Raw genomic sequence first — 57,671 nt, 5'->3', positions numbered from 1 at the left:
CTTTGTTATTTTTAAAATGATTGAATAAAAAATTTCCTTTTTCCATCACAGGAAAGACATATTGGTATACAGGTGCTAGATTTTTATAAAACATTTTCAACTCCTTTTAGACTGTTGATTGATAGCATGCCATTTTACTCCATTTTACCCTTTAAACTTCACTTTATCCATGAAAATATCTTTGTTAATCAAATATAGATTTTAGTGTAATAAAGCGGTGCCAATATATTATCATCATATATTGACACCGCTTATTTAAGAACTTAACAGGCTACGATTTCTTTAATTTGAAATTCTCTACCTGAGATCAAATCCCAAGTTTCGCCTTGGCACTGTGGACAACGTTGGTTACTTGCAATCAAATTGTAGCTTTCACCACACTTTTTACACCTGACCTCACCTGGAATAACTTCTATTTTCAAAGAAGTTTTCTCTAGAAGCGTCCCTTCTACAGCCATGGGGTAACAAGATTCTATATATCGTGGGACTACAGATGATAGCTCCCCAACTTGTAGAACAAGTGTCTCTATCATTGTTACATTATTTTTCCGTGCAAATTCTTCTACTGTCTTTACAATCTTTATGACGATGCCAAGTTCATGCAATAAGACACCTCTTTTCTTATATAAAAATATTATTTTTGAGAAAATATATTTTTCACTTTTTTTACAGCAATTCTTCCTTTTCTCTTCACCATACTTTTAACAATAATTGGTTTCAAATTTTCAAGTGCAACGCCTTCTTCATCATACTCCCTAACAAGTGAAATGGCATCAAACTTACACCTAGTTGTACATGCGCCACAACCTACACACATGTAACTATCCACTGTTGTCGCACCACAACTTAAACATCTTTCAGTTTCTAGTGCTACTTGTTCTGCTGTAAATGTAGTTCTTAGATCCTTAAACGAGTGCTTTGCTTCGCTGAAATTAACAGTCGGTGTCATCTGTCTCGAAATTTGATCATAACCATCTAACATCAAATTTGTTTTATCAAAGACTTTAAAGATTCTTCTATCTCGCCCGTTATACATGTCTTGACCAGGCTGTACAAAACGATGTATAGAAATTGCTGCACTTTTTCCCATAGCGATCGCATCTATTGCAAAGCTTGGTCCTGTTAATGCATCTCCACCAATAAAGATGTCAGACTCATCTGATTGAAGTGTAAATGCATCTGCTTTTGCAGTTTTGTTTGGGTTCAAAATTACACTAGATCCTTCTAATATATTGCCCCAATCCATACTTTGTCCTACAGAGATCATTATGTTTTCAGCTTTCACTAAAATAGTATCATTTTCATCAAATTGTGGCGAAAAACGACCCTGATCATCTTTAGTAGATAAACAACGTTTAAATTCTACTCCAATTACTTTACCATCAGTCACAACAATCCTCTTTGGTCCCCATGAATTGTTAATTTCGATATGCTCTGAAAGTGCTTCATGGATCTCTTCATCAAGTGCTGGCATAAGTGCTCTAGTTTCTAAACAAAACATTGTTACTTTAGGAGAACCCAATCTTGTTGCGGTTCTAGCAACATCGATTGCTACATTTCCACCACCGATAACGATTGAATCGCCATCTAATTTAGAGAGTTGTCCTAAATTAACTTCTCTTAAAAATGCAACGCCCGATTTAACACTTGGTAATTCTTCACCACTAAGACCTAGTCCACGTCCGTTTTGTGCTCCTATTGCTAAGTAAAAGGCTTTAAATTCCTCTTCTCTTAAAGTATTAAGTGTAATGTCCTTTCCAATCTCTACACCAGTTTTAAAACTTACGCCAAGTTCACGTAAAATTTGAATTTCAGCTTCTACAACTTCTTTTTCTAGTCTATAAGAAGGAATACCTAGAGTTAACATCCCACCGAGTTTATCTTGTTTTTCAAAAACCGTTACTTTATATCCCTCTACTGCAAGATAATAAGCACAAGATAGTCCCGAAGGTCCGGCACCAATTACTGCAATTTTTTGATTGTAATTATGCTTGATCTTAGGCACAAATCTTAGATCTTGGTTGAGTTCCTGTTCTGCGATAAACCTTTTAATATCATCGATGGCTACAGGATCGTCAACATCACCTCGCGTACAATCTGTTTCACATTTTCGAGGACAAATTCTTCCACACACTGCTGGAAAAGGATTTTCGTGCTTGATAAGTTCAAGAGCTTCACTAAAACGTCCTTGCGCTGCAAGTTTTATATAGCCTTGTACTGAGATATGTGCAGGACAATTGGTTTTGCAAGGGCTTGTGCCTGTTTCAACCACATTTTCACGATTGGTTCTATAGTTTTCGTTCCACTTATCTGGTCCCCATTCAGTATTAGATGGAAGTTCTTTTCTCACAACTTCAGCGATTGGAACAGATGAACAAATTTTCTGACCTAGTTTGAGTGCATTTGTTGGGCAAACTTCGACACATTCACCACAAGCTACACATTTATCTTTATCCACTTTAGATACATAATTTGAGCGCACCATATCTGAATTTACAAACATCCCCGCAATTCTCATTGCGAAACATGAGCAACCACAACAGTTACAAATGGCATGCGTCTCCCCAGGTCCATCAGTATTTGGTATACTATGCATCAAACCATTTTCTTCAGCTCTTTTGATAATTTCAAAAGCTTCTTCTCTTGTGATTTCACGACCTCTCCCTGTTCGGATATAATATTCAGCAGCATGTCCCATCTGGATACACATATCCTCTTTTAAGTGACCACAACCTTCGCCCATAGCTTCCCTAGATGTACGACAAGAACAATCAGATACTGAGAAAATATGATTATCCTTTAGGTATTTAGATACTTCTTCATATGAAGCTCTTCTCGTTTCTCCTTGAATAGCAGTTTCTATGGGAATAACACGCATAGGTCCAGTACCAACTGGGAATATACCAGCAGTCATTGGCCCCTTCTTTTTGCCATAAGCATCAAAGGCTTCAGCAATTTGTGGAAAGTTCTTCACGTTCTCCTTGTTGTTGACCATCATTTCCATATGTCCGGGCACCCAGATGTCGTGCCAGTATTTATCTTCTCCATCTATTTCATTTACAAATGCAGCACCTGCGACTGCTAGTTGCCATAACAATTCAGCAGTTTCTTCAACTGTTTTACCGCATTCTTTAGCGATTTCCTTTGCGCTTTTGGGTTTTCTTAATTCCATACATAGCCCAACCTCAGCCATGGCAGTTGTCACAACTGGTTCAAGTACTTTATATTCCGGATCTTCAGGTTTTATCTCTGATTTTGATCCTCGCTTTGTTCTACTGATTTTGTTTGCAAAGTCCATAACTTTTTCATTAATCATACATTTATCCCCCCAGTATATTTTAGTGATCCTTACCTTTATGATTAAGCTTGCTGCCAGTTAGCAACTTCTTCTTCAAGCCACTTGCACCATTCACTTATTCCCTCTCCTGTTTTAGCTGAAATCTGAATAATCTTGATATTTGGATTGAGTTTCGTTGCACGTTCTTTAACAGCTTCAATATCAAAGTCAAAGTAACCTAATGCATCAATTTTATTAATAAGTAGAACATCTACGATTGAAAACATAAGTGGATATTTGAGTGGCTTATCATCACCTTCAGGCACGCTAAGAATCATTGCATTTTTAACAGCACCTGTATCAAATTCGGCAGGGCACACTAAATTCCCTACATTTTCAAGTACTACAAGATCAAGTTCATCTGTGCCTAACCCTTCTAAACCTTGCATAGTCATTTCAGCATCTAAGTGACACATACCACCAGTATGAAGCTGAATCACTTTAGTACCTGTTTTTGAAATTGTGTTTGCATCTACATCTGAGTCAATATCTGCTTCCATTATGCCTAGTTTTAATTTTGTATCAATTTGTCCAATTGTTTTCAAAAGTGTTGTTGTTTTCCCAGCACCTGGAGATGACATTAAATTAAGTAGAAAAACTTTTTCCTTCTTTAATTTTTCTCTTAAGCTTTGTGCATGATTCTCATTATTTTCAAAAATACCTTCTTTAATCTCCATAATCCTATATGCTTCCATATGATCCCCCTTTTGTTATAGCTCTCGTATTGACACTTAATTTTGTTATTTATTTGTCATTCTTTAGTGTGATTGTATTGTTTTATGAACATTTTGTCAAAAAAAAAGGAATGTTGAAATTTCAACATTCTCCACAATTCACTTTCAAGTGTTGTTTACATTCATCTCTTGATAAAAAGGATACAGCAATTGGCTTATTTAAAGCGCTTCAAGTATTGAGTGTCCATATAACTTGAAAGTAAAATAAATAGTTTAAATTATTTTTGTATTGTTTCTGTGATTAACTTGATTAATTTATCAAAATTAATTGGTTTCGTTATGTAACCATTCATACCAGCTAGCATACATTTATCATAGTCACCTTGCATTGCTAATGCAGTCATTGCAATAATCGGTACTTTAGAATTTAATTTTGAGTCTCGCCTTATTTGTCGACAAGTTTCATAACCATCCATGCCTGGCATTTGACAATCCATCAAAATCAAGTCAAAGACTTCATTTTGAGATAAAATCAATGCATCTTTTCCATTTGATGCTGCAACGCTTAGCCATCCATTCTTGCTGATAATTGTATCCACCAAATATCGGCTTGTCATATCGTCATCAACAACTAAAATTTTTAATTCATTTGTTTTATCAAATTTTACTTGTTTTGACTCTTTTAATATAAAGGATGAATCCACACTAGCGGGTTGGAGTTTGCAAGTAAAAATAAAGTTACTACCTACTCCAATCTTGCTTTCTAGTCTGATTTCGCCTCCCATTAACCCCACTAGCCCTTTAGTAATCGCTAAACCCAATCCAGTTCCACCATAATTACGAGTAGTACTTTCATCAACTTGAGTAAATCTAGAAAACAAATGTCCAATCATATCAGCAGGAATCCCAATACCAGTATCCTTAACAAAAAACTCGAACATATCTATTTTGTTCTCTGAAGTTTCTAGTGCTTTTATACCGATTTCTACTGATCCCGAATTCGTAAACTTGATAGCATTTCCAATAAGGTTTGATAAAATTTGATTTAATCTAAAACTATCCCCTACAACATAGCGCGGTATATCACCGCTATAGTTGCAAGTCAATTCTATATTTTTCTGAATGGTAGAAGGACTAAACAATGCAACTAAATTATCCATTAGCTGATATATATCAAATGTAATTTTCTCAAGTTTTATGCGTTCTGCTTCTAACTTTGTATAATCCATAATATCTGTTACTAACATCAGCAAGGCATCTGCTGAAAAATCTGCTAACCTTAGATACTCCATTTGTTCCGCATCTAATTTCGTTTTTTTTAGCAATTGTAACATGCCAATAAACCCGTTCATTGGTGTCCGAATTTCATGGGACATATTTGCGAGAAAATGGCTCTTAGCTTGATTGGCTTTTTCGGCGCTCAACTTAGCTTCTATTAATTCCATCTTTGTTTCTACTTCATTTGATATATCCGTATACAGAGAAAATCCACCGGTTACTATACCTTCAATTACGATTGGTACGCCGACAATATCCATCATGACATCTTTACCAGATTTAGTTGTTCTCTGACCTGTACATCTTACACTCTCTCCTCTAAACACCTGCGATGTATACTCTTTAGCCCGATGTCTTATCTTTTCTGATGCAACAAGTTCATCCACTTCTCTCCCTATTACTTCTTGTTCTGTATAACCAAAGACACTGGTAAAAGCTGTGTTAATTGCACGTGCGCAGTGATTTGCATCAAACTGAACAATAGCGATTGGGGAGTTTTTAAAAAGAGCTTCAAAAGCTGTTTTTTGACTGAACATTTCAACTTCAGCTTCTTTTAATTTTGAGATATCATTAACAAGCCCAAGCCCACCTATTACTTGTTTGTTATGTGAAAAAAGTGGTGTAAAAACTGCTGAAACATGACTCTCTTTTTGACCTGTATAGGAGTAATATACACCTTCATAATATGATTTATTTCCTTCTAAGCATCTAGATATTGCATCTCTAATATCTAGATTAGGAAGTTGGAAGATATTTAACCCAAGAATAGCTTCCTTAGAAGACCCTATAAGATTGATAAATTCATGGTTACATTCTAAAATATTTCCTCTATTGTCAAAGCTAAAAATTCCTGCTGGGGTATTATCAAATATATCTTGAAACTTTGCTTCACTTAGTTTCAACTTCATTTCTTGTGACCTGTTTTGGTTGATCAAGTAGTCACTTTGAATCATGCGTTGACTAATATCGGTCACCATCGAATAAATCAATTGTCGATTTTTGACTGTAATTGAAGTTGCATGTACTTCTACTTCTCTGATTTCTCCACTCGCTAATCGATGTTGAAAATTAAAAAACTTTCTATTTTCATGAGTCGTTTTTTCCATTTCCGACTTAATTTCTTCAATCGTTGCTGTGTTGATATCTGATATTCTTAATTTAATTATTTTTTGATAGGAATAGCCATAAAAATCACATGCAGCAAAATTAGCATCGACAATTAAACCATCTTCAGGTGAAATGATTAATATTGGAGTTGGATTTTTAACAAAAAACTGATATTCCATTTCATAATCTAGATTGTTTTTTTTCATGTGATGCCACCTTATTTACACTAATAATTCATTAACTTAAATAACGTTCAACAAGGCAATTGATTTCGTGAATTACGCTAATTAATTGATCCTGATCTTTATTTTGACATGCCTCTTCTGCTAGTTTTGATTTTTCCATCATCTCTAGCGCTCTTACATTTCCAGATGCACCCTTAAGTTTATGTAGTAATCTCGCAAGCTGGTTTCGTGTAGAAACTTCTTTGTTGTTTTCAACTTCACTTGATAACAACTTATTAATTTCATTTACAATTGATTCAGTCTGCTCCAGATATATCCCTAAAACGTAAACTGCTGTTTCATAATCAAATCCAGTATCTTCACATAACCTGCTCATAATCACTTCCATATTTCCTGCTGCATCTGTATACCTGTTGTCTACTTTATGTTCACTCATCGTTTATCCATCACCTTCTGACATCTTTATAACTTTGATTAAATAATTCCTATTTTTTCAAGCACTTCTTTGAATTTCTCAATATCAATTGGTTTTGAAGCATAAGCATCACAACCAAAATCAAATGCAGTCTTTACAATCTGTGCATCACCAAGGGCGGTGGTCATTATGATCTTGGCACGGCTTTCAGAAGACATATTATTTTCGTTTTCTAGATCTCTAATCGCTTTAAGCACTTTGACACCATCAATTTTGGGCATCATAATATCTAAGCATATAAGATCATATGGTGCTTCGTCTTCTATTGATAACAAGTATGCATCTATTGCTTCAAGACCATCTACGACCATATCACATTCTCCATATTGTTTAAGAAACTTATTTAAAAACTTTCTACTTACCATATCATCTTCAACGATTAATATTTTCTTCATTAACATCCTCCTAAAATTTAGTGTAAAGTAAATTTAAAATTGTCATGATGCGCTCTAAGAACTCAAGCGTTTTCACATAATTCTCTTTTCTTATTTCTAATTCCATTTTAAAGGTGATATTCTTTAATTCTTCAGCATTTAGATCTTCAAATGTATTCTTTAGCTGATGCGCTGCAATTTCCAACAACACATAATTTTCTTGTTCTAAAGATACCTTCATTTGTGCAAGCCTAGACATTAATAATTCTATCGTTTCTTTTTGCTCTAAATTTATGTCTGATTCAAATTGATCTCGCCCCTTGATCCGCTTAGATATCAAGTCGTCAACATCATCAATATATACATTTTTTTCCAATAACAATCGCATTTCATTTGGATTAACCACACTATCGAAATGATGGCTCAAAAGTTTTACTAACTGCGTTCTATTAACAGGTTTAGAAATATAATCATCCATTCCACTAGCTCTAAAAATTACCTCATCCCCTTTTAGTGCAAAAGCAGTTAAAGCAACAATGGGGGTACATGTATTTTTGTTGAGACTATTTCTGATTAACTTTGTAGCTTCTATGCCATCCATAACTGGCATCTGTATATCCATTAATATAAGATCGTACTCTATTTCTTTTGCCAAAGCATATGCTTCTTCCCCATTGTCAGCTAGCTCAACAGTAACACCTTCAAATTCCATCATTTTTTTCATAACGATTTGATTGACTCTATCATCTTCAACAAGCAAAATTTTCTTTTTAGTAAACGTTCTCACTTCATCTTGTTCATCATTCATTTCCTCTAGAGGATTGTTAATCTTCTCAAGTGGCAATGTAAAGTAAAACTTACTCCCACTGCCCTGCGTACTATCAAATCCAATAGTTCCACCCATCATCTCAACGAGCTGTTTTGATATGACAAGTCCTAGTCCAGTGCCACCATATTTCCTTGTATAGGTGCCATCGAGCTGTGTGAAACTATTAAAAAGCAATGCTTTTTTTTCACTTGCAATACCTATACCTGTATCTGCAACAACAAATTTAATCATCCTCTTTTGAAGGCGGCTTGATTCTTCCTTGAAGACTTTAATTGTTATCGTACCCTTTTCAGTAAATTTAATTGCATTGTTAACTAGATTATTTAATACTTGTTTTATCCTCTTGGCGTCTCCTTGATAATAATCCTCAATTAACGGATCAAATTCTGTAACCAGTTCTAGTCTTTGTTCATTTATTCTCGGTAAATGCAACTTAATTACAGACTCTATAAGATATTTCAAATTAAATGGATCAAACTCAATTTTAAGTTTTCCTGCTTCAACTTTTGAAAAGTCTAGTACATCATTGATAATGTCAATTAAAGATGCAACACATTCTTTTGCCGTTGTAAGATTATCAAGTTGATCACTTGAAACTTCATCTAAGAGTGTAAGGTCAATCATGCCAACAATACCATTTAGTGGTGTTCTAATCTCATGGCTCATATTTGCTAAAAACTCACTCTTCACACGGTTAGCTTCTTCTGATTTTTCTTTTTCTAATAGCAACTCAAGTTGTGCTTTTTTCTTGAAATCAATGTCAGTAATCAACATTGCGATGAAGTCTTTTTCAGGGCTATAGATTGAAAACTGTAACCATTTATCATAACTAGACAAATAAAATTCATCAATATGTTCACTAATCCCATCTGCTGCAACTTTCTCAAAAATCTTCAAAAGTGCTAAGATTTCTTGATATGTTAAAAATTGTAGTTGAGTTAATCGCTTGCCTACTAAAGAAGATAGTTTTATTTTTAGCAGCTGATAAGCAGATTTATTTAACTCTAATATACTTGCGTCTTTCACACCATGGTGGTCATTATAAATCAAATTAAAATAAACAATGACACTGTCCATATTTTGAAAAAGTGAATAGTATTTCTTTTGGCTTTGCCTGTATTTAAGTTCCGACATCTTAGCATCATGAATATCTAAAAAGAGTCCAATTATGCCGTCGAAATCTCCATTAAAATTAAAATAGGGTTTCCCAACTAACAGCATATATCGATGATTTGTTTTTCTATTTCGAATTTTTAATTCTGCATGAAAAGACGATTCATTTAACACACTATTTTTTAGGCTTTGAGTGAAAATTTCATAGGATTCACTATTCATATTATTTTTCATTAAATCAAAAAAATCATCTTGGTTGACATCAAAAGTATTGGAAAAAGTTTGATTTACAAAATCACATTTTTTACGTTTGTTAATCTTGAAAATCATAACCGGCAAACTGTCTAACATCGATAAACTGGACTTCCTTGCGGCATCAAGCTTTTTCTCATACATGATCCGTTCTGTGAAATCTTCTACGGTTATTGTATATAATATTTTATCGTCCTCTTTCATCGGCATGAAATTGAGTTTAATCCATTTACTTTTTAATCCTGATTCACCGTTATATGAAATCTCAGTCAGTACATTCGTTAAATTATTTTCATCATCTATCAATTTGTTTAACTCTTTTTTGAACTTACAAAACATACAATTCTTCGAAGTACCACAATTGTTCTCAAGACTATTAGCACAGTAGATAATATCTCCCAAAAGTTTTCCTGTAGCGCCTCTTTCTTTAATTTCAAACAACTCAATAAAGGCCTGATTCATTTGATATACTACTAAAGAACGATCTAAGGTCAACATCCCTATAGGTAGTCCTTCAAACATCCTCTGAAGTTTGTTCCTTTCATTTATCATTTGAACTTCAGTTGTATGTAGCTTTGTTATGTCACGAAGAACCAAAACATAACCTTCAGCTGAAGTATGGTTCAAATCAATATTTGTAAAGTTTGCTGAAATATATTTTTTTAAACCATTAGAAGTTACAATATAAGAATTTCGGTGTAACCCCTTGTTAACTGAAACAGATTTCATCTCAAAGTCATAAAGATAATCGATTCGATCCCAGTCATCATTAAAAATTTTAATTGCTTGATTCAGGGACATCTGAACAATTTCATCAAAAGTAACCGCTAAAATTTCACATGCTTTTTTATTGGCAAATTTAATGTTACTATCGAGATCACAAATCAAGATACCATCCCCAACACTTGATAAAATGGCCATCAATCCCTCTTTACTATACTCGTCCAATAAATTTCGAGATGCCTCCAAACCTTACTCCTTCCAAAACAAGCAATTAAGCGACTATATATTTAAACTCTGTGTTTTTATTGATAAATTTCCCGTGCGCATTTCAAGTTCAATTGTTCGGCTCAAATTTCCACCAGTACTATCTTCAACAAAATATAAGTTTTCTGATCTTAGAATGGTTCTGACCTCTTCAAGATTTCGCGCACCTATCTTAAAAAAATCATTTTCTTTAATCGAATTAGCGCCTCCAATAACATGAATCTCCGTATATGCCATATTGACTTTGTACTTAGTGACTAATTCTTCAATGACTCTTTTTAAACCCGTATCTGCATAATAAAATAAGCGATCTGGTCCATTGTCCCTTGAATTAGTATTGGGAAGGGCAATGTGAATCATTGCACCCACCATATCCTTGGGATTATAGAATACAACTGCAACACATGAACTCAATGCATGTATCATTATAATATCCTCTTTTTTATAGGCAACTCTATACTTCCCAATACCTACTACGTATTTCATATTTACCTCAGTACATTGCAAATTCCTCTAGAAATCTGATCCAAAGGATATTGTCGTTCAACCGCACCAACCTCATATGCTGCCTTTGGCATACCGTATACAACACTTGTGCTTTCATCTTGTCCTATAGTTCTTGCACCTTTCCGGCGCATAGAAAGCAAACCTTTGGCACCATCATATCCCATTCCTGTCAAAATTACCCCAACAGCACTATTGCCACATTCTTTGGCAACAGACTCAAACAATACATCGACAGATGGACAGTGACCATTTACACGATCACCATGAAATACATCTATTTTATATCGATCACCCACTCTTATGACACTAAGATGTTGATCTCCAGGCGCAACAATCACTTTACCAGGTTCTATGTACTCGCCTTTTTTCCCTTCAACCACTTCAAAATGAGTCTGTAGATTTAATCGACTTGCAAACATCTTTGAAAATTGAGGTGGAATATGTTGTACAATCACTACCCCGGGGATGTTAAGTGGCAACTGTTTTAACACATGGAAAATCGCTTCCGTTCCTCCTGTTGATGCACCAATAGCTATAATTTTTTTAGTGAATTGACCTACAGGATTAACAGATTTACTTGGCTGTACCGTTTGCTTAGGTACTATTTTGGATTTTGAGATGGCCTTAACTTTCTGTATCAACTCAAAGATAAATGCCTCTACACTTTGTGGGGATTGAATATCTGGTTTTGTAACAAAATCAACTGCACCTGCATTAAGTGCATCCAGTACAGATTCACTAAGTGAGCTTACTACGATAATTGGGACAGGATGTTGCGGCATAAGTTGTTTGATAAACTCTATACCATCCATTTTTGGCATTTGTACATCACAAGTGATAACATCAGGCTGGAAATTTTCAATTTTCCGAATAGCATCAAAAGGATTTTCGGCTTTTGCGACTACAAAAATACTAGGATCTACTGATAATCCTCTTGCTAAAACTTCTCTAAAAACCATACTGTCATCGAGAATCAGGACTTTTATTTTATTGCCCATTTCATCCTCCTAAACTTTTCTATATACTGCTGGTTTAATATATTTAAAATTTGATGCTTCCCTATTGATTGACTCCGAGTGCCCAATAAACAAATAACCCCCCTCTTCTAATTGGTCATATAGTTTATTTACAAGTTGTTCTTTTGTTGCTGCATCAAAATAAATCATGACATTTCTACAAAATATTACGTGGAACCTCTTTTTAAATGGAAACACATCATCTATTAAATTAAACCTTCTATAGATGACTTCTCTTTTAATTTTCTCGGTGATTATTAGATTCTGGTTATCTTTTTTTAAGAAATATTTATTTTTCCACATTGCAGGTAAATCTTCTAAACGCTCTTTACTATAAATACCCGATTTAGCTGTTGACAAAGCAGACTGAGAAATATCTGTGGCTAGTAATTTGGTATCCCATGCTGGAACTATTTTTTCAAAATAATCGGTTAAGATCATTGCAAGAGTATATGGTTCCTCCCCCGTTGAACTGGCAGCACACCATAATCTAAAGTCTCGATCTTTGATGACACTTTTAAAATAGGGCAAAAGGTGATCTCTAAAAAAATAAAAGTGCTCTGGCTCTCGCATAAAGAAAGTGTGATTTGTAGAAATTTTATCGATTAACACTTCTAGCGCGTGACCTGTTTTGTCGGAAACTAGATATTTGTAATATTCAGTGAATGTGGTGAATCCAAGTTCACTTAGAACTTTATGTAATCGCCCAATAATTAAAGTTTCCTTTTCCTTCTTTAGATGAATTCCATAGTTCTTCTTAATTAGCTCTGTAAGAAGTTTAAACTCGTTTTCTGTTATTTTTAGCATTTTTCACAACCTTTAGGAGGAGCTAAGCTCCTCCATTTAATCATTACATTTTAGTATTTTCCAAACTCTTTTTCACTAAGAACTATTTTTTTAGCACTTGGTTCATTTAATTTGGGATTATTCTCATAAGCATTTTGACTTTTCATCATATCTAACATTTTAATCACTTCTGGGTTGAGTTCATCTAATTGCTTAGAGTAACCCATAAAGTTTTGTTTTTTAAGCTTAAAACGAGAGACTTGATGTTTTAACATCTCCGCTTGACTAGAAAGTTCTTCACTTGCTGCTGCAGTTTCTTCTGAAGTGGCAGATGTTGTTTGGACAACATCTGCAATTTGTCCAATGCCTTGATTAATTTGCTCAACACCTAAAGCTTGCTCATTAGATGCCACAGCAATTTCTCCAACTAAGTTTGTCACTTTTTCTACGCCCTTAACAATGTTTGTTAATGCCACTGCTGTTTCGTTGGCGATTTTAGTACCACCCTCTACTTTCTTAATTGATCCCTCGATCATATCTGTAGTTTCCTGTGCAGCTTTCGCTGAACGTGCAGCTAAATTACGTACTTCTTCTGCAACAACTGCAAAGCCTTTTCCATGCTGACCTGCTCTTGCCGCTTCAACAGCTGCATTAAGTGCCAATATATTGGTTTGAAATGCAATTTCATCAATTACTTTTATAATTTTCGAAATATTGTTTGAGGATTCATTAATTTCATCCATTGATTTTAGCATCAGTTGCATTTGGCTATTTCCTTGAACAGCATTTATTTTTGCATCTTCAGCTAAATCATTGGCTTGAGTTGCATTATCTGCATTAAGTCTAGTTTGTGCTGCAATTTCTTCTACAGAAGCGGTTAATTCTTCAATAGAGCTTGCTTGTTCTGTAGCACCTTGAGAAAGTGCCATACTTGAATCAGATACTTGACGAGATCCTGATGCAACTTGTTCAGATGCAGAATTTATATTTGTCATAACTTCATTGATATTTTCAGCCATCATATTAAATGCATTTGATAGAATACCAATCTCATCTTTGGAAGTATTGTCGATCTTGATATCGAGATCTCCATCAGCCATTGCTTTTGCAGCATCCATCATCTTAATAATTGGTTTTCTGATTGAAGAAGATATAAAATAACCAAGTAATAATGAAATCAACATCGCAGAAACGAGTAAGATGATCATCATGGTCGTCGCTGTATTGGCAACTGAAGTGTTGCTATTGGAAGTATCTAGAGCAATAGAAATTTTACTATCTTTAAGTTCTGTGTAATCTTGTTCAATCTCTTTCCTAAGTATATCCCCTTCGCCTTTCATTAAATCTATCGCCTTAGTATGTTGTCCATCTTTTACATATGCAATAATCTGAGCAGCAACTGCATCGTACTGTGATTTTTTTGTTTTTATGTTATCTACTAAAAGCATACCTTCATCCGTTATTATCAATTTTTCAAACTCAGCTAAATACTGATTAAACTCCATGTTCCGTTCTATAATTCGAGCTTCATAATCAGCAATTTCTGCATCTGTTGTTGAAAGAACAACGTCTTTCACATTGCCTCTCATCCTTTGAAATGACTCTGCAATCATGATCATATCACCCAATGGTACTGTCATATTGGTGTACAAGTAAGTATCACTTTCACTAATATTTTGTATATTTATCACGCCCACTATGCCTATTCCACCAGCTATAATAGCTACGATTAAAAATCCTAAAATCATCTTTGTTCCAATTTTCATATTTCTATAAAGTTTCATATAAACCTCCATTACTGATTGACTTCAGTTATCATCTCAAGTTCATGATGTGTTAACAATTTTTCACAGTCTAAAAGTAGTTTTACATCTGTCCCTACTTTCCCAATGCTTTTAATATACTGATTTGACGCGCCAGAGCTTAATAAAGGTTGATCCACAATATCATTTTCACTGATATTGGTGACTTCTGATACACTATCAACTATCAAGCCTACTGAATTCTCGTTAATATCAACTACGATGATACATGTTCTTTCATCATATTCATTAAATGTTTTTTTGAACCTTAATCTCATATCCATAACGGGTACGATTCTACCTCTGAGGTTTACAATTCCCATGATAAAAGCGGGCAATTCAGGAACTTCAGTGATTGGTAAAATCCCGATTATCTCAGTGACATGTTCTATGCCAATGCCATACGATTCTTCTCCCAAAACAAAAGTGAGATACTTTCCTTTTTGAGTATCTTCTTCTAAGTATTGATCTTCTAATACTTTTTCCATCATACGCTCCTTTCTCTTATCTTATTCTCAAACCTGTTAATCCTGAGATATCAAGTATCAAGCTGATACTTCCATCCCCAAGTAGCGTACATCCCGCTATGCCAACGATTCTTTTTATACTATTTATATAATTAGGTAATGATTTAACCACAACTTGTTGTTGTCCTATAAGCTCATCAGCAAAAAGACAGAGTATTCTGTTATCATATTCAACCATTATCAATATACCTTCTTCGAAATTCGTAACTGCTTTTTTGACTTTATAGCGACTATGAAGTCGAAGTACCGGATAGCATTCACCACGTACCATTACCATTTCATTTTGATTAGGATCTACAATAATATCCCTCATTTTAGGTCTAAAGGATTCTTTTATAGCTGTTATCGGAATTGTGAATCTTGAGTCTCCAACTTTTATGTTCATCCCTTCAATTATTGCTAATGTCAAAGGTATTTTTAAGGTCATGGTTGTACCAATGCCCTCTTCACTTTCAACTATAACTGCGCCTCCAACGGCCTCAATATTTTTAGCGACAACATCCATGCCAACCCCTCTACCCGAAAACTCTGTAACGTTTTCTTTTGTAGAAAAACCTGGTAGCAGTATCAAATTGAAAATTTCTCGATCGGACATCTCTGCGGGAGAACGTTCCAACAAGCCATTTTCATTTGCTTTTTTAATAATTTTATCTCTATTTAATCCCTTTCCATCGTCTTTAATAATAATCAGTACATCTCCACCTGCATTTTTTGCACCTAACGTGATATTTCCCACTTTACTTTTCCCTGCTTCAAGCCTTTCCTCTTCTGACTCAATGCCATGGTCTATTGAGTTTCTAATTAAATGCATCAGTGGATCGGAAATTTTTTCGATTATATTTTTATCTACTTCTGTTTCTTCGCCAAAGAGATCAAGTACAACTTCCTTATCTAGTTTTTTACTCATGTCCCTTACAATGCGATGCATTTTTACAAAGGTAGTGGATAGAGGTACCATTCGAATGGACATTACCATATCTTGTAACTCACCTGTGATTTTATGTAATAACCTGGATGACTTCTGAAATGATTCAGAATCAATTGATGCAACTATAGGGTTTTGAGTTACCATAGCTTCAGCTATTACCAATTCGCCTACTGTATTCATAAGTATATCTAATTTTTCAACATTTACACTGATCATCGCAGATGAAGTCGTGGGTAGATCTTTCTTCTCTTTGATTTCTCTATTTTCCTTGGTTTCACTATTTTCTTTTGTTTCAGCTATTTCTTTACGCTCATGATCTAGTACATTCTCATCTAGAACAAAGTTAACATCTGATTCTAACACTTGATCCAGTTGGTGATAAGATGCCTTAAAATCTTCCTCTGTGATTTCAGTAATGTTTAGTTCTTTTAGGAAAATAGTTTCACTTAAATGTTTATTTAATTCATCTAAACTCAACTCACTTTTCAAGTATAAAATAAAGCCCTTTTCTTTAATGATTTCCGAAGCGTTCTCATTTTCGGCAATGTCAGATGGATAATAATGGATTTCTTCAACAAGGTCTGTTAACCCGAAAACAACGGTATAACCTCGAATATTCTCCATCTCACAGCCCTCTTCAAAATGAATAATAGCATGATAATAATTTGAAGCAACATCTTTTGATTTCTTTTCTTGCGGAATATAATACTGTTGTTTCTCAGTAGTTTTAGGTTTTTCAACGCTTTCTTCTACCTTGTTATTTTTCTTCATTCTTTCTAAAAACAACTTTGCATCTTCTAAAATCGATTCAGGATTTCCATCAGGTGCATCACTGTTTTTAATCTTATTGACTTCAACTTTTACAAAATCTACGACACTTAGTGCCAAGTCTGAAAGCGTTGAAAAATCAATCTCTTTTGGTTTTTTCTCACGAATAAAGTAGAATACATCTTCTAGAAGATGTGCCACTTGAGCGATGTTGTTAAATAACATCATTGCAGAAGATCCTTTTATCGTATGCATAAATCTGAAGATTTCATTAATCGCTTCATCATTGAGATAACCAATCTTTTCACAGTTTATGATGACTTGTTCCATTTGATCTAAAAACATGGATGTCTCATAAATATAAATATCCAGCATTGGTTCATTTTCAAAATTGGTCACACCTCTAACCTCCTTTTTCAATTACTTCCTACGTTGTGATTATACACATATCTGAGATTTTCAAACAAATCAAAATTGAGAACACAACGTCACTACATTTATTTTTTCTACTTAACTTGTATCATCATGATCAATCTCAATTGCTTTTAGTAAATCCTCAATTTGATGATAATCATTCTCAACAACCATACTTTTCACTTTATAGGTATGGTGATTTTCTCTACTTACTTCAACTAAATCTAAAATTTTATCTTTAAATTTCATTGCAGCTTTTAAGTCGCTTTCAGGTAATAATACTGCAATACTGTCTTCACTCCAAAAACCAACACTGTCTAATTTTCTAATAGAAGTGGTTATGTCTTTGAGCAATATATCAATCGACTTTTGCCTGTGACTTATGTTGAGTAATACACCTGGACTTGAGACAATGATGACTTTAAAAAAAACAATTGAAAAAATGTTTCCGTATCGATTGTACCTTTCAAGCTCTAAATCAATTCTGTTAACTAAAGCATTTTTTTTAAGACAATTTTTATGAAGTGATAAATATTCATTTGATTTCAATATAAAAAAAACTCTTTTACGGCCTATTTGCGAAAGTCGTTCATACCTTGATATCAATTCATGGACACTACCATGACCTACATATATTTTCCAATTCCCCTCTTCAAATACGACATACTTTGTAAACTCATCAACCTCATTTCGTTTCATAATGGTATTGACTTCTAAAATCTTAACTTTATAAGCAGCGACAAATTCATATGAATTTTTATGTAACGTTTTCCGTTTTAAACATTGTTCTGCAATCGTCTCATATTTGATAATCTTGTACACACGCGAGACACTCCTTTGCCACCTTGTAAAATCCTCTACTGAGATAGCTATTTTATCTGCTGAAGAAATTAGTTTATAAGCATCGTTAAAACGTCGATTTTTTAAAGCCAAAAAATAGGCATCTATAATTTCATTGGCAGCATATATGAGCATTTCATCGATTGCTGACAATTTTTTATATGATAGTTCATCTGTTATTTTCTGACGTTCCAGCCATTTTATATCATATTGACTTCTCATAAATTCATCTTTTAAAGTGTCATAAGCCATATTAATAGTGGTCATAATTTCAGTTGCATTTTGTGCGCGACTTTTATCAGGATGATACTTGTTTGCTAATTTCTTGTAGGCACTTTCAACTATTTCTTGTTCTGCCATTGGGTCAATTTGAAGTATTTTATAATAATCTATCCATTCTTTGCTTTTGTTAAACATATAGTCTCCTGATCATATAAGAACTTTTTAGCGCTGACTCTCTAATATAAAAGCTACCATGTCATCGTAGTTAATTGGTTTCGATAAGTAGTCATCCATACCAGCTTCTATACATTTTTCACGATCACCTTCCATTACATTTGCAGTCATAGCAACGATAAATTTTTCTCGCGTCTTTTCAGCTGCTCTAATGCGCCGAGTGCACTCATAACCATCCATTACAGGCATCTGGCAATCCATAAATATGATATCAAACTCTTTTTCTGCAAGGAGATCAATTGCTTCTTGGCCACTACTCGCCAATTCACACTTAAAACCTCTTGTTGATAGCACTTTTTCAATAACAGTCTGATTCATCTCATAATCATCTACTATTAAGATTTTGATTTCATCATTTGATTTATGATGAGTTTTCCTTAATGAACTTGACCTTCTTCCACTTCTATTTGCCTCGGAAACATCCTCAAAATGGGGTTCAACCAAAGGTAAAACAACTGTAAAGCATGTTCCTCCATATTCTGAGTCATGGACAGAAATATCTCCACCAAACAATTTGACCAAATTCTTTATGATTGCAAGCCCTAAGCCCGTCCCTGTATAATGCCTTGTATCTGAATTATCTATTTGAGTAAATGTATCAAAAATTTGTGCTTTAAACGCATCAGATATACCGATCCCAGAATCACTTACTTTGAGTACTATTTTCTTGCTTTGAGACTCCTCAAATGTTTTTAAAACACCAATATTAACTTCGATTAGCCCTTCATGAGTAAATTTAACTGCATTGCTAACAAGGTTATATACGATTTGCTTATATCTATAAGAATCACCCATAATTAGTTTTGGTATATCCTTAGAAATAATCAGTTTCATTTCAACACCTTTTTCTAAGGCGTTATAACTATATAATCTCATCGCTTCGTCAGTAGCTTCACGTATAGAAAAAGGATTGTCTAAAAGACTTAACTTTCCTGCTTCAATTTTAGAAAGGTCTAATATATCATTGATGATTCTTAAAAGTCCTCTAGTGGCAAGTTCCGCATCCTCTACATATTTCTGTTGTTTATTGGGATTTAATGTGGTTTTAATCAGCTCAAGGTAGCCCATGATGCCATTCATAGGGGTGCGGATTTCATGTGACATGTTGGCTAAAAATTGACTTTTTGCAACATTTGCAGCTTCTGCGTTTTCCCTTGCTTTTATCAGATCGTTTTCAACATTTAACTTGATCATGATCTCAACTAAAATATTGCTCATGATTTTTAGATAATCAAAATGGCTTCTTTCCATTGATTCGATGTCATGTGCTGCATCTAACCTTAAAAAACCCATAGTTTCATCTTTTCCAACAAGTGGAACAATGATAAAAGCGTTGCTTCTTTGATGTTCAGCATAATTCTCAACCGTATCAACCTCTGTAGATCTTGATGTTGTATCAAAAGTTGCGAAAGGATTTGCATCAACAATAATCGATAAATTTTGTTTATCTAATAATGTTTTTAGCCAGGGGTATACCTTCACATCATAGTGTGTTGTTTCCTGATTAAATTCTTCATCCGTCTTTTGGGTTTCAGATGAAATCTTATATGAAGAAATCAACTTAAAATCTCCACTTTTATCTTTGTTTTCAAATAGATAAATGGCATCCATCTCAAAAAAAACACATATTTTCATCAGTATTTTTTCAGCACCTTTTTTAAAGTTGAAAGTATTAATGGTAAGTGCTTCAAGTAATACCTCTAAACTAAACTGGTTAAATAACGAGAAATCTTCAAGTGATAAATTCAAATCCTGTAGCTCAATATTTTTTTTCTTATACTCACTGATAAAATTACTGTAATCACCCAATAATTTATTAATTGTATTTCTCGTCTCTGAAAAAGGATCAGTTTCAATATAGGGCAATCTAAAAGACTCAATATCATTAAACCTGATTTGACTAATATTTTGGTTTAGTTCTAATAAGGGTTTAATAATGAGTTTATGCTGAACTTTGTACATGATAATTAGTGCCCCAACCAATAAGAAAATTAGAACGACGAGTAATTTAAGCAGATATGTGACTTCACCACTATAATCTCCTTGTGGTACAAAAGTGTAAATCGTCCAACTCGTTTGTGCCATGTAATTCTTAATCAAATAACCTTTTGTTCCATCTAATATTACCTTGCCAAAGTCCTCAGCAGTTTTAATACTTTCAGGATAAACATCATCAATCAAAGTTAGTTCATTAATTTCGCCCCTCGTATATATGGGATGTGAAATCAACTGTCCACCTTCATTAACAATAAAACTAAAACTATTGGGAGTGATATTTTCTATATCTGCATGCTCAACTAATTCTTGAACGTTTAAATCAAGCATCAAAACGCCACTAAGTACACCATTGATCTCATATATAGGTGTAGAAAGGCTTATTAATATCCTTCGATTCGATTGATTTAGATAAGGACTCGAGTAAAAGAGTTCACCGCTTTGCTGTGCATTACTATACCAGTTAACGTTATCAACGCCAGTATCCAAACGATCAATTCGGCCACTCCCACTAAACAAAAGTCCATCCGCTGTTGCAAAATAAACAGCACTAATATAATCCTCTTGATTGAGTAAACTGCTAAGATAATTCACTAATAAATTATAATCAGGCATCTGCTTGATAAAATTTACTGCACCATGAATTATTTTTTCGTTCTCATTCAGATGATCATTGAAGTTAGCTGAAATTTTAAAAGTGTCTTCAATTAGTTTCTCTTTATAATCTGATTGCATTTTACTTTGTACTACTATGTATTGGAAAAACATAAAAAAAGACATTACTATCGTAAAAAGTATAAGTAACCTGTAATACTTTCTAACAAATATCTTCATAACCTACCTCATATACCAGTTGAAAGTAACCGTAATATTACAATACCCAAATATAACAAACTTATATCATTTTCTAAAGCATTATTACTTATTATTGTAATTTCTGCTTAATTGAATACAATAATACATATACGTTTTAAGGAGGATTATCAATGGATGCATTTGCCAACTTATATAAGGGAATGACTCACACTTTACAAAAGAAAATTACAATTGACGACACCGCTTTAAACTATGGTTCCGGAAAAATAGAGAATTTATTTGCCACACCAAGGCTTGTTGCTTTAATGGTGGAAGCTTGTGCCAGGCTTATCGATCCCAAATTGCCAGATGGATTTGTTTCCGTAGGAAATAGCATTTCTGTAGATCACTTTAAACCTACTTTACTAGGTGCAACTGTAACAGTTGAAGTGGTTGTATCAGGATTTAATAATGGAAAATATACTTTTGATATGGCTGCATATGATGAGTTCGGAAAAATTGGTGAAGGAAGTCATTCAAGGAGCTTAGTACATCTAGACAGTTTCATGAACAAAGCCAACGCTCGAGAATATGATATTGCAATCTAATTAAATAGCAGTTCACAAAGTAGACAGTCTGCTTTGTGAACTGTTTTTTTATATGTATTTATAGTGTTATAATTAAGTAAAAAGAATTTGGTTTTTTTTTGAAATTGATGCAATAAATTAAAGCTTGGTACGTCAATATAGTATTGAAAGGGGGGAAAGAAGCTGATGAGCCGTGACGCTTTGTATAAATATTTTGCAAAAGAAGGCAAAAAACTCGAGTTATTTGTTAAATCTCGTATTCGTAGTATTAGTGAGATGGATGCTGAAGACATCGTCGATGAAGTCATGCTTAACCTATTAAGCGTCATCGGTCTTAATGGTCAAATTGAGAATATACCAGCCTATGTAACACGTTCGCTTCAATATAAAATTATAGATTACTACCGTTTACAGAACAGGACAAAGTCGCTTCATACCTCACTTTCATCTGACAGCACGTTAGCCCTAATGGATGTACTCGCAAGTCACATAGATATCGCAAGTGATTTTGAACAAAAAGAATTCGTACGTTCTCTTTTTACAGCTCTTGATAGTCTAACTCCAAAACAAAGAGCTATCTTTATTGCAACTGAATTAGAAGGAAAAACTTTTCGTGAGCTCTCTGAGCAATGGAATGAACCCATTGGCACTTTACTTTCTAGAAAATCTAGAACCATAAAACTTTTAAAAGAAAAACTTACTTTATTTGATCCAAAAGGAGGAAATATATGAAATCTATTAAGAACAAATGGAATACCCTACCTAAATGGCTGAAAATTATCATTTTAACAATCTTAGGTATTGTTGGTATAACTGCAATGGGATTTATATTTGGTCTATTTATAATGTTGCTATGGAATAAGCTCATGCCAGAAATTTTTGGTTTCAATGAAATATCTTACTGGCAAGGCATTGGATTTTTTGTTCTCATCAGAGTTTTATTTGGTTCTTTTGGGGGGAGCAAGTCCACTGGTTCAACGAGCAAAAAAATAGTAACACATAACGTATCACTCTCAAAGAACAAAGTATCCGTTGATCCAGATATCGATGATTATGAAACATGGTGGCAGCTAGAAGGTAAAAACGCTTTTGAACAATATGTAGAGACCAAAAACAATTAAAACTTCAAAAAAATGGGCAAATAAAAAACAGAGGACATGAGTTCTCTGTTTTTTTTGTCACAAGCAAGTTGTGACTTCTTAGAAAACCTTCGGGCATCGAGCCCTCAGCTTTTGTCACAATCAAGTTGTGACTTCTTAGAAAACCTTCGGGCATTGAGCCCTCAGCTTTTGTCACAAGCAAGTTGTGACTAATAAAAAAGCCCTCATCTCTGAGGGCTTTGTAAACATTATCTAATTGGTGTAATGTTTTCTGCTTGAGGACCTTTAGGGCCTTGAGCAACTTCGAAGCTAACTTTTTGACCTTCGTCTAAAGTTTTGAATCCGTCAACATTGATTTGTGAGAAGTGAGCGAAAACATCTCTTCCGTCATCTCCTGTAATAAAACCAAAGCCTTTTTCTGAGTTAAACCATTTTACTGTACCATTCATCATAATGTGTACCTCCTAATTTTTTTATCATTCAATCTTCTCAAACCAGATAATTCTTCATTTCTAAATTAGGACGATACGATGTAACAGAGCACTAATTAAAACCATGATTATCAAGTTTTCATCTAAAAATTCAAACAACTACTAAAGATACCATGTATAAAAAAATCTGTCAATAGATTTGAGAAAAATAATTACATTTTTTTAAAAAAATATTGAATTTGCTTAAATATCTATACCAAAGAACTGTTTTACGATAATACCTACTAAAAATGATATTCCTGCTACCCCAAGTGATATGGTTGCCATTTCAACAAAACGTTTCTTAAAATTATAGTCTTTTGCGACAGATATATAGTAATTAAATAAGAATATAATCATTACTGCTACAGTTAACGCGACTAACAAACTTATAAATGGGTTTGATAAAATCAAAAAAGGTAAAATAAGTAGAAAAACAGTAAAAACATATGCTGATCCAGTATAAAGTGCTGATTTGAGGGCATCATCTCCCCCCTCTTGTCTCGTTGACAAATATTCACTTGCAGCCATGGAAAGTGACGCACTAATCCCTGTAATAAGCCCTGTTAAAGCGATCAGTTTAGCATTTTGAAATGCAAACGTATAACCTGCAAGAGCACCAGTCAATTCTACTAGAGCATCATTTAGCCCGAGTACAATGGATCCGACATAATTGAGTCGTTCTTCGTCAATCATAGCGATCAACTCTTCTTCGTGACGTTCTTCATCAACAATCATATCATCCATAAATGCTAAGTTAGCATCTAAATCTTTATAACTTTGTATCGCTTTACTTTCACCTTTTTCAAAAAGTTTAATACCAAAAGTTAACCCAAAAATTGTAATCAATAGCACCATCCAATGTATTTTAAACATTTGAGGTTTAATGTCTACTCCTGTAATACTCTTTATTCTATTATAATGACTGAGTTCATCTTTTGATACAGCTAAAAAAACATCTTTATTTTTAGGATCTTTTATTCTCGCCGCGACTTTACTGTAGAGAACATGAGCATTGATTTCGTCTTGTTGATCCTTGAGTAATTGCTTCTTACTATCTGAGCCTAGATTGCTTATTTCCAAGTCGTTCACCTCCTACTTCCACATTATATCACTATTTCTAAAATGTAAATGTTAAAATTACTTGCATTTTTATATCACGACGTGATACAATCACCATATGATATATCAAGTTGCGATATAATTGGATTTTGGAGGTAACTATGGATCCGTATCTTAACAAACTTTCTATACGCTATATTCCCATGACTGAAACAGCATTTTACATCTTGCTTGCGCTTAAATCACCTCTCCATGGCTATGGTATTATTTTGGAAGTTGAGGCACTCACTGAAGGAAGACTTAGACTCGGGGCGGGCACAATTTACGGTACACTTTCAAAGATGGAGAAAGATGGACTTATAAATGTAGTTGGTCAAGAGGAGCGTCGAAAAATTTACCGTCAAAGTATACTTGGCGATGAACTTTTAAAACTCGAGCTCGAAAGATTAAGAACACTTATTACAGATTCTGAAAGGAGTGGGTATTAATGAGGGAATTTTATTTTTGGCTTGGATGGAACTGTGAAAAATTTGAGCAACATCTTGAAGAAATGGCGCAAAACGGATGGCGGTTAAAATCAGCTTCATTTGGTATAACTATACTTGAATATGAAAGAAGAGAACCTTCTAAAGTGAGTTACTGTCTTGATTACAACCCAAAATACACTGAGGATTCACTCTCAATCATCAGAGACGACCAGTGGTATGCTGTTTCAAAATCAGTCGGTTGGTGGCTTTGGGAAAAAGAATATGAAACCGAGAAGCCAAAACTTTTCACAGATAAAAGTTCGCTTATTGAGAGAGATAAAAGATTACTTTTTATACTACTTCTATTATTTTGTACGCAACTTCCACTCTTAATCACTACTTTATCAAATAACTATAAATACAATTTTCACCGTTTTGATTTTTCTATGATTTCACTTTCCATAATCTATTCAATATTTATACTCTTTTATATCTATGCATTGACCAAACTATACTTACGCATTCGTAAATATAATAGATAAAATAAATGAATCAATGAATCACATATAAAAGAGAGCATAGATTGATATGCTCTCTTTATCAGTTAAATTATTTTGCTTTTTCATCAACAACTTTATAGCCTGAAAAACGTGTGATTAGTACGCCATTTCCGCCTGTATAATCTGATATTTCTGCTTCATAGGCTTTACTTGTATCAACTGGTAATATACCGGTTAAAAGTACCCTTTCTTTGTTGATGACAGGTTCATTGACTTCACCTCTCATCTTAAGAATATCAGAGATGGCTCTCCCAATAGCATATTGAGGCACAGTAAGTTCAAATTCTAAAATTGGTTCTAAATATTCGGTACCACTTTCTATGATGGCAAGTTTTACAACTTCTTCAGCAAGTTTTCTAAAATCAGCTGGTGTACTATCAACACTGTTAAACTCCGAATAAATAAAAGACACTTTTACATCAGTGAGTGACCAACCTTTTAGTCCTTCTCTAAGTCCAAATTCTGTTCCTTCACGAACTGCATTTTGAAATGGCTTTTTCAGCTCCCCATAGGATACTAGTGTTTCGTATATGATACCACTACCAACAGGTAAGGGCTCTACTTTTAGCCCTACTGTTGCGGCATAATGATTTCCATCTCTATACATATATCTGTAAACCGTACTATTTTTAACTGGCCTTTCTTTATAAATTGTATCTGGGTTCTGGATACTTGTTTCAATCCCGAATCGTTCTAAAAGTTGCATCTCAATAATTTCCTTTTGAACAACACCAAAGATCTTTATCTCGATTGCTTCAGTAATTGGATGTATTGAAAATTCTAAAAAAGGGTCTTCATCGGTAAGAAGTATCAGTGCGTCACAAATTGCCTTTCTCATTGCAAGATCCTGATCATTAACCCTTGCTTTTAATGTCGGTACTGCTATTGAAAAATGATTTCTATCTAGAGAGGGTTCTCCAATAATATCTTCAATTTCAAGTCTATCAGAATAAATGATTACAATATCTCCTGCAAAAGCTTTCTCACAATTAACTGGTTTTATCCCATTAAAGACAGCCATTTTTAAAATTTTAAAAGTAGTCTCTTTAAAATAGATCGGATAAACTTCTCTAAGTTCTAGCTCACCACCAAAAATACGTACAAAACACCTTCTTGCACCATGTTGGTCTCGGTCAATTTTATATACTCTTGCGGACAAACTAGCCTGACTTACTGCTTTTCCCCATTTTACAACCAGATTGAGCAGTGGCTCTATCCCTTTACCCAGAATTGCAGAGCCGTGTAAAACAGGGACAATTTGTCGTTTTAAGAACAAAGTCTGAGCAACTTGATCAAGTTTGTCCTGTGCAACACTATTTTCCACAAGTAAGGTTATGAGTATTTGATCATCTAACAAAGCAACACTCTCTTGATTGCTTACTTTCATTTCAGTAAAATTAAGATCATCCGTCACCGAGGCTAATCTCGTACCTTCAGCATCAACACTATTGATAAAATAAAGCGAGTCCTCTAAATCTTTTTTAATGTCTGTATAGAGTTCTTTTAAGACAACACCCACTCTATCCACTTTATTGATAAAAATTATCGTCGGTATATTGCCTCTTTTTAAAGCATTATAAATTACTTTTGTTTGTGGTTGAACACCTTCTTTTGCAGAAATTGCAAGTATTGCAACATCTAAAACTTCTAAAGATCGTTCTACTTCTGCAATAAAATCCATATGTCCTGGTGTATCCAAAAGATTAATCTTTTGCCCTTGCCACTGCATAGATACCGTGGAAGCTTTTACTGTAATTCCTCTTTGTCTTTCAATGGCTAAATCATCTGTAATGGTATTGCCCTGATCAACTCTACCAGGATTCTTAATCACACCACATACATATAACATTTGTTCAGTAAGCGTCGTCTTTCCTGCATCAACATGCGCAACTATTCCTATATTAATCATATTTTCTCCTTAAATCATCAATTTTGGGTACAAAAAAACCACAAGCTTTTATGCCTATGGTTGATCAACAAATTGATTTGTAGATTTAAAGAAAGATATGATTTAATAAATATAAAATCTATCCAATAACCAGAGTCATAAATATGAGGTTTATTCTTTTTTGCGTCATTTTATTGTTTGTCATATTTATGTCCTCCTTTTTTTATTAATATCAGTATAATAAAGATTCACTTATTGTGCAAGGGACAATTTATTTTGTTATCCAATTGTAATCTTTCACTATGAGTGCACTATAATAACTTACCTTTTCAAAATATGAAGTGAAATTGCAAAAATCATTAAAAATGCGACAAATCGATGTAAAAAAAGCCAATTTCCCTTTTTTCCTTTTTTTATCAAATAACCATATAATCCCAAAACTACTAAAACTACTAAGGTAATAGCTGCTATCACTCCCGTAGTAGAAATCCAATAATTTAAGTAGATATATAAAAAGTGAATAGTAAGTGCTAAAGCTGCAAGTAAACCAAAATATCTATGATACTTTACAATTGGCTTCATAATTTTGCTAAAATAATCTTTTACAACTGCTTTTTCTTTGGGTAGCTTGCTAATGTAGTACCTATTGATCCTTTTCAAAAAAAAGTTAAGCATTGCAACGCCATATGTGACGACAATACACCATCCTAAAAATTCTCCCATATTTACCTCCTTTGCCATGATTTTATGATAATACCCCTAGTTATATCTGTATAACCAAAAGTTTAAAATCAGTACGTAATTTTTTTAATTGATAAAACAAAGCTCACGAAGTGATTACTTATTAAGTCATCTTTTGGACATTAGTCATCGATGCTTATGCAAAAGTTTACCCACTCGTTACTATCATTACATATGTGAAAAATATAAAATAAAGCTGTATTCTGATCCATATGCTAAAAAAATAAGGAGGTTTCAAATGAACGAAGAAAAAAACAAAGGGATTGCTGCACTTTCATATCTTATCTTTTTTTTACCGCTTCTCGTGTGTAAAGACGATGAATTCGCTATGTACCACGCAAATCAAGGGTTGCTATTACTCATATTCGGATTTGGTATTAGCTTTGTACTTGGATTAATTCCTATTTTAGGTTGGATTTTACTTATATTCTTTCCTATTGTCTCGCTCGTCTTTTTTATCATGGGTGTCATGAATGCACTTAAAAGTGAAAAGAAACCGTTACCGATCATCGGCGGCATCACAATATTAAAATAAAAGCTGACCTCAAAGTACTGTTAAAAGTACTTTGAGGCCAGTTTTTTTATCCTACCAGTTTGCTATATACAACTGTATTTGCAATAGTGATTAACGTCATTAAAATAGTATTTAAAAAAGCACCTGTCAAAACATTGCCTGTTTTTTCGTATAATTTCTTGCTGTAGATCGTTGCAATTAAAAGTACGGGAACCATACCGATTAATATGATACTGGTCAATGACTCTCCTGGATATAAACCCGTTCCTGAAACAAACAGTTTACCGTACTGTAAAGCTAAGAAAACAATTAGTCCACCGATATTCATAAATATAGCAAGTAACATATGACCTTTTTTGTTAGAAGTCATTTTATTAATCGCAATACCATTTACTAAATAGAATAATAAGAAAAATGGCATATATCTTAATGCAGAGAATAAATGTTTTGGTTCAAATGTTTTCACTGCAAATGTCCAGAATCTAAAGTCTGTTAAGAAAATCGCATCTACTAGAATCATTACGATAATTGCACTGATACTTAAAGTTACAGCTAGTGCTAGTGCTTTACCAATCTCTTTAATAGAAATGGTTAAGCCATAATCCTTAAGCGAAATTTTGTTGTTTTTATTCTCTGTAAGCAAATGAATAACCATCATAAGGAGTACTGAGAAAGTTGCTGCTGATACTGCCCAAAATACAAATTGATTGACAGTAGGTGCATTAAAATACACGCTTTGCTTAAAGAAATCTCCTGAATTAGACATCATAAAACGTCCTAATACTGCGAAAATCAATAAAACGACCGCGGTTATTTTGTTGGCTTTGGTTTGATAAGCTTTAACAACGAATGATACAATTACTGCCAGTAAACCTAAAACAACGAGTACCTCACACCCTCTTTGAAGCGTTAAAAGTTGATCTGGTAGTTTTCCCATAAACGTTGGATAGAAATAAGCCGGAAAAGCTGCACTGATAATCGCTATACATGCAACACCTAACTTTGATGCAAGCGTCTTATTTGAGTTCCCTTGCTGACTTGATTCTTCAACTTGTTGATTAGTGTTAAAGAGTTTAATTTTAGTGATCAATAGAGTAGCAAGTGGTAAAAGCAACATAAAGAAACCAACCATTGCAATTCCTTCAAATAATTCTTTTAAAAACCAAGTTTGGTTATCTGATGCTAAATAACGTTGAGAAGGTGATAATTCTCCTGCAAAAGCAACTTTATAAAACTCAATTTGATCCTTGGTTGTTTCAGATGAGAAGTGATTCCATGGATGTGTCTCATTTGGCGTATAGATAACTCTCAAACCGCCTGATTCTAAAGTATAAAACTGACCTTGAACTGGATTTTCAGGATTTCCTAAAAATGATAAACCTTCTGGCTGCAAAATATAATCTTTATATGTCACAGATCTTCCTTCGGAAGCCGCACTCATATCGAAAAAGAATTCATCGAAATGTGCGCCAATTTTTCCAGAAGTTCTAGGCCCCATAGCTGCACTTGCAACTTCCTCAGTAACTTCAAGATAGCTTGTCCATAAGAAATCTGCTCCTACTGTAAGACCCGCACTTATTTTTCTAATACCTGTACTTGCAAAGGCTTGTTCATCCATAACCATCGCCATAGTCGTTGAGAAACCACCCATGGAATGTCCACTTACTGCGATGATTCCATTGCCCATGTCATCCTTCTTCACATAAGGTTGATCATACATATACTGGACTGCATCGTGAAGTGAAGTTGGCCAAAATGAAAAAAATGCAGCTGCATTATCAGTATCAATTTTAGTCATCGAATGACCATGATCGTACATATCAAGTGCAAGCACTACAAAACCTCTCTTTGACATCTCAATAGCAGGTGCATCTTGCATCTCAGCAGAATTAAGATAGCCATGAGTTGTAACAATTGTAGGTCTTGGATCATCTGCACTCGCCCCTTTTGGCATATAAAGAAGACCTGATAACGTTCCTTTTTCAGTTTCAAATGAGATTCTCTCAACATCTACTGAAAAGAATGAAGTGTTAAACATACTTGCGAAAAAACTACCCACCAAGATAATGATCAAAGCCAGTGCTAGACCACGTGATGGTTTACTAAAATACTTAATACCATTTTTCATAACATTTCCCCCTCGCCTTTTATTAAAATTGGAATTTTCCAATTTATAACAACTATTTTGCTCTGTAGTACATCGATTGATATTTGGTCACTTACTATACTTATTATATAAAAGTGGGACAAAATACGCATCAGAGGAAGCCGCATAAATTTTATACAATAAAATTCTAAATTAGCACTTATTTGAACTGCAAAACAATAAAAATCAGCACTAAGTGCTGATTTTTATTGTTGATTGTACTGATTATTATACTCAAGTTGCGTTTTTTCAAGATATAGCTGTTTATACATTGCAGGAGTAATACCTAAATTTTTTTTAAAAACACGTATAAAATAACTCGCATGATCAAATCCTAGTTCATCAGAAATTTGATTTACATTTTTATTCGAAAGTTTTAGCAGCTCTTCTGCCATTTGTATTTTAAGTTTTGTTTGATACGCAGTAAAACTCATATCAAAGGCCTTGTTAAAACACTTGCTAAAATAACTCTCACTCACATTACAGAGAATTGCCATTTCTTCGAGATAGACTTTTTCGCTAATATGCTTGTGCATAAATTCAATTGCAGGTTTTAAGAACACGTATTTCATCGGTATTTCAGTCTTAATCATATTCAGTTTCGATTTATTGGGTCTCCAATTGTCTGGCTGGCTTACTTCGTCAAGATTTGCTAATGCTAGACCCTCTTGTCTATTATTTTCATGCTCAGATACTAAGGCCCTTCTGATCAGCAGGGCTCTGTCTACTAAAACTTTACTCATACCAAAAAGGACATTTCCAATTGCTTCAATTTTTTCATAACCCATAATAGGAAGTTCAGAGTAAAGCTTATCGATCTCTTCTAAACTGTTAAAACTCTCTTCATCAGCAGAGTCAAAAAGAGAGAGCAATTCACTTTTGCGATTTAAAATGGTCTCAAGCTTTGAGTCATCATCGATTCTAATTTGGCCAGCCATCATCGCACCAAGATAACCACCCTCGGCTATAATTGGGACCGCTAAATCTACAATCCCCATATGACAAACATATATATATGGTTTTTGTTGACGTGCCGCTTCAAGGCCACCTCTTGAATCACATTTTTGACATAAATCTTGAAAGTGTAAGTTCTTTCTTACCTTCTTGCAAAAGTTACGACATTCACTATGTTCCGTTACAGGTATGCCCTTATAGTCTACAGTTAATAGTGCCATATCCGTAGATATAGATAAACTATCTTGTAATTCTTGAAAATGATTTATATCTAAAATATCCATTAATGTTAATGAATCTGTACGCATAAGATCACCTTTCAAAATTATATTAGTTTCCGTTCTTAAAGTTTCAACGCCATCTTTATATCTGAGGTTTCATAGTGATTACCATTATCCTCAATAAACTCAAATCCAACTTTTTGGTACAAGCGAAGCGCCTTAACTAATTTGTGATTTGAATATAAAATCAAATGTTCAAAACCATTTTTCTTTACTCGATCAATTGTCCTTTTTAACAATATTTCCCCGATGCCTTTACCTTGTAATTCTTCTGAAACACAAAGTTTGCATACTTCACCCATCTTACTGTCTTCTATGGGAACAAAAAAAACAGTTCCTATAATTTTTCTGTTTGCTCTTGCAAGCAATATAAAACCACCAAAATCTATTGCTGTCTCTCTAGGATAATCAAGATATTCATCATCTATTGGTTCCCATAAATCGTATTTATTTAACCAACTGTAATTAAGCGCCTTGACTTCTGGCTGATAAATGTCTTCATATTCAATGATTTCACATACATCTTCCATTACAACTTTCATCATAATTCTCCTTGTTGATTGTGATATATTTCGTTTGTACATACAAACTATATCAAAATTTTTTAACTATGTACACGGTTTAGTACAAAAAAAATGTTACCCAAAAGGATAACATTTTTAATATTACATTGACACGCCAAAAATTGCACCTGACAAATATGGGATTAACCATATTATCCATACAATTATACTGAATTTATGAAAACTAGCTTTTGCACTTTCATCATTTTGAAGCAGTACTTTTGTTGCCCATAAAGCATGAAACAGCATAAGAATAATTGCGATTAATCCTGTAATACCATGAAAGTTCAGTTTGAATCCCTCACCGGCAATTTGTCCCATCAACGTTGTCCCAAGCGTATCAAAGATAAGACCTAGCCAAAAGATAGCCAAGTGCCACTTTTTTAAAACCCCTTGTATCTTCTCAGCCCAAACACCCACTGAATAAAAAACAAGTGCTAAAGTAATTGAAACAATTGCATAAATTAACATATCGACCTCCATTTAATAATATTCAAGTAAATTATGACAAATGAATATGTACTCAATATGTCATAACAAGTTGGATATAAAAAATTATTCAGGCTTCTTTTATTTTTTCATACGCTTCAAGTAACTTCATAAAAACTTCAGGATCACCACCTTTATCCGGATGATGTTCATGTGCTAACGCTCTAAACCTTTCTTTTACGTCTCTCATTGAAACACCTTGACTTAAACCTAACACACTGAGAATTCTTGGATCTGACAAGTTTGAAATAGGAACACCATTTTCTTTATAATATTGAATATAAACTGAGAAGAAAAATGCATCAAAAACAGATTTTCGCTCTTCTGCTGATAATTGACAAAGTGAATCAATATCATACTTTGCAGTCTTGCTTTTAACATCATTTTTATTTGTGTTTTTTTCTGTAAAATAACTGTCCCAAATCAAAGTTCGTATAGTTCTGCTTAGCTGACCATACTCAGTACGAATTTCAATTTCTTGTTTTTTCAATTGTCTTATTTTCTTTTTTATCTCACTACTATTCATTGACTACATCCTCATTGTCTTTAATAGCATTTATAAATAATTCTGCAAATTTAGGATCAAACTGAGTGCCAGTACATTTTCTTATTTCATCGAAAGCTTGTTCTTTTGTCTTCGCACGTTTATAAGGTTTTTCATGCGTCATGACATCATATGCATCAAATAACCTAAGTACACGTGAGAGTTTAGGGATCTGAGTTCCTGCCAAACCTTGAGGGTATCCAGAGCCATCCCAATTTTCATGATGTGTGAGAATCAGTTCCGCTACAGTTATTAAGTCTGCGTTGGCCTGAGCAATTCGATAACCAATCTCTGGATGCTTCTTGACTTCAATCCACTCATACTCATCTAATAAACCAGCCTTTGAAAGGGTATTTGCTTTTACCCCTATATTTCCGATGTCATGAATATCTGCCAATATAGCCAGTAGTTCCACTTCACTATTGTTTAAGTTCATCTTTGTTGCAATACTTCTTACCATGATTTTGATGCGATCACAATGTTCAATTGTTTCAAGATTTAGAACTTTAAGTCTATTTTTAAGAGAGCCTATAATTTGATCTCTATTCTGTTTACTTTCACTCAATTTATTTTTATACATCTGTGCTTCTGCAATATTAAATTGATCTAAGATTGATTGCTCACTAGAATACTTAGTGGCTACTCCAAGTGATATGCTTGGTCTGATAGGTTTTTCATCTGCCTTTTGGCAAAGTGATTTGATTCTATCGCAGACTTCCTTTGCAACACTTTCTGAAGTGTTTGGTAAAAGTGCGACAAACTCGTCGCCTCCCCATCTAGCGATAATATCTTCAGCACGTAAAACGCTTTTAAATATATTACTTACTTCAATAAGAAGTTGATCTCCTGCTAGATGACCAAAAACATCATTTGATATTTTGAGTCCATTGACATCACCAATAATGATCGATAAAGGCAATTGTCTTTCTGTATCCAATCGGATCAACTCTTCATCAAAGAAAGTCCGATTATAAAGACCAGTAAGTTTGTCATGTAAACTTAAATACGCTAATTTTTCTTCGTTTTCAACATGCTTGGTTTCATCACTTATAGTAATCACAACACCACTTGGCATTTTATCAGCGCCTATTATTGGTGCTCTTTTATAAGTAATGGTTTTACTTACCGAATCATTTGTCTGTAAAACCAAATTGTTAAATCTTTCTACATCAAATTCGTGATTAAAAACTTTAAGCAGATAAACCTTCAATAAATTCCGCATATTTCTTTCATGAATTACAAACACATCATCAAAATTATTTCCTATAACCACTCCCGTTGGCATTTCAATGATTTTCCGAGCCGAATCATTGATGTAAGTGATAATTCCCTCTAAGTCAGTGGTTATAACGCCATCATTGATTGATTCCAGTGTGACACTCATCTTCTCTTTTTCTAGATTCAATAAATTTTCAGCAACAATTCTATCGGTGATATCTCTTGCAGAGCCTATAATTTGTATCACTTCATCGTCTTGAATAACTGGTGACAATGTCGTAAGCCAAGTCTTAGTACCTGTTAAGAGTGTAAGTGTTTCTTCGTAGCTAATGGCTGTTTTTGATAAAACACAGGTCATATATTTATCATAAAGTTCTTGGCCCACTTTATTGCCCATAAGCTCAAAAGGTGTTTTTCCTTTTACAAGCTCTGTTGTTAAACCCGTGGCTATTTCATGGCTTTTATTAAGTCTTTTAAACTTGAGAACGTTATCTTCCAATACTTCTAACACAAAAATTGCATCTTGTGTTCCATTGAATATCATCTCAAACTCTCTTAAATACTTCTCATTCTCAATTGATAAATTCTTAATTTCAGTAATATTGTCAATAATAACTGCATAGTAGCCTTTCAAAAAAGAAAAACCAGTAACCGAATACCAGAGATTAGTACTTGGCATTTGATATTCAAAAGTTTCACTTTCTCCGCTATTGGCAATTTTATCAAATCTTTCTAACCATATCTGGGTGATCTGAGTGAATTTAATACATTCTGAAAGAGGTTTTCCAATAAAGTCTTCTGAATAACCAAAAATCTCTCTATAGATCCGATTCATCCCCAGTGTTATACAATCAAGTGAATTCGCTTTAGAATCAGAAACAATTTTGTAGTAGGCAAATCCCTTCGGAATTGTCACTGCTATATTTTCAAAAAGAACGCTTTTTTCCAAGTTGTCACGCATTAGCTACTCCTTACTCAACTACATATTGGACACATAAAAAATCATTTATACACCATTATATTAATTATATCACTATATTTGATTAACTAATCAAAAAAGAAGCAACTTCAATTGAAATTGCTTCCTTGTATACCTATATGAGCATCAAACTGAGCTGAACAAATCGTTTATAAGACATACTTTTCGAGGAATTCTTTAACTGCTTTAATATACGTCTCTGGAGATTTGTAAAACGCTTCAGCATGATTTGCATCAGGGACTGTATAAATTTCCTTAGGCGCAGTACATGCTTCGAAAAGCTGATGGACCATATCATAAGGGACATAATCATCAATCTCGCCATGAATAAACAGCATTGGAATTTTGTTTTTCTTCACTTGTCCAATTGCAGTTGCTTCTTTAAAAGAATATCCAGCTCTTAATTTGGTTAATAAATTTGTACTTGGCATCGCTAACCATTTTGGAAGTTTATATTGTTGTCCAAATTGATATTGAATTTGATCATACGCTGAGGTATAACCACAGTCTTCTATGATGGCTTTTACATTGGGAGGCAAAACTTCTCCACTTGTCATCATCACTGTGGCCCCTCCCATAGACAAGCCATGTAATACAATCTTCTCATTCCATCCGTTGGTGAGATTAACGTGTTCAATCCATTTTAGATAATCAATTCGCTCATGCCAGCCAAAACCTTTATAATGGCCTTCGCTCATACCATGACCTCTTGCATCTGGAAGTAGAACATTATATCCTAATTGGTTTCTGTAAAATTTAGCGAAATCACCCATAGATTTTGCTTCCATTCCATAACCATGCGCAAGTATGACAGTTTTGTCGGTTTGTATTTTCGAGGGAATATAATAAGCCTTGAGCTTTAATTCATCAAAGGATATTAGTTCCCAAATCTCATAACCTACATCTTCGATCCATTCTCTACCGCTTAAGTCAGAATCGGGATTAACTGCTGCTTTTGATATTTTAGATTGTTCAAAATTAGTTCTCTTAATGGCCTTCTTATAAAAATGGTCACTCATTATATATGAAATACCCGCTGCAAGAGCAACACCCACACCTACACCAATGGCTGTACTCACAGGATTTCCAGTTTTAGAAACTTTATTCTTTTTACTCATATATACGTTTTTCATTTTATGCCTCTTTCAATTAGACTTACTAAGTGTCATATTCACCATATTCACACCCAGTATTTTTAACTTCTATTAAATCAATTAATTGTGTACCGTTGCGATTCTTTTTCAAAAGTTCGATTTTGCCAAATCCTGTTCCACCATTCCAAAGTCGATTGTGTTTTTTAGTTCCATTTGGCGCCTCATAATTGATGAGTAACATCTCATCAACTGGACACTCCAAAGTCAAATTCATAATTGATTTTCTGTTTTCAGCTTTAAGTTTCCAAGTATTGAAATGCTCACCTTCTATAAATTCAAAATCAATATGTGATTTTCTCCAAAATTTTGAGAAATTATAATCGTACATTTTTCCTTCATAATAAAAACCACCAAGGAGCTTTCTATTCAATGATTTACCAAATACTTTGGGTTTACCACCACCAAATTCTATAGCTGAATTTTCTAGAATTTCACCAGACATTAGACTTTTCATGTTACAACTACTCAGCCATAGCCAAGGTGACGTGAAATCCGACCCCCAATTTTTATCAGAGTATCCATATGATTTTTCAGGAATCACATCATAGATGCTATCATCAAATTCCACAGTACCAGAGTATTCCGTTTTGATCCCTTCAGCATGCCAAAACATCTCAAAAGCATTGAGTTTTCTAAAGAGTTTTGAAGCACCATAGCCAACATTATACGCGATCTTTTTATCAATTTTTAGATTCCATGACATGCTTCCAGCATCACACATGTATTCTTCATGTTTTATTACATCCTCTTTAGAAAGTGAACAACTCCCCAAAAGATGTGTCTCTGATAACTCACAGCTGCCAATTGATAAATCCAATGACTGCTCTTTAAATTTAAAGTCACTTATAGCATAAAAATTATGAATTTGTTTTGCATCTTTACCCCAAGCACCCACTTTTATAAGTGCATAGGAAGGTTTTCTACCAATTGCCTGATTGGTCGGTAACTGTCCTAATATTGGCTGACCATTACCAAGCTCAGGATTGCAAATAAAATACTCAATAAAAAAAGTTTTTTCTTCACCTGTTACTTGATTATACCCTGTAAAATTATGCCACCACCAATCATAGCCATTTTTAGCAAGTGGCCCATTAAGCATATATAAGTTTCGGCTAAGATCACTTTTGTTCATAATTTCCATCCTTTCAATTTACCACTAATGATATCATTGTAACTATAATATCATTAATTGGAAACTAATCTCAATGCCCAAACACAAAATCCATAGTACTATTTTATCTGGTACATCCGGCATGAATAAAGCATCTTATTGTAAATTTTTTGTTTCTTTTAATAGCAACACGACAGTTGTATAAGTATCATATTTCTAGCAATGTGATTAATCACATTACAAGTGGGTATATTTTCTATATGCAAATTATATTACTAATAACATTAACGAAAGGAGAATATATATGGGATTTTTAAGATGGCTCGGAGGAATTGTAGTTTTTTTCTGGTTACTTGGTTTGTTCTTTAAAATTGGCGGCGGTTTAATTCACATCTTGCTCGTAGTTGCTGCAATTGTCTTTATCTTTGATTTTATTAAAGGAAAAGTAAGTTAGATTATCATTTTGTTTAATATAAAAGCTGAAATTAAGTGACACTTAGATGGTCATGATGATTTCAGTTTTTTTCTTGACCATTAAACCATCGCATCAAATCAGAGGGTAAAGTATTATCATCAAAATAATTATCATATCTGATGCTTTGAACTTGGCTGAGCTCAAGAGGATTTACGTCTTCTTTAATCAAGTGAAGTGGATAGTTCATCCTTTGAGGTAATGACAAAATTGAATCACCATATAATTTCAACATAGCAACAGTGAAAACGGCTTGATGTATAAAGAGCATATCTATAGGACTTTTCTCAATGTAATCAATTACTGAGTCTTTCTCTAACAATATAAGTAATGCATCAACTGTCATACTAAAAACCCCTTTACAAACCTCAAGCCATACCATACCTAAATTAAAATAAGGATAAATTTTTTCATTTGTAACTCTAGTATATACTTCATCAAAGCTAATTAGATCAACATCTAGCTCTGAAGTGATTTCCTTCCATATAAAAGATAAATCCGATCCATAAGTGATCCCTATGTTTTTTTTATCTACAGGGTTAACATATACCTTACCTACTTTTGCATTTTGAAAAGAATAATTAAAATTACAAAAGTAAGACTCAACATCAAGCCAAATAAGTCCTTCATCACATTTTTTTCAACCGCTTGAGCTGCTATTAATTTATCTAAAAAAGGAATACTTCTCAATTTAACAGGGATTTCAACTATAACCAAATGTGCCAATTTCAAATCAATACTTTCATCAAACTTAAAAAAATCAGTTGATACATGACTCCCAACAGCCATGAATATCTCATATTTTTCTAACAAGTTAGTATTCATACTTATTGAATAAATCAAGGCATTGGCATGTGCAAAATAGTTAACATGCCCTACATAAAAACCAATCCCACGCATCAAGGTCCACCCCTTTATATTATTTAATACTTTAATTATTACACAATCTAAAAAAAAAATAACAGAAAAGAGCGAAATATAATATTATATTATCGCTCATTTTGAGTACCTATTAATTTAATTTGATACTTTTAAAAGGTAATTAACTGTGGTTATAAATCCTTCAGGCGCTCCTGAAAAAGTACTGTTTTCACTTGATAGTTGATCCAAAATATCTTTAATTGCAAGTGCTTCATCTAGTTTACCTTCTTCTACCTTGAGTTTATTAGTCAGTGCCCCAATCCCCTCTTGATTAAACTGTACTAAACTATCATGAAGCTTGCTTCCACCTTCGACAAGTTCAACTGAAGCTGTTTGCAAACTGTTAAAGCCACCACCTAAAAGTTTGCTCGCTTGATCTAGTTCCGGAAGTTTTGCTAAAAGTGTGCTAACGCCGCCATTTAGTTGTACTAACCCATTTTCAAGTTGTTTACTTCCCTCTACTAAGGCTGTCATTCCGGCCACCATTTGCTTACTGCCTCCTTGAAGTAATACTGCGTTATCAGATAAATCTTTAGAAGCTACCGCAAGTTGCGCTACACCGGTAGTCAACATTTCTGGCGTAGCTGATAGCGTTGCTGTCTGACGTTCAAATTCAGCCACTTTATCGTTATAAGTGGTCATTTTATTTGAAACTTGCTTTAAGCCCTCATTGATGCCACCTGTGGCTGTGTTCAATTTCTCCATTTCAGTGAGTATTTTATCATAAGCTTTATAAGCATCTGACCCAACCTCTAGTGTGCTTTGGAAAGATTTCATTGAGCTCAACATTGCGTTACTTCCATTAGCAAGTTCATTTAACCCCTTGCTAGATGAAGAAATACCTTCTGTAAGCCCATTACTTGCAGTCGAAAGTTGATTTGCTTTTTCTGGAAGTGTCGTTAATGCGCTTGATAACTGTGACACTTTTTCACTTAAAGCTGTAGCTCCCTCGGTGAAAAGTTTGGTTCCTTCACTAAATTTGACAAATCCATCAGTAAGCGGTAGAGACTGCGATTGTAAACTATCAACTCCTGAAACAAGCACATGTATGCCATCAACTAAAGAAGTCATTGGAGATTCCATTTGTTTCAAGTTTGTAGACAATAGTACAATCGAGTTAAGATAAGTATCTAATCCTGATACCGCTTCATCAAATTTTCCGAAAAACTGTGTTTGGCCATCATTCAAATCACTTGCCCCCTTTACAAGTGCATTACCAGCATCTTTAAATTCTGATAAAGATTCATCAAGTTGATCAATTTGATCTAAAAACGTTAGTTCATCCAGTTCAGGCAATTTATTGCTCATTGCAAGGTACATCGGTTCAAACTTAAAGCGATCCACCTTTGCAGTGATTACTAAATCCTCTTCAATATTAAGCTTTACTAAATCACCAAAATTCTCAACCATACCTGGTGCCAATACACCCAGTACTAAAAAGTTACTTCCATCATTTGTAACTTTACCTTGATTAACTTGTACATCAGTATAAATTCCAGTTTCTAAACGTAAAGTTGCTACCGTATAAAAGGGTGCATAAACCGTACGCTTATTCCCCATTATTTCTGCCTCTGTATAAATAAGATTATCTTGATGGATAACTACTTTTAAATCACCACTTTTCCCTTCAAGATCAGATGGATTAATCTCTACTCCATCTAAATAATATGTGATTTGAGTTGTTACAGGAAGTGCTTCATGGCTAACACCTTGGTAATTGAGCTCATAGCCATCAACAGTCCAAGTTAACTTATCTTGATCAAGTTCAGGCAAAACATCACTTCTTAAATTGTGGATTTCATCCAAATTTGATAAATCAATAAGTGTATCAATTTTATGATCACTGTGGATATAGTCACTTACTATAAGTTTGTTGGTACTGCCAGAAGCATCAATCAATCCGTATACAGTTTCATCTTTATAGATCCCCATAGTGGATTCAGCATGTACTGGCATACTGCCTACCATCATTAAACTAAGTCCAACCGCCGTTAATTTTTGAGTTAATCTTTTCATATTCTTCTCCATTTCATCGTTGTCTTTTGTATTAAGCCCTCAAATATCAATAAAACCGATGGTAGTATCAGCATAATCGTGATCATACTTATCAGTGCACCTCTTCCAATCATCCCTGACAAACTTGAAATTAAATCAATCTTAGAGATCGCTGCTACCGATATCGTCGTTACAAAGAAAGTTAATCCACTGGTCATTATTGATTTTGAAGCGCTTTTTAATGCAACGGTCATCGCATCGACCTTATTTTTCTGTTCTCCAAGTTCTTCTTTAAAACGCGTTGTGAGCAAAATTGCATAATCAACTGTTGAACCTAGCTGAATAGTACCAATAACTATGGTTGCAATAAATGGAATTGTTGCACCTGTATAATATGGAATTCCCATATTGATAGATACTGCAAGCTCTATAACAGCTATTAATAAAACTGGAATACTGAGCGATCTAAATGAAATCATAATAATGATAAAGACCGCTAAGATCGATAGTATGTTTACATTCTTAAAGTCGATTGCAGAAATCTCTATCAGATCTTGAGAAAGTGCTCCTTCACCGGTAATTAAAGCTTCTTCATCATAGGTCCTAATAATAGCCCTTATTTCTTCAAGTTGTTTACTTGTTTCATCACTTGCTACCGCCATAGAGGAATTGACTATGATCTGTTCATAACCACCTTGATAAAAAACCTTAGAAAGTTCTTCGGGAATCATCTCAACAGGTATCATAGGCCCTATTAGTTTGTTATATGCGATAACTTTAGATACACCATCCAAAGCTTCAATTTGATTTACCATTTCATTAATTTGGTAATCGGGTAATTCATCTTTGATTAAAATCATATGTGTCGTTGCCATATCATAAGTGGTTTTCATTTTATTTAACGATACAATTGACTGTAAATCTTGAGGTAAAGACTCATCGAGTTTATAGTACACATTGGTATTTGAAGCGCCATAAATAGCCGGAATCAAAAGCATACAACCTAAGATGAGTATCAATACATGCCTTTTCACAACAAATCTTGAAAGCTTATCAAAACTTGGCATCAAAACTGGATGTTGAAAACGATGTATTGCCTTATCAAAAATAAGGATTAGCGCAGGTGTTAAGGTAAGTGTACTTATAACACCAATTAAGACGCCCTTCGCCATGACGATGCCTATATTGCTCCCAATGGTAAGTTTCATTGCACATAGTGCCAAAAACCCCGCAATAGTAGTAAGTGCAGCTCCGGAAATTGAAACTGCAGTTTTGTTTACAGCAACTCCCATCGCTTCAATATGATCTGAGTAGCGTTCACGTTCTTCTTCATATCGATGATAAAGAAAAATTGAGAAATCCATCGTCACCCCGAGTTGTAGTACTGCAGCAATTGCCTCTGTTACATAGGATACATCTTTCAGTAGTACATTAGTGCCTAAATTTACTGCTATTGAAAATCCAATACTGATTAAAAAAAGCAGTGGAATAATCGTTGATTTAAGTGTAAGTGCAAGTACGATAATGGTAAGAATCACAGCCAAAACCATATAGACAATCTTCTCAGTATTGGAAATATCAATGGTATCTTTAATGAGTGCGCCCATTCCACTTAAATAGCTATTGTCACCGCTAATATCTCTTATATCAGCAATGGCCATTTGTGTGGATTCATCCGTTGCATTTCCTTCAAAATTTATAAGAACAAGCACACAATCATCTCGATAGACGATTTCAGAAAGTTCTTCTGGAAGCATCTCTTTAGGAACGCCCATATTTAAGGCATCTCTAATCCATAATACTTTTTGTACACCTTCAACTTCTTTAATCTTAGAGATTTTATCATCTATAATATACTCTGGCGTATTTTCAAAGACCAAATACCCCTGATTCGATGATTCAAAAGTGTGAGACAAAATATTCTGCCCTTTAACTGATTCAACATCTGAAGGCAAATACGCTAAAATGTCGTAATTGATCGGTACTAGCATGATGCCAATTACCGATGGGATCATCAACAAAATTGCGATAAATACAATTAATTTTCTTTTTTGACCTACAAACATACCAAACTTTTCCAAATAATCACTCCTTTATAATTTTATGACCAAAAGTCAATTCCTAAACGATTGTACTCCTTTTTTGACCATTGGTCAATTATTTTTAAATAAAAAAAATACCGCAAAATCAACGATCATAGCGATATTTCATAAACTTAACATTTCGTTTTATACATATTCAAGATTCCAAGGATACTTTGATGAAGATATGGTTTCATCACATCAATTGACGCAGGTTCACCTAGTACAATAGAGCTATAAGCCACTGTGCTCACCAATTCTAAAATCAAACAAAAAACATAATCAGGTCTTTCCATCACATAGTCACTATGTTTTATCCCCTCGACAAACAAATCCATAATTGTTTGACTGTTAGTACTTGGAATAGTCTTTGAAAAAGTTCCCTTGTATATTCCAAAGATTAAATCTCGGTGCATAAAGCTTAAAAACGCTTTATTATCATCTAAGTAGTCTATAATAAAATCAACAATAAATAATAAGCGATCTTCAAAATTAGGCAAATCTTGAATTTCATCTTTTGCTATGGATTCTTCAATTAGTTTATAAGTCTTTCGAATGATAATTCGGTCTCTAATATCATGTTTATCTTTAAAATAGAGATAAAACGTTCCCTTTGCAACTCCGGCTTTGTTGACGATATCACTGATCGTCGTTTGTTGAAATCCCTTTTCAACAAAAAGGCGATAGGCAGTATCAAATAAACTTTCTTCTTTCTGTTCTTTATTTTCATCCCATTTACTCTTCACAGTAGACCTCTCTCTAGTGAATATATCACTAAAATTTTTAAGTGATATCCCCTCTTTTGTTATTATATTAAAATATAACTGGAACGGTCAAATAGTTTTGTATTATTTCTGGTATAAATCTGATAGAAGGGGTAAAATATAATTAGATTCATCCATAAATCAAACTACAGGGGGCACTTTATGATCAAATTACTTATTGGTAAACCAGGTGAAGGTAAAACTAAAGAAATGATAGCAAAAGCAAACGCTGCACTGAGTACTTCTAAAGGCAATATCATCTTTATTGGAGAATCGAATGAAAGCATTATCGAAATTCACCACGATATTAGATACATCAATATTTCAGAATTTCCGATCAGTTCTTCTGATGAGTTAATAGCTTTCTTACATGGCATGATTAGCAACAACTACGACATCGAAAAAATCTACTTAGATGGCGTCTTTAACTTGTTTATTACAACACCAAAAGAACTTTGTAAATGGCTAGATAAAGTTAAAATGATGACTGATCAACATAAAATTCAAGTTGAAGTTAGCATTAGTATTAACGAAGATATTCCAGATTGTTTCAAACCTTATCTTACAGCGTAACTAATATTACAATATTCTCTTAAAAAACAATTTACTTTTTATCATTGATTAATGTATGAAAAGCCTCTCTAATTCTTGATTAGAGAGGCTTTTTTTGCCTTATCAATATTGATTATAAAGGATTACACGAAAATTCAATTTTATAAACATCAAATTAAATGTTGACATTATAAAAACAAACCTGTATATTTTAATTAGACGGATATAAAAACAAATGTTATTTTAGGAGGAACTTATGTTAAACGCAATAAAAACTGTCGCTCAAAATATATCAATTAATCCAACTGGTTCAATATTAGTTCACTTTTGGGGGTTAGAAGAAGATAAACAATTATTTGAAAGTTTTTCAGAAGAAATGAATATGTTATATGATCAAGTTCACTGTGTTTACCTTAGTGATAGCTTTATCTTCTCGGCTGCAAAGTCAAATCAACTCTCAATAGAAGAAATTTATGGTGATTTTGACATCGATAAAGCCATGACTGTAGTTGATTTATGTAGATATGCCCCTACTAGCTTGGTTACACAGCTTAGTGGCGAAGCTAGAGCTAATTTCGTAACCTTTATAAGAGGCATTTTTGCACATGCGACAAGCAACAATAGGTCTTTTATACAACTTAGATTACCTTCACCTGCAAATGCTACCGAGGCTGGTTTATCCTATGAAAGCTATGAGTTGATATGGAAAACGCTCGTTGATATTGATTACATTGCATTAGAGCAAAGTTGCAAGGAAAAAATCGAAGTATTTAAACCTTATAATCACATCAAGTTACAGACTGGTGATCGATATGTACTTGAGTTCAACCTCAGTGGAAGAGAATGGCATATTGATGCGGGCAATGGTGATTTTCCAGCAGGTGAAATCTATATTGCACCACTTGAAAGTAGTGCAAGTGGTCAATTCTTAACAGATCTCATACACTGGGAAGGCGAATTTTTCAAATCTGTACTCCTTGAGTTTAAAGAAGGAATTTTGATAAACTGCTCTGAAAAAACGATTCTCGAAGATTTAAAACAAGCTCCCGGTGACGCGATGCGCATTGCTGAATTTGGAATCGGACTTAATCCCGGTTATAAACTATCAAAAGGGATCACTGGTTGTACGCTTTTTGATGAAAAATTGTTAGGCACTTGTCACATCGCAGTTGGTATGAACAACTTGTTTGGTGGCCAAAATGACTCACCTGTTCATGTGGACTTTGTTTCAACTGATTTCGAAATATTATAGAAACGAAAGAAATGCTCCCAAGTTAACTTTTTGGGAGCATTTCTCATGTTTCTTCTTAGTAATGTTTAGTTTTTTGTTTTATCTTCCCATACGTCTGTGTAACGTTCTAGTAATTTGGAAAGCGGATCAGTCGCGGCGTGTTCTAATGTATCTTTAAAAAAATCTAATACAAAATCATGCTGTATATTGGCAGATATTTCTCTGTCTAGTTTACCCGTAAATCCAACTATTCCAGTTAAGCTAGAAAACATCGTTGACATGGTGAAGTCAAGATGCGTCGTTCCATTGATTTGAAACAAACGTGCATCATTGCTTGCTTTTACAAGTGGCATTAAATAGTCATCGTTGATGCCACCCTTCCATTGCTCACTTCTCAGAAATACAGACGGAACAGATAACCCCAAGCTTAAAACTTCTGCCCCTAAAGGCTCTACCCATGCGTCCATACAAAACAAAGCTTTGATACGGCTATCGCTTAATGCAACAGCTACATCTGCACCTGCGCCTGTACTGTGCCCCATTAGACCTACTTCAGTAACATCTAAAGCATTTTTAAGAATATTCGAATACTGTCCATCATTTAAGACGTCCAGAGTATCTAAAACAAGTTTTACATCACCAGCATAAGTTAAAACCAGTTGGTTTGCATAATTGCTAAAATCAGGTGTTACATCTCGATTTGGAAGCGCACCTCGATCTAATTCTGCTGCAAAACCATCTGCAAATACCGTCATTTGTGCACCATAAGTATGGTTGATACCCAGAACGATAAATCCATGACTTGCTAAGAGCTCAGCAAAATCATTGTGAAGGTTTCTAAATCCTGTCCATCCATGTGACAGGATAATTACGGGATAACTATCTTTAAACTGACTAATAGGCGCTTCGATGTAAGCATTTGAAAGTATATCTTTTGTATGATCAAGTACAAAAAAAGGCATTTTCATCTCTTTTGCTAGTGATCTTGATAACAAAACCCCATCTTGTAACCATACTTCTTGCCTGTGTCCCTTTACATCATCTGAAGGATACCACGCTTGAACCCGAATACGTCTCAATGTATCTGATGTTTTTGCTTCCTCTCCATATTTCTCGATTCTAACGGGATCTGTTAACTCAAACGTGATTGTTCCAACGGAAAATGCACCATCTGGTTTAGGAATATCATAAACAGGAAAAATCGCCATGAGAATACCAGAAATTACGATCGTTATTGTGCCTATTATGACCATTTTTTTCTTATTGTCATTGGGTACTCTACCATTTTTTTTCATTAGCAACGTAATAAAAGTAACAGTAGTATTCATAGCGATAAAAAAATATAACGGATATAACTGCCAATTCGGAACATCAAATAACAAATGCCCCACAAAGAACCCAAAACCCGCTAATGATAATAACATTACAATAGAATTTTGTCGTTCCTTCGCAAAAACGGTTGCTATTAAATAAATAATTGAAGCCAAAAATAATATTATTTCAATCCACGACATTTTGATCCTCCTAATAACTGCATTTATGAATTTTATTACACTCTATGTTATGACTAAAAAAAAGTTCTGTCAATCAACAGAACTTTTTTAAGCTTATTTATTTGCTTTGACAACTTCTTGATACCCATTTAAATCTTGATAAATCTCACCTTTAATTGGACTTTTCTTAGTTTTAACAATTCTACCAAAGTGGTATATAAACACAGCAAGATTTGAAGCAAGTGCAAGTCCACTAATAACAAGTAAAGCCGTTTCGTTATGTGATGATTGTACAGCAAATTTGGACGTGTCAGCGAAATATGGGAACGTTAATGAGAACATCGCCCAAAGTGCCAAAGTTTGTGCTCTATGCTGTAACCAAACACCTTTTTTGATAAAAAAAGCAGGTATTGTACACGACAAAAGTAAAATTAATCCCGAATAGAAAGAGTGATCTGGGATACAGTTATAAACATAAGCAAAATTCCATAAATCATATGCGATGATCCAGAACCATAACTGGTCTGGCCAAACCATATCTTTACTCTTATCTCTGCTAATAAATATTCCTACCCACCCAGATAGTGTGATAATATTTAAAATTCCAGCAATTCCATTCATGATGTTCCAAGCGCCGCCATTGATAAAGATCCCATCCACTAAACCATTGTAACCAAAACATTGGAAGTCTCTATATACTGCTTCGGCGATGTTAAAAGCTAGAATAAAAGGTGGAAACATAAGCATCCATTTATTTTTATCTAATCCCTTGATATATCTCAGAGCCATAAAACCAAGTACACCTGCTAAAGCTGAATAAGTTTTAACCCATGGAAACCAATACCCCATAGGTGTTCCAGGTCCAGAAGTTTTCATCCAAACTGTAAAAGTCATAATTATTGGTACTGCAACATAAAAAAACAATGATAATTTCTTACTTCTCCTCGTTATTTCATTAACAAATATTAATCCAAATAAAACAGTTACCCCCATTAAAGCCGCATACCAAGGTATAGACTCAAATAAAAACATACACTACTCCCCCAATTTTTCGCGATATGAACGCCATATTTTTGTGATATAAGCTTCTGCCGTGTCATCTGATTCATAAAAAAGTAGTTCAACTTCAAGTGCACCTTGAATAATCGATAGGAAAAGTAATGCATTTCCTTCTGATTCATTGGGAAAAACGCTCTCAAGTTTACTCAGATGAAACAGCTCCATATCAAAAACTTTTGCACTACATTTTTTTCTAAGATCTGCTTGATCAATCAACAGAATATTTTTATAAAATCGCACTTGATCTGCGTTTTTAAAATAACGAATAATATCAAAATAGATTTTCTCTAATTTATGAATCCAATCTAGTTGTTGAAAATTTGCATATAGTGTATCTAAAAAACCACAGTATTCTTCTATTTGTCTTTCTACTACTAATAAAATAATTTCATCTTTACTAGAAAAATGACTATAAATTGAAGGTGTCTTTATGCCGACATCCTTTGCTATATCTGACATTACGACACTATAACCTCTCCTACAAAATTGAGAAAAAGCAGCATCTAATATCTCAGTTTTCTTATCCATATTCACATCCTTATTCGTGCTAACTAACGCTCGTTAGCCAAACTAAATATACGCCTTATTATCTATCATGTCAACAAAAAAAAAGAATCCCCTTAGAGGATTCTTCCTATTAAATCAATTCAGCCTTCAATGTTGTCACTATAACTGAAATATGATTTTTTTATCTTCTTGTTGCAATAATGACTCTTATCAAATTACCAGCTCTATGTCCACCATCTTTATACCCTACCAAATTAAATTCATTTAGATTGGAGATGGTCTCTAAATTAACTAGAAAATAATCACCACCAATATATTGATAAACCTGAACCGAATCTGATATACCATAGATGATATTATTCGCTGTAACTGTTGTTGCAGTTACAGCGCTTAGTGATAAGCCATATAATGTACTCATGTCACTAACTTGTCCATCCTTATAAGTTAGGACTACTGGACCATTACCAATACCAAGTAGGTCACTATTTTTGGTAAACACGCCAGGGATACCATTAACAAGATACTTGTAGATACCACTAACGACAACAGTATCTGGAATTGGATCTACATTATCAATTACCGTAGTTGTTTCATCAACATTTGTAACCACTCCATATGAGTTTAAATCACCTGTTACGTTATTTAAAATCAAACGATTAATTGCACCTTCACTGTCTAGTGAGTAATAGCGGACATCATTACTGAATAGCATTATATCATTTAACCGCTGTGGATATATAGTTTTATACTCCCCAGCAAAAGTAGTATCAAGGATCTCTATATCTTTTGCAAGTTTGTAGTTACCATACATTGTTGCGTCTACATTGAACTTCCCAACTAGATAAGTCGAACCAATTAGTTTGACAACACTTTCTGAGTTTGTGAAAGTCACTGAAACGATATTACCAGTTGAAAACTTGCTCGCACCAGTTACAAACTGTCTAATTGAGCCATCTGTACTAGCAACTTTAATTGAATTTTGTGCGATCAATTTTCCAGCACTGTCTTTGTAACTGTAAGGCTCAAAAGCGGTTACGACCCCAAATGTTGGCACATTAAGAACTTCTGGCGATATGACATCGACGATTTCATCATTCATACCTACAAGGAGAGTGACAGTATCCCCTAATCCAAAGCTACCTTTATTTGACAATTTATAAGCAGCTTCATTTGTACCGACTTGATAAGTACTACCTGCGATTAAAACCGCGTTTGGTGCGTTAGTTGATGGTGTAGCACTGGCATATAAACCGGTTATTTTCTTGCTGTAGGCCCATACAGTTCGCATATCTTTACTGTAATAGATCACATCGTAAGGGGAAATTCCTTCTAATGTATTTTCACTACCATTTTTGTATACACTAACATTGTCTTTGGTAAAAGGTAAAAGTTTTTCAATTGACACATCATCAAGAACATATGGTCCTTCTATAACAGATTGAACCAATAAAGCATAATCTATCTCACCAGATAACATCGGATGACCCAAAGTCTCAGCATAATATCTGCCTTCTTTTGTTTTTGTATTCATCAAATTATAGAACATGTACATTGCATCTTCACGTGAAACTTTTTGACCTTGCTTTAAATTTATGCCTTCATCTAAACCTAGTGAATAAAATTTTGACAACTGTGCAGATGGATATGTGCCCACTATATCAGCATTTGTATACCCTAACAGCTTCAAAAGTGCCGTTGCAGCTTCTTCAAGCGTTATATACTTTGCAGGTTTAAAAGTACCATCGAGATACCCAGTGAACCATCCAGCATTTACTGCAATTTTAATAGCCTCTGCTGCCCAATAATCAAATTTGACATCTTTAAAGACTGACGTCCCGCCTGATACATCATCAGAATCTTTATATAGTGAAGCATTTACCATCATCTGAGCAAATTCATCTCTGGAAAGTAATCTATTTAGGTTAAGATTTCCCTTTGTATCACCTGTCATAATGCCAAGTGCCCTTATCGTATCTGAAACAAGTTGCTCAGATGGTAATGTATTCGCTGTAGAAGCATATACAGGTGTAGCAGTTAAAGATGGAATTGATGTAACTAGCATCACTGCCACAAGTATTATCGAAAGGATTTTCTTCATATCATTCTCCTAGTATTATTCATATCTTAAAGCATCAATTGGATTTAGCATCGCTGCCTTGCGAGCTGGTAGATAACCAAATAGTATCCCTATTCCTGCCGAGATTGCAAAGGCACCAAATGCTGATGAAAATGATGGTGCAACATCTATCTGTGTATCAAGTGCAATGACTATGATTTTACCTGCTAAACTAGAAAGTGCATAACCAAGCCCTATACCGATCAGTCCTCCAATTGCACTTGTCGTTGCGGCCTCTATCACAAACTGTTGCATTATATTATGTCTTTTCGCACCAAGCGCTTTCCTAATACCAATTTCTCTTGTTCGCTCGGATACTGACACCAACATGATATTCATGATGCCTATACCTCCAACAACAAGCGAAATACCAGCTATCGCCGCTAATATCGAGATCATGATATCTATGGTTGAACTCATCATACTCAAAAGTTCATTTAAACTGATAATAGAGTAGGCATCTTGATCTGCATATACCTTAAAGAGCGCATCATCAATCACTTGTTTAGAGGCTTTAACATCATCCTCAGATACCATTGCAAAAGAATAACTTGATATATTGTTTGTTCCAGTAAGTTTTGCAGCTACACTATATGGAATATAGATTGCATCATCAGTGCCACCTTCTTCAGGTTCATCAGCATCCGCCTCTAAAACCCCGATGATTTCAAATTGTTTTCCATTGATTCTAAGTGTTTTTCCAAGTGCACTGCCATTAAAATACGTATTGCTTACATATGAACCAACTACTGCTACATTGTGTCTCCTTGAAATATCAATATAAGATACATACCGTCCCTGTGAAAGAACATACTGCTTCATCGCTAAGTAATCTTCACCAGTCCCTGTTACAGATGTACTATTATATGTCTCACTGTCTATTTTAACAGCGCCTCGAATCGAGACCAAAGGAGATACTGACTTAAAATACTCAGGATGATTATCAACAATTGCATACATCTCATCTACTGTTATATTGCGCGTCGATCCTCTCCCCATCACGTTTACAGTTAAAAGATCAGTCCCCATACTTTGAAAACTATCGACCATATATTTTTCAAGGCCGTTTCCAAGTCCAATGATGACAATTACCGAAACAACCCCTATGATGATACCAAGCATTGTTAAAAGTGATCTTACTTTTCTCGCCATGATATTGCTTAGTGCCATTTGAAATGATTGAAAAACTGTCATATGAGCTTCACCTCATTTTCAACTTCCAAAGATGCTTCTGGTAAGCCATTATAAACAATATGACCATCTTGAAGCCTGATGATTCTTTGTGCCTGAGCGGCAATCGCATTGTCATGTGTAATTAATACAACGGTATTTCCTTCAGCATGCAGTTTCTTTAATAGATTTAATACTTCTTCACCCGTTTTAGAATCTAATGCTCCAGTTGGTTCATCTGCAAGGATCACTGATGGAGAAGTAGCCAGTGCTCTGGCAACTGAAACCCTCTGTTGCTGTCCACCTGACAATTGGCTGGGTAAATTGTTGATTTTATCCAGTAAACCTACCTTCTCTATAGCTTCAGTAGCACGCTGTTTGCGTTCACTTTTTCCAAGTCCAGCGTAAAGTAATGGAAGCTCTACGTTTCCTAAAACTGATAATTTGGGCAACAAATTGTATTGTTGAAAGATAAAACCTATCCTTTTATTTCGAATTGAAGCAAGTTCATTGTCATCAAGTTCACTTACATCATGCCCTTCTAAATAATACTTGCCAGAAGTAGGGATATCCAGACACCCAATGATATTCATACAGGTTGACTTTCCTGAACCAGACTGACCGACAATCGCCACAAACTCCCCTGGCATAATGGTCATAGTGATGCCATCCACCGCTCTTACTTCTGTTTCACCCATTTGATAAATTTTACTTAGTGTTTCAAAAGATATTAAAGGCTTCATGGCGTATCCACCCCAGTTCCATCAGATGGTTGATCATTTTGTCCTGGTCGCCCAAACATAAAGACATCCTTAACCGTACGGTTTTCAATAGCGACCTCATCACCTTCATTTAATCCAGATAAGATTTCTATATAATTGGTATCAGAAATACCAGTTGTTATCTCGATGTACTTATAACCACTTGGCGCATCGGTAACAGGTGTATCTGAATTTGTAGTTTCTTCTCCACTCGTTTTAACAAGTACTTTATTTCCTCTTACAACAGCTGCAACTGGTACAGCAAGGACTCTTTCTCTTGATTCAATAACGATTTCAGCATCTACATTCATTCCAGGCAAAAGTCCTTCAATCTCATCAATTCGAATCGTGACTGGATAAGAAGTCGTTCCACCACTAGTTACGCCATTTATATTCACTTTTGTAATTAATCCTGCATAAGTCTTTCCTTCAACCGCTTCTGCTGTAATCGTAACCGGTTGACCTACACTGATCTGAGATATATCAAGTTCATCGATATACAAAGTCATCGAAAGGTAGCTCAAGTCAAATATCGTACAAAGTGGATTACCTGCAGAGAGGGTATCGCCTTCTTTATAATTTTTTTCAATTACAGTGCCACCAATTGGTGAACTAATTACATAGCCATCTAGAGCATCTTGTGAACTTTCAAGTGAAATTTCTGAACGCCTTAATGTATTTTTAGCACTTTGAATTTGATCTTGTAGCGTAGTACTATCTAGTACAATTAAACTCGCATCTTTTGCAATGAAATCTCCTTCACGAACAAATACTTTTGCCACATCACCAGATGCTTTTGCTATTACCATACCTTCAGCTTTATATTTAAAAGTAGCGCTTTCGAAACATGCATAATCACCTATAACAGCAGTTGCTTCATAAGTTGGAAGCAATCCACCTGGATTTGCAACAGATATCGTTACCTGTCTAACTTGCATTCCACCAGGTAAAACACTTACAATTGGACTAACTTCTGAAACAATCCCACCAAGTGTCTCAAAAGAACCACTAATCGTAACATTAGCTTGTTGACCGACAGTTATATGAGACGCATCATCTGCACCAAAAGGCAGTTCAATTGTCATAGTTTTACTATCTCTTATGGTTGCAATTGTTTGACCGACTTGTACCGAATCACCCACTTCTATGTCAAAATCCATTACAGTTCCAGCATTTTGGGCTTTGACTGTTAAATCATCTAAACTCTCAAGCATTCTTTGATAGCTTCTTTGACTCTCAGCAACACTAATTTCTGCTGTTTCAATATTTGATGTAAGGTTTGAACTGTCAATTTCATATAAAACACTATCTTTCTCAACGACATCACCTTCTTCAAAAGGTGCTGATATAACATCGCCAGAATTCAGTGACATCACTGTATATGAATCTGCAGGTTTTAAAGTGCCTGTCCCAGACAAAGTAACAGTAATATCTTTATTACTCGCACTTACCATTGTATATTGACTATCCATATTTGCTTGTCGATCACCTAAACTACCCAATATCCTAGGCAAAACAATAAACAGGATGAGTAAAACTACAATTCCTATAACAATTCTCTTATTTCTTTTCTTTTTAAAAAATGATTTCATCTACTTCCCGCTCCTTATGTGAAAATCTAAGATTTTTCATGCATTATACTACTTATATCCCAATAGTATTAACTCAATATGAATTTTACATAAAAAGTTTAAAAAATATAAAAAAAAGGAGTGTTCACTAAGGCGAAATTCTGATCACCTAATAAACACTCTTTGTAAATCAAATAAAATTTAGATAATTTCATTATATGTTTTCAATTATAGCATTTAACCTACTTTCTATTCTTTTCATATCAAACTGTATTTCTGGGAATAGGTTATCTAAATTCATTGCCAAATCGGTTTCCTTTTCAAGTCCAAAAACAGCACCATACTCATGCGTGTTACCTAACTTTATCATATTAAAACCAAGTCCACTTAATGTTCGTGAAATGGGTATAACCAGAGCATTATAATAATATTCAAGCACCTCTTCTGATTCTACCATTGCACCATGCGCAACCACACTTACACGTTTTCTCCAATATGGAGATTTAAAATTAGGGTTATTGAGCCATTTTGAGTACGCGATCTCATTCATTTTTTCAAATAAACACATGAGTTTGGACGGAAACGGTGAATAATGAGGCACAATCCATATAATTACATCAGCTTGATTTATTTTTTTATGAAGTTTATTGTAAGCCTCATCAAAAGGACATCTTGAATAATCTACGCAACTGCCACACAATTGACATGGGTGTATATTATAATCCTTTAGTCGAACTTCTTCTACGTTATCATTGGAAATCTTACTTTTCAACATTTTAGAGACCTGTGAAGAGATAGACTTTTCATTTGTAACACGGCTGTTACTGGCTGAGACTATTAAGATCATGCCATGCCTCCTTGCTTTTTATTACTTCATCTACAAATGCTGCAGATTCATTGATCCATGGACTATGTCCAGAATGTTCAAACCATATAAACTCTTTAAGTGGCGCTTCAAGTAGATCAAAATACGCCTTAGCTAAAGAAGTGGGTGCATTGAGATCGTGCCTACCAATTAAAAATTTGATAGGAACTTCAAGCTTAGATTGCGTTTCTCTGATATCAACTTCATAAAGTTGCTGGTATACATCATTAAAAGTGTTTAAGATGCCCAGTAAATAATTGAATTTATCCAAAATCCCATATTCAGGTGATAGAATATCTCTAATGGTTTCATAACCTGGATTATTGATTTCAGGATTTTGATTCATTTCTTCCGTTAAATAGTTGAGATATTCAGCACTTCTCCAAGTGACATCCACCCCATAATATGGTGGTTTACCTATTTTGATTAATCGCGCCGTCTTTTCAGTATCCCCTTTTTCCAAACTAAGCTCAAGTGCTTTTGTATAGTCGATCACTTCGGTTTCAAGAAAATTAACCATCTGTCCTGTATTGATAATGCCATAAAATTTTTGTGGTTCATTGTCCGCCATCATAATGCCTAGGTAACTTCCCCAAGATTCTCCTACGATATAGATCTTTTCTTGATTAAAACGATCACGTAAATAATCAGTTAATGCGATGCCATCTTCAACATAGTTACTCGGTTTTAAGTCTTTCCTCGACCCATAAGATTTAGCAGAACCTGGTTGATCCCATCCTACAACTACAAATTCTTTTTCGAGTTCAGGCATTTCATACCTCACGGCAGCAAGTTGTGAACCTCCCGGTCCCCCAGCTAAGAATAGCAGTATCGGTGCATCTTTGTTTTCTCCGCGTATACTAACCCATTGTTTTCTACCGTTAAACTCAACTTCTCTTAACTCCGAAATTGAATTTTCGCCTTCAATTCTAGGTGTAAATGCAGACCATTGACTCACACCCACTACACATAAAATAAGCACCATAAATACTATCATTTTGATAAATGTTTTAAAAAGTCCTCTTCCATTTATCTGATTCTTTTTATTAAGCAAGAATTGCCCAAGTATAATTAAAGATTTGATTATTACAATCACTAAACAACCAAGTATCAAGATTATCAAAATTGCAAATACGACGTTTAATGTCGCGTGTATAAAAGTATTCATTATTTTCCTCCATCATAGAATAGATATACGACTATCTTTATCTATTTTATAAAATATGAACTATTTTACACCTGCCTAAAGTTAGGTTTTTACTTTTCACTTTAATAAAAATAATAAAACAAGCTTCAAAATATCGATTTTATCTCTTATTTATAGTAAACTATAGGTAGTTAAATCAACGCTTATAATAGATTTGAGGTGGCAAAATGAATCAAAAAATTACAGCTTTATCGAATTTTGTTAATCAATTGGATTATACAGCAATTGATTTGTGGTTTAGCGACAACCATGCATTTATATTTGAGCCAGAATACTTAATTGAAATACATCAGTTGCTTATAGGATGTGACATTGACGGACTAAATTCATTTACCAAACTTATACGTGCTTGGATTGGCTTCATCTATGGTGACAATATCGAGATTTCGCTCTCAATGCGTAGTTTACAAAACACTATTTTAAAATCACCAAAAGAACACTCATTATATCAAGGTTTGCTTGCGCTTTGCGGCGAAATATATGCCATAGATCGTGAAGAAAAACTTCAGAAAGGCCTTATGGCGCTTAATATCTTAGGGAATGATCACGAAAGTTTATTTTATGGAAATGCAAACTTGACCTTAGGCCAAATTTACTCTGAACGCAATGCATTTGAAACTGCGGCAAACTATT

52 protein-coding genes (2 of these 52 cut by a window edge) are annotated in these 57,671 nt (G+C 34.2%); 10 read left to right on the top strand and 42 right to left on the bottom strand.

The window, feature by feature from the left end:
- The 16 genes from QE109_RS11845 to QE109_RS11770 form a co-directional block, all read right to left on the bottom strand.
- On the bottom strand, window positions 1-94 hold the beginning of the coding sequence (locus tag QE109_RS11845; RefSeq protein ID WP_281094737.1) for a class I SAM-dependent methyltransferase. The gene continues 641 nt to the left of window position 1, outside the view; 94 of the gene's 735 nt are visible here — the first part of the coding sequence; it begins with the start codon at window positions 92-94; its stop codon lies off the left edge, out of view.
- A 169-nt stretch (window positions 95-263) separates the two neighbouring features.
- Window positions 264-605: a hydrogenase maturation nickel metallochaperone HypA gene (gene hypA, locus QE109_RS11840; protein WP_281094736.1), complete on the bottom strand. Its 342-nt coding sequence runs from the start codon at window positions 603-605 to the stop codon at window positions 264-266.
- Window positions 606-634: 29 nt separating this feature from the next.
- Window positions 635-3,316, bottom strand: a complete 2,682-nt coding sequence (locus QE109_RS11835) for an FAD-dependent oxidoreductase (protein WP_281094735.1) — start codon at window positions 3,314-3,316, stop codon at window positions 635-637.
- A gap of 44 nt (window positions 3,317-3,360) precedes the next feature.
- On the bottom strand, window positions 3,361-4,032 hold the full coding sequence (hypB, locus tag QE109_RS11830; RefSeq protein ID WP_281094734.1) for a hydrogenase nickel incorporation protein HypB: 672 nt from the start codon (window positions 4,030-4,032) through the stop codon (window positions 3,361-3,363).
- Window positions 4,033-4,289: 257 nt separating this feature from the next.
- Complete coding sequence (locus QE109_RS11825) at window positions 4,290-6,602, bottom strand: PAS domain-containing hybrid sensor histidine kinase/response regulator (protein ID WP_281094733.1); 2,313 nt, start codon at window positions 6,600-6,602, stop codon at window positions 4,290-4,292.
- A gap of 31 nt (window positions 6,603-6,633) precedes the next feature.
- Entirely contained in the window at window positions 6,634-7,017 is a 384-nt protein-coding gene (locus QE109_RS11820; RefSeq protein WP_281094732.1) for an Hpt domain-containing protein, read from the bottom strand.
- 38 nt (window positions 7,018-7,055) lie between these two features.
- The gene (locus QE109_RS11815) at window positions 7,056-7,451 is read right to left on the bottom strand and encodes a response regulator (RefSeq protein WP_281094731.1); all 396 of its coding nucleotides are present in this window, start codon (window positions 7,449-7,451) and stop codon (window positions 7,056-7,058) included.
- A 10-nt stretch (window positions 7,452-7,461) separates the two neighbouring features.
- Window positions 7,462-10,548: an ATP-binding protein gene (locus QE109_RS11810; RefSeq protein ID WP_281094763.1), complete on the bottom strand. Its 3,087-nt coding sequence runs from the start codon at window positions 10,546-10,548 to the stop codon at window positions 7,462-7,464.
- 78 nt (window positions 10,549-10,626) lie between these two features.
- On the bottom strand, window positions 10,627-11,097 hold the full coding sequence (locus QE109_RS11805; RefSeq protein ID WP_281094730.1) for a chemotaxis protein CheD: 471 nt from the start codon (window positions 11,095-11,097) through the stop codon (window positions 10,627-10,629).
- A 2-nt stretch (window positions 11,098-11,099) separates the two neighbouring features.
- A complete protein-coding gene (locus QE109_RS11800) occupies window positions 11,100-12,116 on the bottom strand; it encodes a protein-glutamate methylesterase/protein-glutamine glutaminase (RefSeq protein WP_281094729.1) in 1,017 nt (338 codons plus the stop codon).
- A gap of 9 nt (window positions 12,117-12,125) precedes the next feature.
- Window positions 12,126-12,941: a CheR family methyltransferase gene (locus QE109_RS11795; protein ID WP_281094728.1), complete on the bottom strand. Its 816-nt coding sequence runs from the start codon at window positions 12,939-12,941 to the stop codon at window positions 12,126-12,128.
- 50 nt (window positions 12,942-12,991) lie between these two features.
- Complete coding sequence (locus tag QE109_RS11790) at window positions 12,992-14,704, bottom strand: methyl-accepting chemotaxis protein (RefSeq protein ID WP_281094727.1); 1,713 nt, start codon at window positions 14,702-14,704, stop codon at window positions 12,992-12,994.
- Window positions 14,705-14,715: 11 nt separating this feature from the next.
- Window positions 14,716-15,210, bottom strand: a complete 495-nt coding sequence (locus QE109_RS11785) for a chemotaxis protein CheW (RefSeq protein WP_425365119.1) — start codon at window positions 15,208-15,210, stop codon at window positions 14,716-14,718.
- A gap of 16 nt (window positions 15,211-15,226) precedes the next feature.
- On the bottom strand, window positions 15,227-17,320 hold the full coding sequence (locus QE109_RS11780) for a chemotaxis protein CheA (RefSeq protein ID WP_281094762.1): 2,094 nt from the start codon (window positions 17,318-17,320) through the stop codon (window positions 15,227-15,229).
- A 135-nt stretch (window positions 17,321-17,455) separates the two neighbouring features.
- Complete coding sequence (locus QE109_RS11775) at window positions 17,456-18,616, bottom strand: DnaJ domain-containing protein (protein ID WP_281094725.1); 1,161 nt, start codon at window positions 18,614-18,616, stop codon at window positions 17,456-17,458.
- A gap of 27 nt (window positions 18,617-18,643) precedes the next feature.
- Complete coding sequence (locus QE109_RS11770) at window positions 18,644-21,484, bottom strand: response regulator (RefSeq protein WP_281094724.1); 2,841 nt, start codon at window positions 21,482-21,484, stop codon at window positions 18,644-18,646.
- A 152-nt stretch (window positions 21,485-21,636) separates the two neighbouring features.
- On the opposite strand from QE109_RS11770, the gene QE109_RS11765 reads away from it, so the two are divergent.
- From QE109_RS11765 to QE109_RS11755, 3 genes are all read left to right on the top strand, one after another.
- Entirely contained in the window at window positions 21,637-22,053 is a 417-nt protein-coding gene (locus QE109_RS11765; RefSeq protein ID WP_281094723.1) for a thioesterase family protein, read from the top strand.
- Between the two features lie 165 nt (window positions 22,054-22,218).
- Window positions 22,219-22,764 (top strand): RNA polymerase sigma factor, encoded by a 546-nt coding sequence (locus tag QE109_RS11760; protein ID WP_281094722.1) that lies wholly within the window; start codon window positions 22,219-22,221, stop codon window positions 22,762-22,764.
- Complete coding sequence (locus QE109_RS11755) at window positions 22,761-23,153, top strand: hypothetical protein (RefSeq protein ID WP_281094721.1); 393 nt, start codon at window positions 22,761-22,763, stop codon at window positions 23,151-23,153. Before QE109_RS11760 ends, QE109_RS11755 begins: the two co-directional genes overlap by 4 nt.
- A 227-nt stretch (window positions 23,154-23,380) precedes the next feature.
- Here QE109_RS11755 and QE109_RS11750 read toward each other — a convergent pair whose 3' ends face one another.
- Both QE109_RS11750 and QE109_RS11745 read right to left on the bottom strand, forming a co-directional pair.
- A complete protein-coding gene (locus QE109_RS11750) occupies window positions 23,381-23,581 on the bottom strand; it encodes a cold-shock protein (RefSeq protein ID WP_281094761.1) in 201 nt (66 codons plus the stop codon).
- A gap of 225 nt (window positions 23,582-23,806) precedes the next feature.
- Window positions 23,807-24,685: a VIT1/CCC1 transporter family protein gene (locus tag QE109_RS11745; RefSeq protein WP_281094720.1), complete on the bottom strand. Its 879-nt coding sequence runs from the start codon at window positions 24,683-24,685 to the stop codon at window positions 23,807-23,809.
- Window positions 24,686-24,825: 140 nt separating this feature from the next.
- Here QE109_RS11745 and QE109_RS11740 point away from each other — a divergent pair, with 140 nt between their 5' ends.
- Window positions 24,826-25,152: a PadR family transcriptional regulator gene (locus tag QE109_RS11740; RefSeq protein WP_281094719.1), complete on the top strand. Its 327-nt coding sequence runs from the start codon at window positions 24,826-24,828 to the stop codon at window positions 25,150-25,152.
- Window positions 25,152-25,673 (top strand): DUF2812 domain-containing protein, encoded by a 522-nt coding sequence (locus QE109_RS11735; protein ID WP_281094718.1) that lies wholly within the window; start codon window positions 25,152-25,154, stop codon window positions 25,671-25,673. The genes QE109_RS11740 and QE109_RS11735 overlap by 1 nt, the downstream gene beginning before the upstream one ends.
- Before the next feature lie 67 nt (window positions 25,674-25,740).
- Here the strand turns inward: QE109_RS11735 and QE109_RS11730 are convergent, their stop codons facing one another.
- Together QE109_RS11730 and QE109_RS11725 are read right to left on the bottom strand one after the other, a co-directional pair.
- Window positions 25,741-27,600, bottom strand: a complete 1,860-nt coding sequence (locus QE109_RS11730; RefSeq protein ID WP_281094717.1) for an elongation factor G — start codon at window positions 27,598-27,600, stop codon at window positions 25,741-25,743.
- A gap of 300 nt (window positions 27,601-27,900) precedes the next feature.
- Window positions 27,901-28,302, bottom strand: a complete 402-nt coding sequence (locus tag QE109_RS11725) for a hypothetical protein (RefSeq protein WP_281094716.1) — start codon at window positions 28,300-28,302, stop codon at window positions 27,901-27,903.
- 256 nt (window positions 28,303-28,558) lie between these two features.
- Between QE109_RS11725 and QE109_RS11720 the strand changes: the two genes are divergently transcribed.
- Window positions 28,559-28,855 (top strand): hypothetical protein, encoded by a 297-nt coding sequence (locus QE109_RS11720; protein WP_281094715.1) that lies wholly within the window; start codon window positions 28,559-28,561, stop codon window positions 28,853-28,855.
- Between the two features lie 46 nt (window positions 28,856-28,901).
- Here QE109_RS11720 and QE109_RS11715 read toward each other — a convergent pair whose 3' ends face one another.
- The 8 genes from QE109_RS11715 to QE109_RS11680 all read right to left on the bottom strand — a co-directional run bounded on the left by QE109_RS11715 (window position 28,902) and on the right by QE109_RS11680 (window position 38,294).
- Window positions 28,902-30,962, bottom strand: a complete 2,061-nt coding sequence (locus tag QE109_RS11715) for an alpha/beta hydrolase family protein (RefSeq protein ID WP_281094714.1) — start codon at window positions 30,960-30,962, stop codon at window positions 28,902-28,904.
- 224 nt (window positions 30,963-31,186) lie between these two features.
- A complete protein-coding gene (locus QE109_RS11710; protein ID WP_281094713.1) occupies window positions 31,187-32,242 on the bottom strand; it encodes a PocR ligand-binding domain-containing protein in 1,056 nt (351 codons plus the stop codon).
- Window positions 32,243-32,277: 35 nt separating this feature from the next.
- Window positions 32,278-32,757, bottom strand: coding sequence for a GNAT family N-acetyltransferase (locus tag QE109_RS11705; RefSeq protein ID WP_281094712.1), 480 nt, complete (start codon window positions 32,755-32,757; stop codon window positions 32,278-32,280).
- A gap of 123 nt (window positions 32,758-32,880) precedes the next feature.
- Window positions 32,881-33,249, bottom strand: coding sequence for an HsmA family protein (locus QE109_RS11700; RefSeq protein WP_281094711.1), 369 nt, complete (start codon window positions 33,247-33,249; stop codon window positions 32,881-32,883).
- Window positions 33,250-33,337: 88 nt separating this feature from the next.
- Complete coding sequence (locus QE109_RS11695; RefSeq protein WP_281094710.1) at window positions 33,338-33,793, bottom strand: DnaJ domain-containing protein; 456 nt, start codon at window positions 33,791-33,793, stop codon at window positions 33,338-33,340.
- Window positions 33,786-35,990 carry a diguanylate cyclase domain-containing protein gene (locus QE109_RS11690; protein ID WP_281094709.1) on the bottom strand — a complete coding sequence of 735 codons (2,205 nt, stop codon included), beginning with the start codon at window positions 35,988-35,990 and terminating at the stop codon, window positions 33,786-33,788. The genes QE109_RS11695 and QE109_RS11690 overlap by 8 nt, the downstream gene beginning before the upstream one ends.
- A gap of 167 nt (window positions 35,991-36,157) precedes the next feature.
- Window positions 36,158-37,141, bottom strand: a complete 984-nt coding sequence (locus tag QE109_RS11685; protein ID WP_281094708.1) for an alpha/beta hydrolase — start codon at window positions 37,139-37,141, stop codon at window positions 36,158-36,160.
- 25 nt (window positions 37,142-37,166) lie between these two features.
- Complete coding sequence (locus QE109_RS11680) at window positions 37,167-38,294, bottom strand: tocopherol cyclase family protein (RefSeq protein WP_281094707.1); 1,128 nt, start codon at window positions 38,292-38,294, stop codon at window positions 37,167-37,169.
- Window positions 38,295-38,577: 283 nt separating this feature from the next.
- On the opposite strand from QE109_RS11680, the gene QE109_RS11675 reads away from it, so the two are divergent.
- Window positions 38,578-38,727, top strand: coding sequence for a lmo0937 family membrane protein (locus QE109_RS11675; RefSeq protein WP_281094705.1), 150 nt, complete (start codon window positions 38,578-38,580; stop codon window positions 38,725-38,727).
- Between the two features lie 61 nt (window positions 38,728-38,788).
- Here the strand turns inward: QE109_RS11675 and QE109_RS11670 are convergent, their stop codons facing one another.
- The 5 genes from QE109_RS11670 to QE109_RS11650 all read right to left on the bottom strand — a co-directional run bounded on the left by QE109_RS11670 (window position 38,789) and on the right by QE109_RS11650 (window position 44,488).
- Window positions 38,789-39,091: a hypothetical protein gene (locus QE109_RS11670; RefSeq protein ID WP_281094704.1), complete on the bottom strand. Its 303-nt coding sequence runs from the start codon at window positions 39,089-39,091 to the stop codon at window positions 38,789-38,791.
- A 209-nt stretch (window positions 39,092-39,300) separates the two neighbouring features.
- Window positions 39,301-39,645 (bottom strand): hypothetical protein, encoded by a 345-nt coding sequence (locus tag QE109_RS11665; RefSeq protein ID WP_281094703.1) that lies wholly within the window; start codon window positions 39,643-39,645, stop codon window positions 39,301-39,303.
- A gap of 117 nt (window positions 39,646-39,762) precedes the next feature.
- Window positions 39,763-41,682, bottom strand: a complete 1,920-nt coding sequence (locus QE109_RS11660; RefSeq protein WP_281094702.1) for a hypothetical protein — start codon at window positions 41,680-41,682, stop codon at window positions 39,763-39,765.
- The gene (locus tag QE109_RS11655) at window positions 41,679-43,742 is read right to left on the bottom strand and encodes an efflux RND transporter permease subunit (protein WP_281094701.1); all 2,064 of its coding nucleotides are present in this window, start codon (window positions 43,740-43,742) and stop codon (window positions 41,679-41,681) included. The genes QE109_RS11660 and QE109_RS11655 overlap by 4 nt, the downstream gene beginning before the upstream one ends.
- Before the next feature lie 134 nt (window positions 43,743-43,876).
- The gene (locus tag QE109_RS11650) at window positions 43,877-44,488 is read right to left on the bottom strand and encodes a TetR/AcrR family transcriptional regulator (protein ID WP_281094700.1); all 612 of its coding nucleotides are present in this window, start codon (window positions 44,486-44,488) and stop codon (window positions 43,877-43,879) included.
- A gap of 180 nt (window positions 44,489-44,668) precedes the next feature.
- Here QE109_RS11650 and QE109_RS11645 point away from each other — a divergent pair, with 180 nt between their 5' ends.
- Together QE109_RS11645 and QE109_RS11640 are read left to right on the top strand one after the other, a co-directional pair.
- On the top strand, window positions 44,669-45,079 hold the full coding sequence (locus QE109_RS11645) for a hypothetical protein (RefSeq protein WP_281094699.1): 411 nt from the start codon (window positions 44,669-44,671) through the stop codon (window positions 45,077-45,079).
- 235 nt (window positions 45,080-45,314) lie between these two features.
- Window positions 45,315-46,310, top strand: a complete 996-nt coding sequence (locus QE109_RS11640) for an aminopeptidase (RefSeq protein ID WP_281094698.1) — start codon at window positions 45,315-45,317, stop codon at window positions 46,308-46,310.
- Window positions 46,311-46,375: 65 nt separating this feature from the next.
- Here the strand turns inward: QE109_RS11640 and QE109_RS11635 are convergent, their stop codons facing one another.
- From QE109_RS11635 to QE109_RS11595, 9 genes are all read right to left on the bottom strand, one after another.
- A complete protein-coding gene (locus tag QE109_RS11635; protein ID WP_281094697.1) occupies window positions 46,376-47,803 on the bottom strand; it encodes an alpha/beta hydrolase in 1,428 nt (475 codons plus the stop codon).
- Window positions 47,804-47,896: 93 nt separating this feature from the next.
- Window positions 47,897-48,814, bottom strand: a complete 918-nt coding sequence (locus QE109_RS11630) for a DUF5692 family protein (protein WP_281094696.1) — start codon at window positions 48,812-48,814, stop codon at window positions 47,897-47,899.
- Window positions 48,815-48,817: 3 nt separating this feature from the next.
- Window positions 48,818-49,369 (bottom strand): TetR/AcrR family transcriptional regulator, encoded by a 552-nt coding sequence (locus QE109_RS11625; RefSeq protein WP_281094695.1) that lies wholly within the window; start codon window positions 49,367-49,369, stop codon window positions 48,818-48,820.
- Between the two features lie 160 nt (window positions 49,370-49,529).
- Window positions 49,530-51,446: an S-layer homology domain-containing protein gene (locus QE109_RS11620; RefSeq protein ID WP_281094694.1), complete on the bottom strand. Its 1,917-nt coding sequence runs from the start codon at window positions 51,444-51,446 to the stop codon at window positions 49,530-49,532.
- A 15-nt stretch (window positions 51,447-51,461) separates the two neighbouring features.
- A complete protein-coding gene (locus QE109_RS11615; protein ID WP_281094693.1) occupies window positions 51,462-52,658 on the bottom strand; it encodes an ABC transporter permease in 1,197 nt (398 codons plus the stop codon).
- Window positions 52,655-53,377, bottom strand: coding sequence for an ABC transporter ATP-binding protein (locus tag QE109_RS11610; protein WP_281094692.1), 723 nt, complete (start codon window positions 53,375-53,377; stop codon window positions 52,655-52,657). Before QE109_RS11610 ends, QE109_RS11615 begins: the two co-directional genes overlap by 4 nt.
- On the bottom strand, window positions 53,374-54,987 hold the full coding sequence (locus QE109_RS11605; RefSeq protein WP_281094691.1) for an efflux RND transporter periplasmic adaptor subunit: 1,614 nt from the start codon (window positions 54,985-54,987) through the stop codon (window positions 53,374-53,376). Before QE109_RS11605 ends, QE109_RS11610 begins: the two co-directional genes overlap by 4 nt.
- A gap of 193 nt (window positions 54,988-55,180) precedes the next feature.
- Window positions 55,181-55,813 carry a flavodoxin family protein gene (locus QE109_RS11600; protein ID WP_281094690.1) on the bottom strand — a complete coding sequence of 211 codons (633 nt, stop codon included), beginning with the start codon at window positions 55,811-55,813 and terminating at the stop codon, window positions 55,181-55,183.
- Window positions 55,788-56,999 (bottom strand): alpha/beta fold hydrolase, encoded by a 1,212-nt coding sequence (locus QE109_RS11595; protein WP_281094689.1) that lies wholly within the window; start codon window positions 56,997-56,999, stop codon window positions 55,788-55,790. The genes QE109_RS11600 and QE109_RS11595 overlap by 26 nt, the downstream gene beginning before the upstream one ends.
- 206 nt (window positions 57,000-57,205) lie before the next feature.
- Here QE109_RS11595 and QE109_RS11590 point away from each other — a divergent pair, with 206 nt between their 5' ends.
- A protein-coding gene (locus tag QE109_RS11590) for a helix-turn-helix domain-containing protein (RefSeq protein ID WP_281094688.1) crosses the window boundary here: on the top strand, window positions 57,206-57,671 show its 5' portion. 884 nt of this gene lie beyond the right edge of the window; only the first 466 of its 1,350 coding nucleotides appear in the window; it begins with the start codon at window positions 57,206-57,208; its stop codon lies off the right edge, out of view.

This window comes from Fusibacter bizertensis, assembly GCF_029914245.1.
Lineage (GTDB): Bacteria > Bacillota > Clostridia > Peptostreptococcales > Acidaminobacteraceae > Fusibacter_C > Fusibacter_C bizertensis.
Note: the sequence above shows the minus strand (reverse complement) of the source record. Positions and strands in the feature narration are given on the sequence as shown.

What these genes read in the sequence shown, in the direction of transcription:
- QE109_RS11740 (WP_281094719.1), top strand. Translation starts at nt 24,826, where the DNA reads ATGGATCCGTATCTTAACAAACTTTCTATACGCTATATTCCCATGACT.
- QE109_RS11620 (WP_281094694.1), bottom strand. Translation starts at nt 51,446, where the DNA reads ATGAAGAAAATCCTTTCGATAATACTTGTGGCAGTGATGCTAGTTACA.
- QE109_RS11685 (WP_281094708.1), bottom strand. Translation starts at nt 37,141, where the DNA reads ATGAAAAACGTATATATGAGTAAAAAGAATAAAGTTTCTAAAACTGGA.
- QE109_RS11610 (WP_281094692.1), bottom strand. Translation starts at nt 53,377, where the DNA reads ATGAAGCCTTTAATATCTTTTGAAACACTAAGTAAAATTTATCAAATG.
- QE109_RS11660 (WP_281094702.1), bottom strand. Translation starts at nt 41,682, where the DNA reads ATGAAAAGATTAACTCAAAAATTAACGGCGGTTGGACTTAGTTTAATG.
- QE109_RS11725 (WP_281094716.1), bottom strand. Translation starts at nt 28,302, where the DNA reads ATGGGAGAATTTTTAGGATGGTGTATTGTCGTCACATATGGCGTTGCA.
- QE109_RS11670 (WP_281094704.1), bottom strand. Translation starts at nt 39,091, where the DNA reads ATGACAGTTGATGCATTACTTATATTGTTAGAGAAAGACTCAGTAATT.
- QE109_RS11605 (WP_281094691.1), bottom strand. Translation starts at nt 54,987, where the DNA reads ATGAAATCATTTTTTAAAAAGAAAAGAAATAAGAGAATTGTTATAGGA.
- QE109_RS11595 (WP_281094689.1), bottom strand. Translation starts at nt 56,999, where the DNA reads ATGAATACTTTTATACACGCGACATTAAACGTCGTATTTGCAATTTTG.
- QE109_RS11730 (WP_281094717.1), bottom strand. Translation starts at nt 27,600, where the DNA reads ATGATTAATATAGGAATAGTTGCGCATGTTGATGCAGGAAAGACGACG.
- QE109_RS11640 (WP_281094698.1), top strand. Translation starts at nt 45,315, where the DNA reads ATGTTAAACGCAATAAAAACTGTCGCTCAAAATATATCAATTAATCCA.
- QE109_RS11705 (WP_281094712.1), bottom strand. Translation starts at nt 32,757, where the DNA reads ATGAAAGTTGTAATGGAAGATGTATGTGAAATCATTGAATATGAAGAC.
- QE109_RS11645 (WP_281094699.1), top strand. Translation starts at nt 44,669, where the DNA reads ATGATCAAATTACTTATTGGTAAACCAGGTGAAGGTAAAACTAAAGAA.
- QE109_RS11835 (WP_281094735.1), bottom strand. Translation starts at nt 3,316, where the DNA reads ATGATTAATGAAAAAGTTATGGACTTTGCAAACAAAATCAGTAGAACA.
- QE109_RS11825 (WP_281094733.1), bottom strand. Translation starts at nt 6,602, where the DNA reads ATGAAAAAAAACAATCTAGATTATGAAATGGAATATCAGTTTTTTGTT.
- QE109_RS11700 (WP_281094711.1), bottom strand. Translation starts at nt 33,249, where the DNA reads ATGTTAATTTATGCAATTGTTTCAATTACTTTAGCACTTGTTTTTTAT.
- QE109_RS11785 (WP_425365119.1), bottom strand. Translation starts at nt 15,210, where the DNA reads ATGGAAAAAGTATTAGAAGATCAATACTTAGAAGAAGATACTCAAAAA.
- QE109_RS11795 (WP_281094728.1), bottom strand. Translation starts at nt 12,941, where the DNA reads ATGCTAAAAATAACAGAAAACGAGTTTAAACTTCTTACAGAGCTAATT.
- QE109_RS11635 (WP_281094697.1), bottom strand. Translation starts at nt 47,803, where the DNA reads ATGTCGTGGATTGAAATAATATTATTTTTGGCTTCAATTATTTATTTA.
- QE109_RS11690 (WP_281094709.1), bottom strand. Translation starts at nt 35,990, where the DNA reads ATGCGTGACAACTTGGAAAAAAGCGTTCTTTTTGAAAATATAGCAGTG.
- QE109_RS11710 (WP_281094713.1), bottom strand. Translation starts at nt 32,242, where the DNA reads ATGCGTACAGATTCATTAACATTAATGGATATTTTAGATATAAATCAT.
- QE109_RS11815 (WP_281094731.1), bottom strand. Translation starts at nt 7,451, where the DNA reads ATGAAGAAAATATTAATCGTTGAAGATGATATGGTAAGTAGAAAGTTT.
- QE109_RS11695 (WP_281094710.1), bottom strand. Translation starts at nt 33,793, where the DNA reads ATGAATAGTAGTGAGATAAAAAAGAAAATAAGACAATTGAAAAAACAA.
- QE109_RS11775 (WP_281094725.1), bottom strand. Translation starts at nt 18,616, where the DNA reads ATGTTTAACAAAAGCAAAGAATGGATAGATTATTATAAAATACTTCAA.
- QE109_RS11770 (WP_281094724.1), bottom strand. Translation starts at nt 21,484, where the DNA reads ATGAAGATATTTGTTAGAAAGTATTACAGGTTACTTATACTTTTTACG.
- hypB (WP_281094734.1), bottom strand. Translation starts at nt 4,032, where the DNA reads ATGGAAGCATATAGGATTATGGAGATTAAAGAAGGTATTTTTGAAAAT.
- QE109_RS11630 (WP_281094696.1), bottom strand. Translation starts at nt 48,814, where the DNA reads ATGTTTTTATTTGAGTCTATACCTTGGTATGCGGCTTTAATGGGGGTA.
- QE109_RS11760 (WP_281094722.1), top strand. Translation starts at nt 22,219, where the DNA reads ATGAGCCGTGACGCTTTGTATAAATATTTTGCAAAAGAAGGCAAAAAA.
- QE109_RS11715 (WP_281094714.1), bottom strand. Translation starts at nt 30,962, where the DNA reads ATGAAAAATGGTATTAAGTATTTTAGTAAACCATCACGTGGTCTAGCA.
- QE109_RS11615 (WP_281094693.1), bottom strand. Translation starts at nt 52,658, where the DNA reads ATGACAGTTTTTCAATCATTTCAAATGGCACTAAGCAATATCATGGCG.
- QE109_RS11820 (WP_281094732.1), bottom strand. Translation starts at nt 7,017, where the DNA reads ATGAGTGAACATAAAGTAGACAACAGGTATACAGATGCAGCAGGAAAT.
- QE109_RS11675 (WP_281094705.1), top strand. Translation starts at nt 38,578, where the DNA reads ATGGGATTTTTAAGATGGCTCGGAGGAATTGTAGTTTTTTTCTGGTTA.
- QE109_RS11735 (WP_281094718.1), top strand. Translation starts at nt 25,152, where the DNA reads ATGAGGGAATTTTATTTTTGGCTTGGATGGAACTGTGAAAAATTTGAG.
- QE109_RS11755 (WP_281094721.1), top strand. Translation starts at nt 22,761, where the DNA reads ATGAAATCTATTAAGAACAAATGGAATACCCTACCTAAATGGCTGAAA.
- QE109_RS11750 (WP_281094761.1), bottom strand. Translation starts at nt 23,581, where the DNA reads ATGAATGGTACAGTAAAATGGTTTAACTCAGAAAAAGGCTTTGGTTTT.
- QE109_RS11790 (WP_281094727.1), bottom strand. Translation starts at nt 14,704, where the DNA reads ATGAAACTTTATAGAAATATGAAAATTGGAACAAAGATGATTTTAGGA.
- QE109_RS11805 (WP_281094730.1), bottom strand. Translation starts at nt 11,097, where the DNA reads ATGAAATACGTAGTAGGTATTGGGAAGTATAGAGTTGCCTATAAAAAA.
- QE109_RS11800 (WP_281094729.1), bottom strand. Translation starts at nt 12,116, where the DNA reads ATGGGCAATAAAATAAAAGTCCTGATTCTCGATGACAGTATGGTTTTT.
- QE109_RS11600 (WP_281094690.1), bottom strand. Translation starts at nt 55,813, where the DNA reads ATGATCTTAATAGTCTCAGCCAGTAACAGCCGTGTTACAAATGAAAAG.
- QE109_RS11665 (WP_281094703.1), bottom strand. Translation starts at nt 39,645, where the DNA reads ATGCGTGGGATTGGTTTTTATGTAGGGCATGTTAACTATTTTGCACAT.
- QE109_RS11680 (WP_281094707.1), bottom strand. Translation starts at nt 38,294, where the DNA reads ATGAACAAAAGTGATCTTAGCCGAAACTTATATATGCTTAATGGGCCA.
- QE109_RS11765 (WP_281094723.1), top strand. Translation starts at nt 21,637, where the DNA reads ATGGATGCATTTGCCAACTTATATAAGGGAATGACTCACACTTTACAA.
- QE109_RS11720 (WP_281094715.1), top strand. Translation starts at nt 28,559, where the DNA reads ATGAACGAAGAAAAAAACAAAGGGATTGCTGCACTTTCATATCTTATC.
- QE109_RS11780 (WP_281094762.1), bottom strand. Translation starts at nt 17,320, where the DNA reads ATGCTGGATATTTATATTTATGAGACATCCATGTTTTTAGATCAAATG.
- QE109_RS11625 (WP_281094695.1), bottom strand. Translation starts at nt 49,369, where the DNA reads ATGGATAAGAAAACTGAGATATTAGATGCTGCTTTTTCTCAATTTTGT.